General features: G+C 38.0%; 32 protein-coding genes (1 of these 32 running past the window's edge). 25 read left to right on the top strand and 7 right to left on the bottom strand.

Going from position 1 to position 57,671, the window contains the following annotated elements; all coding sequences use genetic code 11:
- Positions 1-1,713, bottom strand: the 5' portion of a protein-coding gene (locus ADICYQ_RS00600) for a tetratricopeptide repeat protein (RefSeq protein ID WP_081652260.1). The gene continues 714 nt to the left of window position 1, outside the view; 1,713 of the gene's 2,427 nt are visible here — the first part of the coding sequence; its start codon is at positions 1,711-1,713; its stop codon lies beyond the left edge, outside the window.
- Positions 1,714-2,263: 550 nt separating this feature from the next.
- On the opposite strand from ADICYQ_RS00600, the gene ADICYQ_RS00595 reads away from it, so the two are divergent.
- The 6 genes from ADICYQ_RS00595 to ADICYQ_RS00565 all read left to right on the top strand — a co-directional run bounded on the left by ADICYQ_RS00595 (position 2,264) and on the right by ADICYQ_RS00565 (position 11,646).
- Positions 2,264-5,386: a SusC/RagA family TonB-linked outer membrane protein gene (locus ADICYQ_RS00595; protein WP_020891219.1), complete on the top strand. Its 3,123-nt coding sequence runs from the start codon at positions 2,264-2,266 to the stop codon at positions 5,384-5,386.
- 44 nt (positions 5,387-5,430) lie between these two features.
- A complete protein-coding gene (locus tag ADICYQ_RS00590; RefSeq protein ID WP_020891218.1) occupies positions 5,431-7,146 on the top strand; it encodes a RagB/SusD family nutrient uptake outer membrane protein in 1,716 nt (571 codons plus the stop codon).
- Positions 7,147-7,327: 181 nt separating this feature from the next.
- A complete protein-coding gene (locus ADICYQ_RS00585; protein WP_235114219.1) occupies positions 7,328-8,764 on the top strand; it encodes a hypothetical protein in 1,437 nt (478 codons plus the stop codon).
- Between the two features lie 575 nt (positions 8,765-9,339).
- Positions 9,340-10,116, top strand: coding sequence for a hypothetical protein (locus tag ADICYQ_RS00575; RefSeq protein WP_020891214.1), 777 nt, complete (start codon positions 9,340-9,342; stop codon positions 10,114-10,116).
- 76 nt (positions 10,117-10,192) lie between these two features.
- Positions 10,193-11,227 (top strand): S41 family peptidase, encoded by a 1,035-nt coding sequence (locus ADICYQ_RS00570; RefSeq protein ID WP_040413708.1) that lies wholly within the window; start codon positions 10,193-10,195, stop codon positions 11,225-11,227.
- 128 nt (positions 11,228-11,355) lie between these two features.
- Entirely contained in the window at positions 11,356-11,646 is a 291-nt protein-coding gene (locus ADICYQ_RS00565) for a DUF6958 family protein (RefSeq protein WP_020891212.1), read from the top strand.
- Between the two features lie 31 nt (positions 11,647-11,677).
- Here the strand turns inward: ADICYQ_RS00565 and ggt are convergent, their stop codons facing one another.
- Positions 11,678-13,375 (bottom strand): gamma-glutamyltransferase, encoded by a 1,698-nt coding sequence (ggt, locus tag ADICYQ_RS00560; RefSeq protein ID WP_020891211.1) that lies wholly within the window; start codon positions 13,373-13,375, stop codon positions 11,678-11,680.
- A gap of 64 nt (positions 13,376-13,439) precedes the next feature.
- Positions 13,440-13,778, bottom strand: coding sequence for a hypothetical protein (locus ADICYQ_RS00555; protein WP_020891210.1), 339 nt, complete (start codon positions 13,776-13,778; stop codon positions 13,440-13,442).
- A 455-nt stretch (positions 13,779-14,233) separates the two neighbouring features.
- On the opposite strand from ADICYQ_RS00555, the gene ADICYQ_RS00550 reads away from it, so the two are divergent.
- Complete coding sequence (locus ADICYQ_RS00550) at positions 14,234-14,878, top strand: DUF7255 family protein (protein ID WP_020891207.1); 645 nt, start codon at positions 14,234-14,236, stop codon at positions 14,876-14,878.
- On the opposite strand, the gene ADICYQ_RS00545 is transcribed toward ADICYQ_RS00550, so the two are convergent.
- Positions 14,875-15,492, bottom strand: coding sequence for a deoxynucleoside kinase (locus ADICYQ_RS00545; RefSeq protein ID WP_020891206.1), 618 nt, complete (start codon positions 15,490-15,492; stop codon positions 14,875-14,877). The genes ADICYQ_RS00550 and ADICYQ_RS00545 overlap by 4 nt on opposite strands.
- A 536-nt stretch (positions 15,493-16,028) precedes the next feature.
- Here ADICYQ_RS00545 and eat point away from each other — a divergent pair.
- The 9 genes from eat to ADICYQ_RS00505 all read left to right on the top strand — a co-directional run bounded on the left by eat (position 16,029) and on the right by ADICYQ_RS00505 (position 30,130).
- Complete coding sequence (gene eat, locus ADICYQ_RS00540) at positions 16,029-17,363, top strand: ethanolamine permease (protein WP_020891204.1); 1,335 nt, start codon at positions 16,029-16,031, stop codon at positions 17,361-17,363.
- Complete coding sequence (locus ADICYQ_RS00535) at positions 17,360-18,724, top strand: glutamine synthetase family protein (protein WP_020891203.1); 1,365 nt, start codon at positions 17,360-17,362, stop codon at positions 18,722-18,724. The genes eat and ADICYQ_RS00535 overlap by 4 nt, the downstream gene beginning before the upstream one ends.
- A gap of 196 nt (positions 18,725-18,920) precedes the next feature.
- Positions 18,921-20,069, top strand: a complete 1,149-nt coding sequence (locus ADICYQ_RS00530; protein ID WP_020891202.1) for an iron-containing alcohol dehydrogenase — start codon at positions 18,921-18,923, stop codon at positions 20,067-20,069.
- 3 nt (positions 20,070-20,072) lie between these two features.
- Positions 20,073-20,816 (top strand): gamma-glutamyl-gamma-aminobutyrate hydrolase family protein, encoded by a 744-nt coding sequence (locus ADICYQ_RS00525; protein WP_040413684.1) that lies wholly within the window; start codon positions 20,073-20,075, stop codon positions 20,814-20,816.
- A gap of 3 nt (positions 20,817-20,819) precedes the next feature.
- Positions 20,820-22,184 carry an aldehyde dehydrogenase family protein gene (locus tag ADICYQ_RS00520; RefSeq protein ID WP_020891200.1) on the top strand — a complete coding sequence of 455 codons (1,365 nt, stop codon included), beginning with the start codon at positions 20,820-20,822 and terminating at the stop codon, positions 22,182-22,184.
- A 333-nt stretch (positions 22,185-22,517) separates the two neighbouring features.
- Positions 22,518-23,327 (top strand): TonB-dependent receptor plug domain-containing protein, encoded by an 810-nt coding sequence (locus ADICYQ_RS27965; RefSeq protein ID WP_020891199.1) that lies wholly within the window; start codon positions 22,518-22,520, stop codon positions 23,325-23,327.
- A 38-nt stretch (positions 23,328-23,365) separates the two neighbouring features.
- Positions 23,366-25,771, top strand: a complete 2,406-nt coding sequence (locus ADICYQ_RS00515; protein WP_020891198.1) for a TonB-dependent receptor domain-containing protein — start codon at positions 23,366-23,368, stop codon at positions 25,769-25,771.
- Positions 25,772-25,791: 20 nt separating this feature from the next.
- On the top strand, positions 25,792-27,345 hold the full coding sequence (locus ADICYQ_RS00510) for a SusD/RagB family nutrient-binding outer membrane lipoprotein (RefSeq protein WP_020891197.1): 1,554 nt from the start codon (positions 25,792-25,794) through the stop codon (positions 27,343-27,345).
- Between the two features lie 226 nt (positions 27,346-27,571).
- Positions 27,572-30,130, top strand: a complete 2,559-nt coding sequence (locus ADICYQ_RS00505; protein WP_020891196.1) for a phosphocholine-specific phospholipase C — start codon at positions 27,572-27,574, stop codon at positions 30,128-30,130.
- Between the two features lie 148 nt (positions 30,131-30,278).
- Here ADICYQ_RS00505 and ADICYQ_RS00500 read toward each other — a convergent pair whose 3' ends face one another.
- From ADICYQ_RS00500 to ADICYQ_RS00490, 3 genes are all read right to left on the bottom strand, one after another.
- Positions 30,279-30,782 (bottom strand): hypothetical protein, encoded by a 504-nt coding sequence (locus ADICYQ_RS00500; protein ID WP_020891195.1) that lies wholly within the window; start codon positions 30,780-30,782, stop codon positions 30,279-30,281.
- A gap of 81 nt (positions 30,783-30,863) precedes the next feature.
- Entirely contained in the window at positions 30,864-32,348 is a 1,485-nt protein-coding gene (locus tag ADICYQ_RS00495) for a RagB/SusD family nutrient uptake outer membrane protein (RefSeq protein WP_040413682.1), read from the bottom strand.
- Positions 32,349-32,361: 13 nt separating this feature from the next.
- Positions 32,362-35,700, bottom strand: a complete 3,339-nt coding sequence (locus ADICYQ_RS00490) for a SusC/RagA family TonB-linked outer membrane protein (RefSeq protein ID WP_081652258.1) — start codon at positions 35,698-35,700, stop codon at positions 32,362-32,364.
- Positions 35,701-36,495: 795 nt separating this feature from the next.
- Here ADICYQ_RS00490 and ADICYQ_RS00485 point away from each other — a divergent pair.
- The 9 genes from ADICYQ_RS00485 (at position 36,496) to ADICYQ_RS00445 (ending at position 57,072) form a co-directional block, all read left to right on the top strand.
- A complete protein-coding gene (locus tag ADICYQ_RS00485; RefSeq protein WP_040413679.1) occupies positions 36,496-37,620 on the top strand; it encodes a DUF748 domain-containing protein in 1,125 nt (374 codons plus the stop codon).
- 302 nt (positions 37,621-37,922) lie between these two features.
- Positions 37,923-38,918 (top strand): 2-dehydro-3-deoxygalactonokinase, encoded by a 996-nt coding sequence (locus tag ADICYQ_RS00480; RefSeq protein WP_040413678.1) that lies wholly within the window; start codon positions 37,923-37,925, stop codon positions 38,916-38,918.
- A complete protein-coding gene (locus ADICYQ_RS00475; protein WP_020891189.1) occupies positions 38,887-39,528 on the top strand; it encodes a bifunctional 4-hydroxy-2-oxoglutarate aldolase/2-dehydro-3-deoxy-phosphogluconate aldolase in 642 nt (213 codons plus the stop codon). Before ADICYQ_RS00480 ends, ADICYQ_RS00475 begins: the two co-directional genes overlap by 32 nt.
- A 71-nt stretch (positions 39,529-39,599) precedes the next feature.
- Complete coding sequence (locus tag ADICYQ_RS00470) at positions 39,600-40,964, top strand: GntT/GntP/DsdX family permease (RefSeq protein ID WP_040413676.1); 1,365 nt, start codon at positions 39,600-39,602, stop codon at positions 40,962-40,964.
- A gap of 84 nt (positions 40,965-41,048) precedes the next feature.
- Positions 41,049-45,521: a T9SS type A sorting domain-containing protein gene (locus ADICYQ_RS25580; RefSeq protein ID WP_051160071.1), complete on the top strand. Its 4,473-nt coding sequence runs from the start codon at positions 41,049-41,051 to the stop codon at positions 45,519-45,521.
- A gap of 364 nt (positions 45,522-45,885) precedes the next feature.
- Entirely contained in the window at positions 45,886-50,340 is a 4,455-nt protein-coding gene (locus tag ADICYQ_RS25575; protein ID WP_081652264.1) for a T9SS type A sorting domain-containing protein, read from the top strand.
- Between the two features lie 272 nt (positions 50,341-50,612).
- The gene (locus tag ADICYQ_RS25570; protein WP_020891185.1) at positions 50,613-52,490 is read left to right on the top strand and encodes an IgGFc-binding protein; all 1,878 of its coding nucleotides are present in this window, start codon (positions 50,613-50,615) and stop codon (positions 52,488-52,490) included.
- Positions 52,477-54,804 (top strand): T9SS type A sorting domain-containing protein, encoded by a 2,328-nt coding sequence (locus ADICYQ_RS00450; protein WP_020891184.1) that lies wholly within the window; start codon positions 52,477-52,479, stop codon positions 54,802-54,804. The genes ADICYQ_RS25570 and ADICYQ_RS00450 overlap by 14 nt, the downstream gene beginning before the upstream one ends.
- Positions 54,805-55,134: 330 nt before the next feature.
- On the top strand, positions 55,135-57,072 hold the full coding sequence (locus ADICYQ_RS00445; protein ID WP_040413674.1) for a T9SS type A sorting domain-containing protein: 1,938 nt from the start codon (positions 55,135-55,137) through the stop codon (positions 57,070-57,072).
- Positions 57,073-57,671: the final 599 nt, after the last annotated feature.

Genomic DNA, 57,671 nt, shown 5'->3' with positions numbered 1-57,671 from the left:
AGCACTTGAATGATCGGTAACCAAACCTAGCTCGTTACCGTTTTGGTGAATCATACCCAGGGAGAGCATGCCTTCCGCACTACCAGATGCTGCAGCATTGTTGAAATATTCCACCGCTTTTTTAATGTCTTTTGCTACTCCTTGTTTTCCAGAAAGGTAAGCATCACCCAAAAACAACATGGAATTTGTGCTCCCTTTCTCTGCCGCTTCTTCTGCATACTTTAGCGCTTCGGTAATATTTGGTGGCAGATTTTTACCATCAGAATAAACAGTTGCCAATACAGACAATGCCGTAGCATTTCCAGTGGCTGCAGCTTTTTTATACCATGTCAATCCTACCTCTGAATCCCGTACTACACCTTTTCCTTCAAGATACATTTTCCCTAGAATCATGGCTGATTTCATGGATCCCATTGCTATGGCTTTTTCTGAGACAAGTTTGGCTACCTCATAATTTTCTTCTTGAAAGGCATTTAAACCAATTTCATACATTGCTGGTAAGAAGCCTGAATAGGCGGAACGATGAAGTAAAATTATTCCGGCTCTACGTTCTGTCAAGGTTAAAGCAGATACTTTTTGAAGGCTGTAAAGTAGGTATTGGGCCTCAGGATTTTTGTTTAATACCTCTGTCTCCAAAAAACGTTTGCATTCGTTTAAAATTCTCTTCCCTTTTGATTTATCAGGAAGGTAATTACCCAATCCATGGTAAGTAAAGTATCCCATCCAAGCCTTGGCCATTGCATCTCCTTCGCTTGCAAATTGTTCCAATTTTTGCTTTCCGTATTCATAATCTTGTTGGTGCATTCCGTATTCAAAGCCTATGGCAGATAAGCGATCATTGTTATTATAAATAGCGGCTTCATCTGCTTGAAAAGAGAAAATGGGGGCCATGGAAATTTCCTGTTCCCCCAGGTAAAGCTCAAAGGCCTCTCCAGATCTGGGTTCTTCAATAGTGAAACGGATTTTAATCTTAGTGCTTAGGGGCTTGGTATAATAGGAAGATTTAGAAATGACCTGGATGGATACATTTGACTCCTCCTTTGGGAGATTTATCAAGCCTGTATTTTTTTCAAGAGTTAAAAAATCATCCAAAGACGATACCTTGAATTTAGGGATTACTAACGATTTGTCAATTCCTTCTCCAACTTTGGCGCCTATTCGAACCAATGACCAGACACCTTGGTATAGGTTTCCTTCCTCATAAAAGGGAGTGGCCACCTTGATGGCTTCTGCTGTTATATGAGCATTTTTTGTTAAAAATGCCTTGTATTTGGATGGTAATATCTCATTTGATTTTTCTAAGCTAAGCAATCCCGTATCGTATTGTAGGGTTTTATTGACTTGATACAGTTGACTCGAATTAAGCATTTCAAGCCCTGTTTTGGAATTAATATCAGATTTCAAAATTGCCGCGACCAAACCACGTTGTGTTATGCCATCAAGGTGTCCTGTTTCAAGAAGTTTATAAATGCCATTTTCCTGATAGGCCATTAAAGCTTTTACTGTTTCTGACTTTTTGCCCAAATTATAAACAATGAGCCCGTAGTATTTACCGTTTGATTCCTTCTCCTGCAAATACACGTGAACTTTTGAGTTCAATGATAGACCACTTACTTTCATCTTACCTTTCCAATGACCTTCCATTGCGAAAGATATTGGGCATAACAAAATAGTAATCAACCAAATGACAAGTAAGAAACGCACTTCTTTCATGGCAATATCATTATAAGGTGAAAATTTACTCTTAATGGAATTTTAGGTGTATACCGGTTTAATACGGAATAGGTAGCTGGTATAGGGAATCATAATAGGTCAAATCTGACTGAGTCAAAACCGCATTGATTAAAAATAATTCCTTTTATCAAGATTCGTGTTTTCAAATTCGTGAAAGGCCTAAAATTGTTCGTGAAGGTGGGAGAATCCAGTGTTAGAATAATTCAAGCTTAAATTAAGCTTGTTTAATATTAGAATTATTTATGCCCTTGATGTTTTTATAGCGATAAAAACCACAAAAAGTATTGGCTTTAAACACTGATTTGCTAAGAGTGTTTAAGATAGTTTTGGCCTTTTATCTTTCACATAGGTTAATATTTCAAAAGGATATTTGTCCAGAACTCTTGCTATTTTACCACTTAAAATATAAATATTATTAATCGCTTGCGATTGAATCAAGTAGTTTATAATTTTCATAGCTTAATGTATTCAAAATAATAAAATGTTATTTAATGTTTAACCTAATTTATGGATTTTAATAACTTAACTAATGAGTAGAAAATTACCTAAAATTTTAAAACTAAAGCATGGATTATTTGTCCTTGCTTTTTCCACCCAATTCTTGACACTGGGATATTCCTGGGGTGCGAACAAGAGGATGGACGACAGAATTGAGCCAGCAATGGACGTTGTAAATAATGAGCAATTAAACAACAAAAATATTGCTGTGGACATCACCGTTACCGGTACCGTAACGGATAGCGATGGGGAAACCATTCCTGGTGTAACTGTATTTGTTCCAGGAACTACCACCGGAACAGCCACCGACCTTATGGGGCAATATTCGATTTCTGTACCAGAGGACGCTACTTTGTCTTTTTCCTATATTGGGTACGTTACCCAAAGCATTGCCGTAGGGAACAGAACGGTATTGGATGTGGTATTAGAAGAGGATGTAACCTCAATGGATGAGGTTCTTGTCATTGGTTACGGTACGGCAAAGAAAAGTGATCTTACTGGCTCTGTAGCAAGAATCTCGATGAAAGACAAGGCAAATCAAGCTAATGTCAACCTTTTTCAAGCCTTGATAGGTGCTTCTGCAGGTGTTAACCTGGAAGGAAGGGGAGGAGCATCTAGTGAGCCTGAACTTTCAATAAGAGGGAAAACTTCTCTTTCTGCTTCTGATGGTCCTTTGATCGTTATGGACGGTGTGATTTACAATGGAAGTATCTCCAACATCAATGTCAATGATGTGGAGACAATTGATATTCTTAAGGATGCCAGTGCTGCCGCTGTGTATGGATCAAGGTCTGCCAACGGTGTCTTGCTGATTACTACCAAAAAAGGTACCTCAGAAAAACCGGTGATTTCATTCGGAATGTATACTGGCTTCCAGGACATGACCAATAACTCGATGAGAGTAATGAATGGGGACGAGTTTGCAAACCGTTTGGTGGACTGGGATCATCAAAGTAAAGTTTATGAATGGTATAAAACCAATCCTACAAGTGCGGAAGGAAGACCACAAAGAGCAGATTTAACCAACAGAGAAACAGTAGGCTCTTATTTGAAGACTTTTGAAGAGCAACAAAATTACCTTGCAGGTAATGAAATCAACTGGGTAGATCAGGTTTTACAAGTTGCTCCAATGCAAAATTACAACTTGAGTCTTCAGGGTATGACTGAGCGATCCACCTATTATGTTTCCGGTTCCTTTACAGATGTTGAAGGAATTCAGAAAAATGATAAGTTCAAACGCTTCACCCTTCGTAGCAATGTTGAAAGTGAGATAACAGATTGGTTAACTTTTGGATTGAATGTTTCTTATAGTTCCAGAGATAATTCAGGAATTCCAACCAGTCTATCAAATGCAAGGGACGCAAGTCCATTGGTCAATAATTATATCGGAGAGCCAAATTACGACATCTACCTGGGAGGAGAATTGTTCCAACCTTATCCTCTTGTATACAAGTATATTGATAATTCTGATATTGATAATGAGCTTTTTGCTGTGGGAAGAATCAAGGTTAAAGTGCCTTGGATTGAAGGATTAAATTATGAGTTCAATTATTCCCAGGTATATGCCAACAGTAATAACAATACCTTTCATTCGAGTTTAACTCCTCAAGGAGTATCAAATAGAGGTTTGGCTATAAAAAACCCTTCTGAATCAACTGATTTTAACATTAACAATATAATTAGTTATTCTAAAGGATTTGGAGACCATCAGATTAATTCTACTTTCCTATTCAGTAGAGAAGGAAGAAGTGGCAATTCTTCTACACTCACAGCTTCAGGTTTTGAAAATGAAATTCTTGGTTATAATAATATTGGTTTGGCTGAGGTCATCACTGGTAGCTCTTCTGCTTATGAAGAAAACAGTCTTGCCTACATGGCTCGTGTAAATTATAGTTTCCAATCCAAGTATATGTTTACTGGGACGGTACGTAGAGATGGATTCTCAGGATTCGGTGCTGGTAATAAATGGGCAACTTTCCCATCTGCTTCCTTGGCTTGGGTAGCTTCTGATGAACCTTTCCTTGAAAATTTGGGAGTCTATTTGAAATTAAGGACCTCTTATGGTAAAAATGGTAACCAAGGGATAGGCAGGTATTCAAGTTTGTCTAGAATGGGAACCAGGTATTATGTCTATGGTCAATCAACGGCTATTGGACTTTACCCAAGTAACCTTGGGAATGAAAACCTGGCATGGGAAACGACCACTTCTTATAACCTAGGCTTGGATTTCGGCTTGTGGCAAAATAGAATTACAGGTTCATTCAATGCCTATACTGCAACTACAACAGATGTGTTGGTCTTGAGACAACTTCCTAGAACTGCAGGGTATGCGAATATCTGGACGAATATAGGTGGTTTAAAGAACAAAGGTGTAGAGTTTGATTTGAGGTCCATCAATATGGATGGACTGTTTAGATGGGAGACCAATTTCACCTTTGCTTTAAACAGGGATGAAATCACAAAATTATATGGTGGCGAGAATGACAATGATATTGGGAATGGCTGGTTTGTGGGCGAATCCCTTAGTGCACTATACGATTATGAAATGGCCGGAGGAGTTTGGACTGAAGAAGAGTTCTTTAGTGGAAATACACTAGATGGATGGTATCCAGGTCAATTCCGTTATGTTGATCAGAATGGTGATGGAGCCATAGATCCTACAAATGATAGAAAGGTGATCGGAAACGAATCTCCAAGTTATCGTTTTAGTATCAACAACTCCTTGACGTATAATAATTTCACTCTTTCAATTTTTGTTAATTCCATTCAAGGAGGTAAAAATTATTATTTAGCGGACAATGCTGCAATTATCAATCCTCTATTCTATTTCCCGGATAGAAGAAATAATTCAGCTGTAAATCAATACTGGACACCAGAAAACCCAACGACGAATACTACAGGTATTTATAACGTGCCTCAACGTCAGAGTGGGGTATATCAAAGCAGAAGTTTTGTAAGGATACAAGACATCTCCCTAGGTTACACTTTCGGACAAAACTTTCTGAATAAATTAAATTTACAGTCCGCTCAGGTTTATATCGCAAGCAAAAACCCTTATGTATGGACAAACTGGCAAGGTTGGGATCCTGAAACGGGTGTGAGTGATACTCCGCTTATGAGAAATTTCATTTTAGGTTTGAATCTTAGCCTATAAGAAATCAGCTTATTAATTAAGTAATACCTGATAAATAAAAAACAATGAACATAAATATAAAAAAACTAGCAATTAAGTCTTTGGTGGTTGCTGCCATTGCGCTGTTTATATTTCCGTCCTGTAGTGAAGATATTCTTGATGAAAAACCCATCGATTTTCTTTCACCAGACAACGCTTATCTAACTGAAGCGGGGGCATTCCAGGGAATTACAGCTATTCACGACCGTGTCCGATCAGCATACTATTCATTTGGTGAATTTGGAGTGATGAATTGGGCCACACATGGGTCTGATCTTGGGTACAATGGTGAAACACCTGGTCCTGGAGGTTCTTATTTAAACTCATACAATGACATGACTCCTGTTTGGAGAAATGTTATCGCTACATGGAATGTAGGGTTTGAAATTATCCAATGGTCAAATGTATTGATTGATAAAGTAGGCATTGCAGATCCTGACGTTTTTGTGGGTGGTGAAGCAGGTAAAAACAAATACATAGCTGAAGCTAGATTCTTTCGGGCCTTTGCTTACAGGTATCTGGTTTCTACTTATGGGGATCTTCCTCTATTGACTGAGCCTATTAATTCGGCCAAGGCGGATTTTGTTAGAAATCCTGTTGCGGATATTCACGACTTGATGGTGGAAGATTTCAAATTTGCGGCAGCTAATTTACCTAAACCAGGAGAAGAAGATGCTCCTGGAAGAATTACCCAAGGACCAGCATGGCATTATCTTGCGGAGACTTATCTCGAACAGGATGAGTTTGAGTTGGCAGCTGAAGCAGCTACAAGTGTGATTGATGGTTATGATTACGATTTGATGACAAGCCGTTTTGGTACAAAACTTGGCAATGATGTTTGGGGCTCGGGAGATGTGTTTTTAGACCTCTTTGGTTTTGGAAATCACAACTTGACTGAGAATAAAGAGTCGATGTGGGCCATTCAAGTTGAGCCTTTCCTTATTGGTGGTGGACAGATAGCGAGTGCGTATATTTTCGGTCCACGTTATTTTGATATTGGACTTACTCCTGATGGTAAAAAAGGTTTTCAAGGTGAAATGTTCAATGGTTTGTATACTGGATATTCCGATTCTTTAGGCCGACCTACTGCAAATGGTAGAGGTACTAGCTTGGTTTATTATGATGTGTGGAAAAACGATTGGGACAATGATATCAGGAATGCTGAGCATAACCTAAAGCGTAATTTTTATTATGACAACCCGGAGTCTGCTTACGACAAGAAAAAGATTGATTTCAGCCTTTACGATCCAGCAAGACCTGATCCTATGGCGGATTCAACGAAAATCATTTTCCCTATCCACATTAAATTTACTGATGCTTTAAATTATTTCTTGCAGCCAAACCGTTCAGGAGGAGGAATTACTCACAAGGATTGGTATGCCTTGCGTTTTGCTGAAACCTTGCTAATAAGGGCAGAAGCTTATTTGGAATTGGGTAATAATAGCCTTGCAGCAGCGGATGTAAATAGGGTGAGAGATCGCTCCAATGCAACTCCTGTTTCTGCATCAGAAATTGATATGGATTTCTTATTGGATGAACGTGTGAGAGAACTGTATGGTGAAGAGTGGAGACTTATTGTTTTGAGGCGTACAGGTATGCTCCTTGAAAGGGTAAGGAAATACAATGATAACCCTCTAGTACCTGGTGCTAATATCGCAGAACATAACTTCAGGTGGCCAATACCACAGGAACAAATCGATTTGAATGTGGATGCTGATTTCCCTCAAAACCCGGGATATTAAGTAGTCATCTTTAAATGATTTGTTAAAATACGAGTCCAAGTTAATTTCAGATTACTCTGAGAATGAATGTGGGCTTTAAATTCAAAGGAGAAACCTCAGGTTTCTCCTTTGTTCATTACAATGGATTCCCTTAAATTGAGGGAGTTTGAAAGAATTGTTTTTTGAAAGTTAAATATTAAGAATGATGAGCGGTTTTAATAAAAGGTTGTCTGCCATACTTTGCTTGTTTTGCCTACTTTTCTTTACCCAACTTCCCATAGCAGAGGGGAGAAGTATCAAGGAAAGCCAGCTATTTCCTCCTCAAAACCATACAGAGGGATTGAGGCTTTCCACTTTTGACATTGATGTTACGCCACCGGTAGGAGACCCGTTGGCTTATGATATTTCTATTAATACTTGGGACTTGGGTTTACGTGCCAAAGGGGTCGTATTGCAAGGAGCAGGATTGCCAATTGTTTTGTGTGCTGTTGATTGGCTTGCTATTGGAAATGAAGGGATGGATGATTTCAAGCGGGCACTTGCCGCTGCTGTAGGATCTATTCCTGAACGCATTGCAGTAAATGCAATCCATCAGCACGATGCACCGAGATTTGATGCGGGAGCTGAACAGATTCTTATCGAAGCGGGACTTGATCCGGCAAAAATTAATCCTACCCAGTTTGATGGGACTTTTGCCCGTGATGCACTTCGTCGATTAACAGTTGCAGTTAAAAGTTCTTTGGGTCATTCCCAGCCTGTCACTCATTTGGGCTTGGGCAAAGCCATTGTAGAAAAAGTGGCATCCAACCGAAACATTTATGGGCCAGATGGGAAAGTTCGTGTAACGCGCATGTCCACTACCAAAGATGCTGAAATTCGTGCCGAACCTGAAGGATTGATTGATCCTGAGTTGTCACTTGTTAGCTTTTGGAATGAAGACAAACCAGTTGCTATTTTTAGTTATTATGCCACGCACCCTCAGAGTTATTACCGTACAGGTATCCCTAATCCGGATTTCGTAGGGGTAGCCAGGTTTTTTCGTCAATTGGCAGTACCAGATGCCTTGCATGTACATTTTAACGGTGCTGGGGGCAATATTGCCGCAGGAAAATACAATGATGGGTCTCACGAAAATCGACTTATTTTTGCAGAACGTTTGGCTGCTGGAATGGAAAAAGCCTGGGAAACAACAAAGCGGGAACCAATATCGGCAGAGAATGTGACTTGGAATGTTTCTTCGGTTGCTTTGCCTCCTGCCAAGTACTTGTACCAAATGCAAGAGGAGCTAAAAACCAGCAATGATTTATTAGTAAAAAGCAGTGGAAACGCGCGTAAAATGGCATGGTTGCGCAGGTCACAGGCTGGAAAAAAATTGGATTTAATGTGTCTAAGCCTGAATGATACCAGACTATTGCACATGCCTGGTGAACTGTTTGTAGAATATCAGCTTGCGGCAAAAGCGGAACGGCCGGACTTATTTGTCGCCATGGCATCTTATGGTGATCTTGGCCCTGGATACATTGGAACTGCTCTGGCCTATGAAAAAGGAGGCTATGAAGTAAGCAATAGGGCATCAAACGTAGCTCCGGAGGTTGAAGGAGTACTGATGAAGGCAATTAAAGATTTACTAAGAAAATAATACCTGTATCCGTAAAGTTATTGGTGCTAAAAACACCAAGTGAAATCACTTCGGGTATAATTTCAGAAAATACTTTTACAAAAGCACACTTAAGTCTTTCCAAATATTTGGTTTAAGGTGCTTAAAAACCATTAGTCACGGGTTTAAATCCGTGGAAATGTGTAATGAAATTCAAGTAAATCTGTCGGTATTGTTGATTTTTTGACAACAATACCGACAAATTACGATTCAACACTTCTCTTTTTGGTTGAAACAGGTAAAGGTCCTCCGATAGGTTGATAAAAACAGCATCAAAATTTTTCATATCAAAACCTTTTTTGATTTTAGAATAACTTAAATCTTGCTGTAATTTACTAATCTTAGTATATTATTATGGTTCTATTCGGAATTCAATAAGCGCTATTGTCTTTGGTAAACCTATTGTTTCACAGGGGTTTAATTACTTTAAGAGGGTAATATTTAAACACTCCTGATCTTTTTTTTAATATTTTCTCTTTAAAGCAAGGGTATAACGCTACTTGGTTGTCATACTTTAACAAACCACAATTAATCTTAAAAAAGCCTTTACTTATAAAATGAAAAAAGCCCTTCTTTATACTTTGTTTTTTATCCTATCAGCCGGATTTTTACAAGCGCAGAATGGAGTTAACCATGCAGTTAAAAGCCTTAAGGTAAGTGCAGGATATCAGAATAATTACCTAAATGACGCTATTTTATCCCCCTTAAATCAACAAGGAAACGGGATGCAGTTTGGCATAACCTATCGGAGAACTGCTAAAAACATTTTAGGCATATCTATAGCCTATGGTGCTGGTGAATTGAATTCCAATGAGACAAATCGGTTTACCAATAGCTATTTAGACATCAATATTGGACTGGAATATTTAGTGAGGATTGCAAACCAAAATGAATCCGTCGATTTCCATGTTGGAGGCGCTTATGAAACCAGGGCTTTTTTCGTCGAGTGGAACGATCTGGATGCATTTAGCTACACTTCTACACAAGGTTTGGCCATTAAGGGTATGTTGACAAAGCGATTGCAACCAAAGCACAGCATTCAAACATCACTCGGAATACCTGTTGCCCAATTTTTGGGTAGACCGCCCTATAATGGCATTGATGAGTTTATAATAGAGAACCAGGATAGTCCGGTTAAAATTATGTTGCAGGGGGAACCTTCCTCCTTTGGTCAATACTTAGGCTTGGATTGGAATGTTACTTACACTTTCCAAATATCACCTCGTTTGGCATGGAACATTGATTATTCTCTATTCCTCCAAAAAGTTAATGGACTCCACCCTTATAAAAGGATGTCCATGACGCCGGCTACTGGTATAACATTTAATCTTTGATCAAATGACTCAATACTTCCACGTTAATATTGAAGAATTTATAAATTCATGGCCTTCCAATTTTAATATTTCCAAGATGAATAAAAATATTTGTTTGATCCTCGTTTCTCTATTCTGGTTTGGTTGTGAAGAAGCTTTTTTAGGTGAGGATGCACCAAACAGCCCGACCAACAATTTCGAAATCTTCTGGAATGATTTTGACCAGCATTACAGCCTATTTGAAGTTAGAGACATAGATTGGGATCAGTTGTACCAAACTTATCGTCCACAAGTGACTGATGAGCTATCTAATGAAGAACTTTGGGAAGTAATGACAACTATGGTAGAACATTTAGATGACAGTCATACGGCCCTATATGATGGAAGCAATCATTATAAATCTGGTTATACGCTTAATGCACAATCTATTGCTGAATTCAGCGCTGAATTATTGCTTTCAAGGTACCTGGAGAATATTAATGAGGTAAAATCAGAAGATGAACTTTGGTATGGAAATGTAAAGAACAAGAATATAGGATACCTATACTTGGGATCAATGGATGGCTATAATCCTTCAGTCATTGATGAGATAATCAGAATATTTGAAAACACCGAGGCCATTGTATTGGACATAAGACAAAATACCGGTGGCGACGACAGGTATTCAGCAAGAATTGCACAGGCATTTTCTGATGGAGAACATGAAATATATAGCGTGCAGACTAGAAATGGTAGGGGTTACAATGATTTTGATGAAAAGAAGATTTATCACACCCAATTTGATAGTAATAATACCTACAACAAGCCGGTAATAGTACTCACAGATAGAAGAACAATTAGTGCTGGTGAAATTTTCTTGTTGCATTTAAAGGCATTTGACCATGTTACCCAAATAGGGGATACCACTGCTGGTGATTTTTCAACCGTAAGTAATATGCGCTTTTTACCAAACGGATGGCGGTATGTGTACTCTATACAGAAGTTCTTATTGCCTAACGGTGCGAGCTTAGATGGAATTGGACATGTTCCAGATGTCTATGTTAAAAATACCGATAGCACTATCGAAAATGGAAAGGATATTGTAATGGAAAAAGCAATGGACTATTTGTACAGTGAATATGGGGTAGAGTGAAAATTCATCAAACGCCTATTAAATGAGAGGCATTATTAGTGGCCTGATCATTAATGATCTATCTAATATTATTTTTTTGTAGTTTGAAGTTTATTCTATGTAGAGATTGAAAAATCAACCGAACCTGTATGAAAAATAGGCTATTGACATTGCACCCGGAAGGCAAGAAAGGGGTGAATATTTTGCTGTCTAAATACACGCTAATTAGAGCCTTTATTCTTAAAACCCTTGAGGAAAGGAACGAGATTTCCTACAAGGAATTGAATGAATTGGCCATAGTTACATTGAAGGATCGTTTCGATGGCTCCATTCCCTGGTACCTTGTATCCGTAAAGTTGGACTTGGAGGCGAGAAAAATAATTGAGCGTATCCCCGGAACCAGTCCCCATTTTTTGAGGATGTGTGAAAACAAGAAATGATTTCACAACTTAACAGGTGAACATTTTTAAGTCAATACCCTGCAGCCGTATCCATGCCTCTGGAATCAGCTCCTGCTTCCAATGTTCCATCTTCTCTTTTCAGGATGGCATCAACTTTTCCAATAGCATTTCTTTCATTGAGCTCATGGCCTTTAGCACCTAGCTCTTTAAGTATTGCTTTGTCAGAATACCCTTTTTCATAGCTTATCCAATCAGGTTTCCATTGGCTATGAAAGCGTTTTTCATTGACTGATTGATGCATGCCCATGTCAAATTCGATAACATTTACGATGACTTGAAAAACTGAGGTAGGTATGGTGGAGCCACCAGGGGTCCCTACTACCATGTATAAACTGCCATTTTTTTCTAAAATGGTTGGGCTCATGGAGCTAAGCATCCTTTTCTTTGGTTCTACCTTGTTGGCCTCTCCACCAAGGACACCGAACATGTTAGGAAAACCAGGCTTAATAGAAAAGTCATCCATCTCATTGTTTAAGATAAATCCTGCGCCGGCTACCAGTACTTTCGATCCCATATTTCCATTTAGCGTAGTGGTGCTGGATACAGCATTTCCTTCCTCATCAACAATAGAAAAATGAGTTGTTTCCTCACTTTCCAGAGGGATATCACCTGCTTTAATTTCATTAGATGGCGTTGCTTTTTCAGGATTGAAATTTTGAAACCTTTCCTTTAAATACTTATCAGCTACCAACTGCTCAACTGGAACTGGATAAAAATCAGCATCGGCCATGTATTCCGCTCGATCTGCATAGATTCTACGTTCCATTTCTGTTTTCAAATGAAGATAATTACTGTACTTGTCCTTAGAAATGGAATGGTTTTCAAGTATGCCTAGCATCTGAAGCAAAATGATGCCACCTCCGCTTGGTGGACCCATAGTAATAACCTTATAATCCTTATAATTTCCAGTTAATGGTTCCCTCCATTTGCTTTCGTAGTTTTCAAGGTCCTCATGATTGATTAATCCACCACCTCGCTTCATTTCTGCAACCAGGTAATCAGCTACTTCACCTGAATAAAAACCCTCTCGACCATTGTCCCTGATCAATTTAAGTGTTTGGGCAAGTTCCTTTTGTACTAAAACATCTCCTTTTTTAAATTCCTTGGCAGTGAAATGAATAGGGTCAATAGAAGAATATTTTTTAAGTTTAATAGAAGTCTCGGAAAGAAAATTTGCTTCTACATTTGTCAATTTATAACCTTCTTCTGCAAGTAATATTGCAGGGTTTATCAATTTGCTCCAAGGAAGAGTGCCAAATTTTTCATGGGCTTTTACCATGCCGTCAACAGATCCCGGAACTCCTGAGGCCAGGTGACCATTTTGACTTATTTCAGGTTGAGGATTACCCTCTTCATCCAGGTACATGTCTCTGCTTGCTCCCAGAGGTGCCTTCTCTCTGTAATCTAGCGAATGTACGGCACCATTTTTTTCTCGGATTACCATGAATCCGCCACCACCTAAATTTCCTGCTTGTGGATATACTACGGCAAGTGCCATGTGGACAGCTATGGCCGCATCTACCGCATTGCCTCCTTGTAGCAATATTTCTTTGCCTACTTCTGAAGCCAAAGGATGCGCACTCACAACCATGGCTTTTTCACCCACTAACCCCGTTTGAGTTTTTTGCGGAGTACAAGAAAAAACCAAGGAAAGCAAAAGTGAAAATCCAAAGAATTGTGTTCGATTATAAAAAGGAAACTTAATCATTAAAAGGATTTATTAGAAGGGATTGAAAAATGAAATAATGAATGCCATCATTGGCACAACCTAACTAATGAGGCGAGCTTTTAAGGAATGAGTGTAAATCCTGTTCAAGTTCATTTAAGGCTTCCAGAAAAGCAGGGTATTTTTCCGAAAATTCAGTATTGATGTTGTTTTCTAAAATGACAATGTTTTTGTTCACATTATTAGCACCTAATAAACTAAAAACGGGCTTAGACTTATGAAACTTCTTCTTTATTTGATTTATTTCTCCATCTTGGTATAGAGGCATTAGATTTTTTAAATCTTGCACATTCAGTTCTAAAACCAATTCTATGATTTCATGGATAAGTTCAATATCCTGATCGAAATAATGATAGATCATATCTGGTTTGATCTGTTTGTACATATAATAGGTCTTATTGAATAGGTTGATTGAAATAGACTAGGTATTGAACAATAGCCATTTTAGTCCAACGCAAAAATAGGGCTGGAAAGCTGTAATTTAGCAAATAATTATTTTTTTTTACATAAATAATGATTTTTGCCAATTAGAGCCAATATTATTCTCTTTTAGTAATTTAGTGATAAACGCTCATAATCCCCTTAAAAGTATAAGATTAAAGGGAACTATTTTTTTGTATACTTGATTAGCTTAAAATATAAATTCGATGAAACAATGAATAGGAACAAGTTGATTTTTCTCATTTTTGGTATTGTGTTTTTAGCGATAATGCTATGGATTGGATATGATATGTCCTCGAAAACTACATTTCCTGGATCCAAGCCCAATTTGAAGGAAAGAATTGAAAATGAATAATTGATTCACCCTCACTTTTTTACACTGTTAATTTATTCGTCTAAATGCACCACCTAAAAACAGATCAATTAATCAAAGCCCTGGAAGAAATTGAAATGGCTTCGGAAGTTGATTTCATCATACCGGTTAAGAGAAGCTTAATAGAAGGTAAGGGAGAAGCCCTGCTTTCTGATGCTTACAGTGAACTGAATGGAAAGGATGAATTCCCGTTTTTAAATCAATTAAAAGTTGATATTAAAATAGACAAGTTTTTGTTCGTTTATGATGACCCCTACCATTTCAATAGGTATAGACTCAAAACATTAAAAGCAGACATTTATTCGACTTTTAGTTTTTCCTGGCATCAAAGCTACCTAAGAATGTGTAGGACTTTTGAAAGGGAATGCTTGGTCTCCGGCTCGCAGGAACGTATTTGGAATGGGCCACCTATTGCTTCCAGGTGCTTTGGACGATCTGAAGAAGCTCCTGATCTCTCAGGAAATGGTTCCTCCGGCTGGAAATTAAATGCCTACAATGATTTGCAATATGATTTGATTAGTAGGCTTCAAGGGTTCAAATTAATAAGGATTCCTGCTTATGAAAACCTTATGATTGGAGGTAAACTTCAGCGAATTGATAAATTGCTATTAAGACCAGATGCCGCTACTTTAAAAGTCATTGGCTCCTGGATGGTGAGAAAAATGGCTTAATTAAACAGTCCAAAAATCTCTCTGTCAATTTTCCCTACAATTGTTGAGAAATCTTCTGCATTGTTAACGAAATTCATGTTGTTAACATCTATTATTAAAAGCTTTCCCAAATTGTATTCAGCAATCCATTTTTCGTAAAGGTTGTTTAGATTTTTTAGGTAAGCTATTTGAATGTTCCTTTCATAAATCCGCCCTCTTTTCTCAATTTGGTCCACTAATTTGGGAATGTCTGCTTTTAAAAAAATCAATAAGTCAGGAGCTTTAATATAATTCACCATCGAATGGTAAAGTCCATTGTAATTTTCATAATCTCTCTTAGAAATTAAGCCAGATTCAAAAAGATTGGCTGCAAAAATGTGTGCATCTTCATAAATTGTCCTGTCCTGGATAGTGGAAATGGCATTTCCCTGGATTCTTTTTAGTTGGTTGAAACGACTGTGTAGGAAAAATACCTGTAAATGGAATGCCCATTTGGGCATGTCAGTATAAAAATCCGCTAAGTAGGGATTTTCCTCAACTGATTCAAATTCTATTTGCCAACCATAATGCGCTGATAGCTTTGATGCAAGTGAGGTTTTTCCGCTTCCAATATTCCCAGAAATTGCAATATGCATACGTTTTTCCTTAATTTTTTCTGTGCCAAATCCGAAACAAGCTATAATTGTTTGATTACGGTAAGAATGCTATTAAACTTCACCTTTATGTGATTATTGTCCGAATTAGATTTGGTCTGTACATTAACCATCTCTATATTGTTACTTGAAAGACAAAATACACAATTTTAAAGTTCGAAATTATCTTCAGTTTTTCTTCCGCTTTATTGGAATAAAAATATAAAAAGTTAATTAACAATGGTTTGTGATTATAATGGTTGTAAAGTACTGGACTTTATATTTTTGCTTCTTCGTTTTGAATGCCCATTTTTAAAGCGTTATTTTTTCGATTTATGGTTTAGAATTGAAAAGGATGTTCATTTTTAAACGACCATTTTATTTAAATAATTTTACGTGTTTACGCTAAATTTCAAAATTATTTTTAATTTTAAGGAGGATTTATTGAAAAATTTGTAATTATGATCCGATAATGTGCATTTTTGACATTTTATTATATTTTATATAGTCCTTTTTCATTTCCAAAAAGTAAAGTTTATATGAATCAAATAACAAACGAAAAAGAGCAGCAGTTAAAAAAGACCTTAGGGCCGTTTATGTTGTGGGGTTTGGGAGTGGGGTATGTAATTTCCGGTAATTATTTTGGATGGAATTTAGGGCTTGCTGAAGGAGGTACCCTTGGTGCCGCCATCGCCATATTTTTTATTATTATAATGTATGTGACGTTTACTTTCAGTTACACAGAAATGGCTTGTGCCATACCTAAAGCTGGAGGTGCTTTTTCTTATGCTGAACGTGCTTTGGGCAAGCACCTTGGCTTCCTGGCTGGAATGTCTCAAAACATTGAATTTATTTTTGCACCACCTGCTATTGCCTCAGCTATTGGTGCCTATTTTGGCATTTTCTTTCCTGAGCTGGATCCCCTGCTGATAGGTATTGTGGCCTATCTCATTTTCACTGCGCTTAATGTTGTAGGCCTTCAGGTAGCAGCCACTTTCGAATTGTTCATTACCATTATCGCTGTTTTAGGTCTGTTGTTTTTTGCAGGGGTTACCTTGCCGGAATTTAAAGTCGAAAACTTACAGATCAATGCTCTTCCCAATGGATATATGGGGATAGTAGCAGCAATACCATTTGCCATTTGGTTCTTTTTAGCGATTGAAGGGGTAGCAAATGTGGCTGAAGAAACTATAAATCCTCAGAAGAATATTTTAAAAGGATTTGGTTTTGCCTTGCTTACACTGGTTATTTTATGTGTGCTTACCTTTTTGGCTGCTGTAGGTGTTGGTGGTTGGGAAGCGATTGTTTATCCTGATGGATCAGGAGTTGCCTCTGATTCCCCATTGCCTTTAGCAATGGGTTTGGTTAAAGGGGACAATCCTTTTTATTACCATTTATTGGTATTTATAGCTTTATTTGGACTAGTAGCCTCCTTTAATGGGATTATTTTAGCAGCTGGGCGTACTACCTTTGAATTTGGTCGTGTAGGTTATGCACCCAAGGCAATAGGTAAAGTGAGTAAAAGGTTTAAAACGCCTGTTAATGCTTTGATATTTAATATGGGCATAGGGATTATAGCTCTTTTCACGGGTAAAACCGGAGAGATCATTACCATCGCTGTATTTGGTGCATTATGTCTTTACATCTTATCAATGCTCGCTTTTCTTAAACTAAGAAAAAATGAACCTGATTTAGAAAGACCTTTTAAAGTGCCTTACTATCCATTGTTTCCGATAGTTGCGCTAGTGATTGCAAGTTTGTCTTTAATTGCCATGACCATTTATAATTTCAATCTGGCACTATTGTTTTTCGCCATGCTTTTAGGCGCATACCTTTTCTTTGTATTATTCCTTAACAAGACAAAAACTTCATGAAATTAAGTAAAGAAGAAGTAAAATCAAGTTTAAAGAACAGTTCTTTTAATAAGGTCAAATTGGCCATTGTTGACATTGATGGGGTATTGCGGGGTAAGGTAGTTTCGCTAGAAAAGTTCTTTTCTATTTTGGATGGTGGAATGGGCTTTTGTGCAGTGGTTTTTGGCTGGGATGTGGAAGATAAATCCTACGACAATGTTTCTGTCACAGGTTGGCATACGGGCTATCCCGATTTTCATGCAGAAATTGACCCAGCTACTTTTCGCAAAATACCATGGGAAAATGACCTTCCATTTTTTCTAGCTGATTTTAGCAAAGACAAGGAAAATGGAGCACTTGTATGCCCTAGAACATTATTGAAGAACATTAAACAGCAAGCCTTAGATTTAGGTTTTACCCCTCAGTTCTCTCAAGAATTTGAGTGGTTTAACTTTGAAAGTACTCCAGATGGTTTTGGTGGGGAAAATTGTTCCAATACCAAACCATTGACACCGGGAATGTTTGGCTATTCCATTTTGAGGTCATCGCTGAAGAGTGCCTTTTTCAATGACCTTTTTGATTTATGTCATCAGTTTGACATCCCATTAGAGGGATTGCATACAGAAACAGGCCCAGGAGTGTATGAAGCAGCCATTCAATACAGCGATATTTTATTGGCAGCAGACAGGGCTGCTTTGTTCAAAACAAGTGTAAAAGAAATTGCTTACCAACATGGTATAATGGCCACATTTATGGCCAAATGGACGGAAGACCTTCCCGGAAATGGGGGACATGTGCATCAAAGTATTTGGGACAAGGACGTTAAAAATAACCTGTTTTATGATCCTAAAGGGGAATTTAGCATGAGCCCTTTGATGCGTCATTACATAGCCGGTCAGTTGAAATGTTTGCCTCATATTTTACCAATGTTTGCCCCTACTATTAACAGTTACAAAAGGCTGGTAGAAGGTGCCTGGGCACCGACAACATTGACCTGGGCACAAGACAATAGAACAACCGCCTTAAGGATCCTTTCAGGAGGGGCAAAATCAACCCGACTTGAAACCCGGGTGATAGGTTCGGATGTAAATCCCTACCTGGCCATGTCGGCATGCCTTGCCTCCGGTTTGTATGGAATTCAGCACAAATTAGAATTGGATAAACCCGCCACAGTTGGCAATGGATATGAAGATTATTCTAATGGATCTATCCCAACATCACTCAAAGAAGCAACCGAGGCAATGAAAAATTCGGCCATAGCAAAATCTTTGTTTGGGGAAGTTTTTGTGGATCATTTCTGTAAAACCAGAGAATGGGAATGTAGAGAGTTTGCTTCTAAAGTTACCGATTGGGAAAGGAAACGTTATTTTGAAATTATTTAACCACCCTATCCAATAGCAATCAAAATTAGTGTGCAACCGCAAGAGAAAAAATGTTTGTTCACTTAAGGAGTAGTTCTACTGTAGGTTATACAGTAAACCAACTGTTGTCTGATCTTTGTTCGATTTTAGCTCAAAAAGGATTTCGAGTTTAATCGTAATTTCTTAAGTTTTATCACTAAAGTTTTCATTTATAAAAATGGATATTCTTCAAAAATTTAATTTCAGTTTTCCTACTGCCATACGTTTTGGAGTAGGCGTTATCAGTGAATTGTCTGATTATCTCAAACAAAACCAATTAAAAAGACCACTATTGGTTACTGATCCTATAGTTAGAGAGCTTGGGTTTTTTAAAAAGATAGTAAGCGAACTAAGCCAATCTGGTTTGTCTGTTGAAGTTTTTTCAGATGTACATAAAAATCCAGTCAAGTCGGATGTGCTTAAAGGGAAAGCTTTGTACCAATCTACCGATAGGGATGCCATTATTGGAATAGGAGGAGGAGTGGCTTTAGATGTAGCAAGAGCCGTTGCGCTTAGCATTAATCACCACAGAGATTTAATGGATTACGATGACTTGATAGGAGGAGACAAATACGTAACCGAACCTATACCGCATTTTATCACCGTTCCTACTACCTCTGGAACAGGAAGTGAAGTAGGAAGAAGTGCCATCATTTCTGAAGATGAAAGCAAGAAGAAGCGCATCCTGTTTGCGCCAACCCTAATGGCCAAAATAGTATTTGCAGACCCTGAGCTTACCATGGATTTGCCTTCATTTGTCACTGCAGCGACAGGAATGGATGCCCTTACCCATAATATTGAAGCGTATCTTTCTAAAAACTGGAATCCAATGTGTAGTGGCATTGCGCTGGAGGGAATTAAATTAATAGGTGAATCCATAGAAACAGCTACACTGAAACCTGATTTGGTTTCCAGAAGCAAGATGTTAATGGCATCTATGATGGGTGCGATAGCCTTTCAGAAAGGATTGGGAATTGTACACAGTTTGGCGCACCCATTGTCCAGCTTATTGGATACCCACCATGGGTTGGCAAATGCCATTAATCTACCCCATGGTTTGACCTTTAACTATGAGGGATTTGAGGACAGGTACGAACAAATGGGCCTAATGATAGGGCTAAAACAAGGCGAAGGCAAAAACTTTATAACTTATATCAATGATTTGAATGAAAAATTAGGATTGCCTTCCAAACTATCAGAAATAGGGGTGAAGGAAGAGCATATCGATACCCTGGCTTCATTAGCAATTGCAGATTTTTGTCATCCAAACAATCCTAAACGGGTAACTGAAGCAGACTTTAAATCCATTTATAAGTTTGCCCTATAGATTATGCTAAAGATTGGAATAAGTGCATGTTTCATGTATAAAGAGCCATCTAGGATCGTATTTGGACCTAAAAATCTGGCTTATGTAGAATGCGACATGTTTAATTATGTGTCTCAGAAAGGGATTCTTCCTGTATTATTGCCAGATCTACCAATGAATCAGTTAAAACCGATTTTGGAGGAACTTGATGGTTTTGTCTTTCAAGGAGGCTCCGATTTGGCTCCTGAAACTTATAACGAGAAGCCAATAGTTGAGGGGAAATGGTTGGGAGATGCTTACCGGGATGCCTATGAACTTAGAATAATGGATTACGCAGTGAAACAGGGGAAACCAGTTCTTGCAATTTGTAGGGGCTTTCAGCTAATGAATGTTTATTTCGGTGGAAGTTTGTACCAGGATATCGCTACCCAAATGCCAGCAGCCATACAGCACAGAGATGCTGAAAAATACGATGGGTTAATTCATGAAATAGTTTTTGAAAAAGGCAAAACCCTGGATTCAATATACACTGGTGTTGGTAAAGCAGTGGTGAATTCTGTACATCATCAAGGGATAAAAAATATAGGCGAAGGGTTGGAAATCTTGGCAATGAGTAAGGAAGATGGCATTATAGAAGCCTTGCAAAACAAGGAGGGTAATGTACTTGGAGTGCAATGGCACCCAGAGTTTTCGGTAGGTAAAGGAGCACCGCTTTTGGATCCACTAAAACTGTATGAATATTTTATAGACAAAGTAAAAAGACAATAAAAAATGGATATCATAAACCCTGCTACAGGTAGCACAATTGAAAAGCTTACAGAAGATACAGCTGTTGAGGTAAGTAATAAAATAGCCGCTTTAAAAGAAGGACAGAAAAAGTGGGTGGCTGTACCCTTGGAAGAAAGAATAGCCATTGTCAAAAAGTATGGTGACTTGGTAATGGCGAATTTAGACGAGCTGGCGAAGATTTTGACTTCGGAGACGGGTAAACCTATTCAACAAGCCAAAAATGAGATCAAAGGGGCACAAAATAGAATTGACCACATTCAAAAGGATGCGCTCAAATGGTTACAAAAAGAAATCATAACGGAAGAAGGTGGAACAAGAGAGGAGATAGTTTTCGAACCATTAGGTGTTATTGCCAATATTTCTGCTTGGAATTTTCCGTACAATGTAGGGTACAATGTGTTCTTATATGCGCTATTGGCAGGCAATGCTGTAGCCTATAAACCTTCAGAGTTTGCCTCGCTTACAGGGCTAAAATTTCGTGAATTACTTTTAGAGGCAGGGATTCCAAAAGATGCATTTGAATGCTTTATTGGTGGAGCTGAAGTGGGAGAGTTGTTGTTGGAAGCAGATCTGGATGGCTATTTCTTCACTGGGTCTTATAAAACAGGCAAATACATTGCGCAAAAAGTAGCTTCCAAATTGGTGCCCGTGCAGTTGGAATTGGGAGGTAAAGATCCTTTGTATGTGATGGAGGATGTGGCAGATGTTAAACAAGCAGCAATCAATGCTGCTGAGGGAGCATTTTACAACAATGGCCAAAGCTGTTGTGCCGTTGAAAGGGTATATGTCCACGAAAAAATTTACGATGAATTTGTAGCTGCCTTTGTGGATGAAGTATCTACCTATAAAATTGGTGATCCTAATGAGGAGGGAACGTTTATAGGGCCACTCACCAGAGCTGATCAAATGAATGTCATTCTTTCACAGATTACTGATGCTAAGAATAAAGGAGCTGAAGTGCTTTATGGAGGAGAAAAATGGGGAGATAAAGGGTATTATTTGATCCCTGCTGTTTTAACAAATGTGGACCATAGCATGGACCTTATGATGGAAGAATCATTTGGACCTATCATAGGGATTCAAAAGGTGAAAAATGATGAGGAAGCCTTTGAATTGATGAATGACACTTCTTATGGGCTGACTGCTGCAGTGTTCTCAGGTGACGAATTAAGAGCGAAGCAACTGGTAGAAAAATTACCTACTGGAACCGTTTATGTCAACTGTTGTGACCGGGTAAGTCCAAACCTACCTTGGACAGGAAGGAAAAATTCAGGGATGGGAGTGACCTTGTCTTACATGGGTATCCGTGCTTTTACCCAACCAAAAGCTTATCATATTAGAGGATAGTCGCTGATCCTTAATTAGATAGGTTTTTGTTTTATTTTACTATTAATTTTCAGGCAATAATGTTCATGGTTTATTAAACGGTGGTTTAATTAGTGGATGGTTTAATTGATCATTTTTGCAACGTATTATCATTTGAAGTATAATTATTAATTATATTTAGTGTGTAACCTATTGTCAATGAGGTTTTTGCTGCTCTGCAGACGATCACCTTTTCGGCAAGAATTATAGCTGCGATCAAAAACCAACGATTATTTAATCTTCTTTAATTTTAATTAAGGACCCTCCAAAAGGTCCTTGGGTATTCCTTGTTTTAATACTTAAACCTTGTTAATTATGAAGAAATTATTACTCAGTATTAGGGATTCGATTCCTACAGTTTTCAAAGGGCTGTTTTTGACAGTGCTAATTTGTGGGGTCTCCTGCCAATTGGCATCTGCCCAATCCCGAACAATTAAAGGAGCAGTAACTGAAAGTGGTGATTCAGAACCAGTTTTAGGCGCTTCTATCCTTATTAAAGGAACTGCAACAGGAACAGTCACTGACCTGAATGGGCAGTTTGAATTGGTCGTTCCTTCAAATGAATCTATATTGGTGGTTTCCTTTATAGGTTTCCAATCACAGGAAATTGTGGTTGGAAATAGAACTACTGTCAATGTGATTTTAGACTATTCATCCGAAGAACTGAGCGAGGTAGTCGTTACAGCATTAGGGGTGGAAAGAGAAACCAAAGCACTAGGTTATTCAGTGCAAGCAGTAAGTGGAGATAAGTTTACAGAAGCACGAGAAACGAATGTGATGAACTCATTGAGTGGCCGTGTGGCTGGTGTTCAGATTACCAATTCTTCAAGTGGGGTAGGTGGATCCACGAGGGTAACCATAAGGGGAGAATCTTCTCTGAATATTAATAACAACCAACCGCTATTCATCGTGGATGGAGTACCTATAAGTAACAATATTGTGGGGTCTTCAGGTTCAGGAAATCAACCAGTTGATTATGGTAACCCAGCCGGAGAAATTAATCCGGATGACATAGAGTCGATGAGTATTTTGAAAGGACCCGCGGCGGCAGCCTTATATGGTTCTAGGGCAGCAAATGGGGCAATCTTAATCACCACTAAGTCTGGTAAGAATAAAAAGGTTTAGGAGTTTCAATAAATTCCAATGTAACCTTTGACAATCCATTGAAATTGCCAGATTGGCAAAACAAGTATGGGCAAGGAAACAATGGGCAATTTGCCTTTGTAGATGGTGCGGGTTCAGGAAACGCCGATGGTGTGGATGAAAGTTGGGGGCCTGCATTGGATGTGGGATCCATGATTCCTCAATTCGATTCACCTAGGGATGTAGCTGGTTTTAGAGGTGGAGATCTTAATGCTCCTGCCGGAAGCACTATTACCCCAACGCCATGGATATCAAACCCTAATAATATTAGCGATTTTTTTGAGACCGGAGTTACACTTTCCAATAATGTGGCCATTTCCTCAGGAAATGAAAAATCTAATTTCAGATTTTCATGGACCAATCTTGATCAAAAAGGAACAGTGCCAAATACTGACCTGAAACGTAATACTCTTGCTTTTAGTGGAACAAGTATGATTACAGATAGGCTAACGATTAATACCAACATAAACTATCAAAAATCCACAAGTGATAACAGACCAAGTATTAGTTATGGAACAGAAAGTTTGATGTATTTGTGGATTTGGTATGGAAGGCAAATTAATACCAATAGTTTAAAGAATTATTGGATGCCTGGAATGGAAGGTAGACAACAATTTAATTACAATTACAATTACCATGACAATCCATATTTTAATGTTTATGAAAATACGAACGGTCAAACCAAAGACCGTGTGTATGGTAATGTAATGGCCAACTACAAGTTTACAGATAAATTGAATTTGATGGTTAGGACTGGACTTGATCTGTACAACGACTTAAGAGATAGAAAGAGGGCCTTTAGTACGCAGCGGTTCCCCTTGGGTAGTTACAGAGAAGATGCGGTTTATTTCAGTGAGCGGAACAGTGATTTCTTGTTAACCTATTCGGATACTGAGAAAGCCAAGTGGTCCTATACTTTTTCTGTTGGAGGTAATCAAATGGTTCAGGAGAATAGGTTTCAAAGCACTATGGCCCCACAATTATTGATACCAGAAATTTATAATTTCACCAATACTGCTGTAAATCTTCAGATAGAACATGCAGTCTCTGAAAAGCGAATCAATTCTTTGTATGGCTTTGGACAAATTGGTTATAACAATATTTTATTTCTTGATGTAACTGGAAGAAATGATTGGTCAAGTACCCTTCCAGTGAATAACAATAGCTATTTCTATCCATCTTTTACGATGAGTGGAATTATATCAGATATGGTTATTTTACCAGATGCAGTATCTTTTTTCAAAGTCAGAGCTGCCTATGCTGAGGTGGGGAATGATACAGATCCATACAGTTTAACAAATGTATATAACCCGGCTACTGCCTGGGGATCTATTCAAAGTAAAACAGAATCCAATCGATTGGCCAATGCTTACCTTAAACCAGAAAGAACCAGTTCTGTTGAGTTTGGTATGGACATGCGGTTTTTGAAAGGACGATTGGGATTGGATTTCACCTATTATGACAATAGAACTAAAAATCAGATTATTCCTATTGAACTTGATATTTCTACAGGATATGCTTCTAGAATAATTAATGCTGGAGAAATCCAAAACAATGGGATTGAATTGGTTCTTTCAGGATCACCTGTTAAAAACATCAATGGATTGAATTGGAATGTAATGGCCAATTTTACCAGAAGTAGAAGTAAAGTTTTAGAATTAACAGACGATCTGACTACTTATAGTATGGTAGGAGCCAATGGGGCCACTATACAGGCCAGAATTGGAGAAAGAATGGGGAACATATATGGGAATGGCTTTAGTAGGGTAGAAGATGAGAGCAGCCCATTCTTCGGTCAAATTATCCACAATACATCTGGAACTCCATTGACTGGTTCTGAATTGGTTTATCAGGGTAATTATAACCCAGATTGGATGCTGGGCATTCAAAATAGTTTCAATTACAAAAGATTTTCATTTGGGTTTCTATTTGATATCCGATATGGAGGGATAGTTGTTTCCAGAACCAAAACCATTGGTAGCACTTCAGGCCAATTGGCGGAAACACTCTATGGGCGTGAAAATGGTTATGATTTGTCCTTAGAAGGCAACGGCATTGTTAGCCCAGGTGTAATCCAAAATGAAGATGGCTCATTTGTCGAAAACACGATTAAGATTAGTTCAAGAGATTGGCACAATCGATATTATGAAAGAAGTAATGTTGAAGCCGCTAAGTATGATGCTTCATTTATTAAATTAAGAGAAGTGACATTTGGTTATTCCATTCCAACATCTGCTATGGGTAAACTGCCTTTTCATGAGGCCAAGCTTTCCTTGGTAGCCAGAAATCTAGCATTATGGACAGAAAACCCTCATTTTGATCCTGAGACAATGGCAATGAGCGGTGGAACACTTATTCCTGGAGTTGAAGACATGTCTTTGCCTTCCTCCAGAAGTATAGGTTTTAACCTTAATCTTAAGTTTTAATTGATTAAATCTAAAGAAAAATGAAAGCGATATACAATAAATTAATACACGGATTGTCCTTCTGTCTGTTACTGGCAATGGTAAGTTGTGACAAGGATTTTGAAGAAGTAAACAAAAATCCAAATAGCCCTGAACAAGTTCCGTCCTCTTTATTATTGCCTAATATTATAAGAAATGCGGCAAGCGAGTCGGCAGGTCAGGCATGGGGAATTGGTAATGTAGTCATGCAATACACTGCGAAGATTCAGTTTACCAATGAGGACCGTTACAATTGGGGCCCTGAGGGAGACCCTTACAATATTTATTACAACTCACTTAGGGATGTTAATAATGTAATTGAAATTTCTGGTGAATTGGGTGAAAACAATTATGTAGGCGTAGCCCTTGTAGTGAAATCCCTCATGTATGCCTTCATGACAGATGCTTATGGAAATCTTCCCTATACAGAGGCAACAAGTGCTAAAGAAGAAATCAATTATCCCAAATTTGATAGTCAGGAAGTTATATATGAAGGTATTATTCAGGATTTGGAATTGGCCAATGAAATTTTGGGAACTTCTACCGAAAGTGTAGATGGAGATATTTTATTTCAAGGCGATCTAATGAAGTGGAAAAAATTCGCTAATTCCCTTCGTTTAAGAGCTTTACTTAGAATTTCTGATAAAAAAGATCCTACGGCAGGCATGCAGGAAATCGTTTCTAATCCTACTCAATTCCCCATTTTTGAAGGGAATGAGGACAATGCGGCCTTACAGCATTTACAGGATGTACCTAACCAACATGCGCTTTACACTACCAGATCAGGCTCATTTGATGAGTATCGATTAAGCACCACTGTCGAGTCCTACCTTAAGGGTATGAAAGACAATCGCTTGTACGCTTATTTTCAGCCTACCAATAACAGTGGTGCGGGTTTAATAGGTGAAGAAGAGGATTATGCTGGAGTTCCAAACGGATTGGCCGATGAAGATGCTGTGGGTTATTCGCCTACAGGTGATCCTGAATTAGGAGGCTCCAATCACATATCCAGGGTAGGGGTTTTCTTTTCCTGTCTGGCTTGTTCAGACGATGCTTCCCCTATAGGTTATCAATCTCTTTTTATGACCTATTCTGAAGTCCAATTTATTTTGGCAGAAGCCAAAGAGAAAGGATACATCGAAACAGGAGATGCGGCTACCTATTATGAAAATGGCATTCGTAGTTCATTCGATTATTACGAATCTAGACTTAGAGTAGCCAATTTAGGTGAAATTGCAGATGTCTTACAGCCAGAAGAAAGCTACTTTACGCAAAACAGTGTCGAATATTCCGGTTCTTCAGAAGAAAAGCTCGAAAAAATTGGCACTCAAAAATGGCTAAGTTTATTTTTCAATGGCTTGGAAGGTTGGTTTGATTGGAGAAGAACAGGAATTCCTGAAATTAATCCTGGGCCAGCGGCGTATATCTCTACCGTTCCTGTGAGGTTTATGTACCCGACTGGTGTTCAAGCGCTTAATAAGCAGAATTACCTTGATGCTGTTGCGGCTCAAGGTGAGGATAGAATTACCACTCGTGTTTGGTGGGATGTTGAATAGTATGATCGTCAATTAATATAGTATAAAGGGGGAGTATTTTCCCCCTTTTTGTTTACTTAAAAATATCTATTGTTAACTTAAGGTATTGAAGATCCTTAACATCAATTATTTAAGGCCGGGAAATGCAATAGGCATATGTAATCAAAGATTTCATCACGAAATACTCGCCTATTCCATATTTCTGTCTTATTAATAAATAAGTTTGTTTTTATTTAGCGTTTAAATTATGAATGAAAATAGAAGAGATTTTCTAAAGAAAGCGGCACTTTTTTCTGGAGGAATGGGCCTATGGGGCGTATTGCCTGCATCCATTGAAAAAGCAATGGCAATTAACCCAGACCCAGGGACCACTTTTGAAGATGCGGAACATGTGGTCTTATTGATGCAAGAAAACAGGTCGTTTGACCATTGTTTTGGGAAATTAAAAGGTGTTCGGGGTTACAATGACCCAAGAACTATTTCATTGCCTAACAAAGACAAAGTTTGGTTACAACGAGACAATAAAGGAAATGCTTTTACGCCTTTTAGGTTTAATATAAATGAGACCAAAGCGACCTGGATGAGTGATATTCCTCACTCTTGGGAGAATCAAGTGGATGCGCGGAACAATGGTAAATATGATGGCTGGATAGAAGCCAAAAGACCAGGTAGAAAGGAATACCAACATGTTCCCATGACGATGGGGTTTTATGAACGTCAGGATATTCCGTTTTACTATGCCTTTGCTGATGCCTTTACTGTTTGTGACCAGCATTTTTGTGGAGCACTAACTGGTACCACCACCAACCGAAATTTTCACTGGGCAGGTAAAACGGTCGGTAAAGTAGGAGAAAAACCCTTGGTAAGAAATGGGGAACATACCTATGGAAAAGAAGTAGATTGGAAAACTTTTCCTGATCGCTTACAAGACAATGGTATTCCATGGAAAGTATACCAAAATGAAGTGAGTTTAACAACCATGCTTGACAGAGATGACAGTTCTTGGTTGTCCAATTTTACTGACAATAACCTGGAATGGTTCAAGCAATTTGAGGTGAGGTATACGCCAGGCCATTATGCGTTTTTGAAGCATAAAAAACAGACACTTCCTGCGGAAATTTCTAAATTGGAAGCTTCACTTGCCACGGCAGTTGAAACAGATAAAGCCGATATAAAAAAAGAAATTGCCTCTAAAAAAGAGGCAATAGCATTTGTTAACAACTCCATCGATAAATTCGGTCCGGAAGCTTTTGAAAAGTTATCTGCTAAGGACAAGGAAATGCATCAGCGAGCTTTCACTACAAATATTGCAGATCCGGATTACCATAAAACGGAGGTGCTGGAGTATGAGGAAGATGGCGAAAAAAGGTCAACAAAGATTCCTAAGGGAGATATATTTCACGAATTTAGGAAAGATGTTGATTCTGGAAATCTTCCAACAGTTTCCTATTTAGTAGCCCCAAAGAATTTCTCTGATCACCCTTCTGCTCCATGGTATGGTGCCTGGTATGTATCAGAAGCACTGGAAATTCTTACCAAAAATCCCGAGGTTTGGAAAAAGACGATATTTATACTGAATTACGATGAGAATGACGGTTACTTTGATCATGTTCCACCATTTGTTCCACCAAAACCGAATGATCCAAGTGCAGGAAAAGTATCCAAAGGCATAGATGCCAGGACTGAATTTGTCTTTAAAGAGCAGGAAGAAAATTACCCAGGAATGGATGCTGAAGATGTTCGTGAAAGTCCAGTAGGTTTGGGATATAGAGTGCCTCTAATTGTTGCCTCACCTTGGAGTAGAGGAGGCTGGGTTAATTCTGAAGTTTGCGATGTATCTTCTACTATTATGTTTATGGAAAAGTTTTTGTCCCATAAAACAGGTAAAAAAATCAAGGAAGACAATATTAGCTCATGGCGTAGGACGGTAAGTGGAGACCTTACCTCAGTTTTCAGGCCTTTTAATGGGGAGAAGATTGATTTACCCAATTTCTTGACCATGGAAGGACATGTCAAGAAAATTCTCAACGCCAGTTATAAAGACATTCCAGACAACTTTAAAGTTTTGACAGACAATGAAGTGAGCCTGATTAATAACAGTCATTTGCAGTCACCTTTGATGCCAAAACAAGAGCCGGGAACCAAACCGTCCAATGCACTTGCTTATGAACTGTATGTAGATGGTGAATTTAAGCATTCCAGTAAATCCATAGTCCTTGATTTAGCCGCATCCAATAAGAAGTTTGGTAAGAAAGCCCTGGGTGCTCCCTTTACAGTATACGCACCTGGTGCTTATAAAAATCCAAAAACGAATACTTTTGAAAATGCTCTAAACTGGTCCTTTGCAGTAAAAGCAGGAGATAGTTTGAATTATGAATGGCCATTAGACTCTTTTGAAGGGGAGGCTTATCATTTGCAGGTTTATGGACCAAACGGTTTCTTCAGGGAGTTTAAAGGGGATAAAAAGGACCCTAAATTGACTTTGGTTTCCACCTATACTGCTGAAGCTGGTAAAGACAAGACAGGCGTGTATAGCATTGGTATGGAAAACACTTCTCAGGAGAAGGTAACGGTTGAGGTGAAAGACAATGCCTATAATCATGGTAAAAAATCTATAACGCTGACTGCCGGAGAGAGTAAGCCGATTCGGGTACCTACTGTAAAAAGCAATGGTTGGTATGATTTTACCTTAAAGACCAGCGGGAATAATTCCTTTAGTAGAAGGTATTGTGGTCGGTTGGAATTTGGCAAGGACAGTATATCTGATCCTTTGATGGGTGGTGAAATGTCATTTACTTTAAGCTAAAAACCCAAGCTTATTGTATATGGTATTAATTAAGTATCAATTATTAGATTGCTTTAAAATTTTGCTCTAAAAGTAAAAATTATAAAAAAAGCCCTTCTCCATTTAATGGAAAAGGGCTTTTTAATTCAATAGTATTCTTTACAAAAGCTTACTCAGGTAGAACAGTTACTGTTCCGGCTTCATGCACGACCTGTTTGTAATCAGCACTGCTGTAACCATGATTGGTTACTACCACATTTACGTTAAACTCACCACTTTCTTTGTAAGTGTAAGAAGTATACCAGCCGGTTTCACCCAATGCGGTTTTATAACCTCTTGCTTTCACCAAACCATAATCCATATAGTAATCACTTACGATAAGGACAGGATGACCGAACATATCCAATGAATCTGTTTCCGTATTCACTTTCTTGACAATACGACGTTCACCTCCTGGCCAAACTGTAGCAATGTCTGCATCAGTATCTACCACAAAGCGGAAAGTTTTATTGACTGTAGGTTGAGATATCAGGGAATCATTTCCTTCAATATCTGTCATGTACAATTGAATGCCTTGGACAGTAGGCACGGGTACGATGTCCTCCTGCAGACAGGAGAAGAAAATAAATGGAGCCAGTACCCCCACTATTATTAAATTTTTTATCTTTTTCATTTTCTTAAATTTAAATTGGTGGCAACTTAATTTCCAAACCCCAACGTGTCCATTGGTTTTAGTAAATCGTTGCTGAGATTATTAATAACCTAGGTTTTGATTAAGGGAAGCATCTTTTTGAATTTCCCCAACAGGAATAGGCAGTAAGAGCTGATATTCTTCAATAGGCTCTATGGTGAATATTCTTGCATCAAATCCCACTATGGTCATTAAGGCATAGGAGATTTTTTCAATTGCTTTATCTGTCCTTACCAAATCAAAGAACCGATGACCTTCAAATGTCAATTCTACTCTTCTCTCGTGAAGAATTTGCTCAATATCCAATTGGTCAACAGTAAGTCCATTAAGTCCTGACCTTTCTCTAACCATGTTAAAATACGGCAATGCTTCACTTGCTTTGTTATTTCCAACCAAAGCTTCTCCATACATTAATAATGCATCTGCATACCTGGTCACCATGTAATTGTAGTCAGTTCCCGTAACATTGTATTGTTCAAGCGTACTTGTTTCTGGGGTGAACTTTTTAGGCCAAGGTTGTAATTCTGGGCTACCGCCTTCCAATTTACCTGAATCAAGCGTTGCATTGTATCTTGTCCAGTCTGGTTGGTCTATCCAATCATTGTCCTCAACAAATTCTTGCATCAAGTTAAACATCACAATTGGTCCACCTCCGGAAGCAATTCCAAAACGGTAGCCATTCTCATTGGTCATCCATTTAAACAAGAAGTTAGGTTGTCCCAAAGAAGCATTGTAATTGATTTCGAAAATGGACTCGTCGTTAAACTTGTTTTCCATCTTATGGATTTGAGTGAAATCACTTAAAAGAGAATAATTTCCAGCTTCTTTGTCTACGATCAACCTTTTCAAAACCTCTTCCGCTTTAGCATGGTTTTTCAACGTTAGATAAACCTTACCAAGAATGGTCATGGCAGCTCCTTTAGTCGCTCTAGCTTCTTCTCCTGTAAGTTCTGAATCTCCTTTTTTAAGACAATCGGCAATTGCACCTTCCAAATCAGGAATGATAACAGAGTTGTAGATTTCATTCAAAGAAGTCCTGCCAATACCAATGGCTACATTAGGATCATCTAGTCTTTCCACCACTTTAGGAACATCTCCATACAAGCGTACAAGGTTGAAATAAGCCAATCCCCTAAGGAATCTTGCTTCGCCTTTGTAGGCTTTTATTTCATTTGCTTCAGCAGTATTTAAAGGAGTGTAATTGTCAATGATGTCAATAATATTATTAGAGTTTACAATGACCTTATAATGATCTCTCCAAAAGTTTGGTCTGGAGTTTCCAGAGTTTTTCTTGAACAAATAATCATTGCTTTGCCATAAAACATCCTTTCCATCATCTGAGGAGATCTCTAAATATTGAGGCATCTCATATCGGGAATAAATATTCTGATAGGGAGCATAGCAGGCCATTAAGCCCGCTTTTATTTCTGCGGGGTTGTTGTAAAACGCACCGGTCGAAAGCGTGTCTTCAGGTTGTCTGTCAAGGAATTCTTCCGAGCAAGAAACGAGGAGTACAGCTATTATAAGTATGTTAATTATTTTTTTCATGATTGAGAGCTGTTTACAATGCTAAATTAAGTCCTAAAGAGATGGTTCTGGCCAAAGGATAAGCTCCCCTGTCTATCCCTTGAGACAAGGCTGAATTTCCTTGATAGTTTACCTCAGGATTGTAACCTGGATATTGTGTTAAGAAGAAAGCATTTTGGACACTCATGTATACACGTAAATTACTAATATTGGCTCTGTTGGCAATTTCCCTAGGTAAAGTATAACCTAAGACTACATTCTGAATGTTTACATAAGAACCTTTGTATAAAAGGCTTCCAGATACACTGGATCCATCAGCACTTTTTCTTGTAGGGGATGCATAAGCTGCATTGGTTCTATCTGGCGTCCAGTAATTGTTGAAGTATTCTGTAGTCATACTTCTTCGTCCTCCGCCTCTTCCAAGCATACTTTCAAATTCAACCATAGAAAGGTCTCCACCTTCTACGCCATTGATATGAACAGAAAAATCAAAATCCTTGTAAGCAAAGTTATTGGTCATACCCCAAACAAAAGTAGGGTTGTTTTGTCCAATTACTGTCTGGTCATTTGAATCCAGGATACCATCTCCATTCACATCAGCAGCCTTTGGTGTTCCAGGTGCAGAACGCTTGCTCCATAAAGCTTGGTGAGGATTAAATATAGGAGAGGTTTTTACATCTTCCCAGTCATCAAATGCACCTAAGTTTGAATAGCCCCAAATGCCTGCCAATGGTCTGTCTTCAGCAGTATAGCCATTGTTGTTGATTATTGGTCGCTTGTCTTTACCTATATCAAGTACCCTGTTTCTGTAGTAAGATAAGTTGGCAGAAGTACTCCAAGTGAATACACCATCAATGTTTCTTGTAGAAATAGCATATTCATAACCTCGGTTTCTCATGGAACCGGCATTGGCCATAAATGAACTAAATCCTGTAACTACTGGCAATGGCAAGTTAAACAACATGTTTTCGGTAAGTCTGTGGAAATAATCCACGCTAAGCATTACCCTGCTGTTGAAGAGTTCTACATCTGTACCCAAACTGAAATCTGTTGTTTCTTCCCATCCTAGTGATGAGTTGGCAACTTTACCATCTACATAAGAAGGAGCTACAGTTGATCCTGCTCCTAAAACATAAGCTCCGGAATTAAGTGTGCTAAGTGCCAGGTAATTACTAATTCCAGCATTACCAATTACACCCCATCCACCTCGGACTTTAAGGTCACTGATGACACTTCTCAAAGGCTCAAAGAAGTTTTCATCAGAGGCACGCCATGCTACGGACATGGAAGGGAAAATACCCCATCTGTTGTCTTTACCGAATTTAGATGATCCATCTCTACGGATACTACCTGTGAAATAATACTTGCTGTCATAGTTGTATATAACCCTAGCAAAACTACCAATCATGGATTCACTTGAACGATTGGTACGTGCATCATTTTGTGCATTAACGATCGTTACACCCTGATTCAATGTTGGGATTAAATCTGTAGGATAATCGTATTTGTTGATATAAGTACTTCTGTAACTGGCTTCATCCACTGAATAACCAACCATGGTGTTTAATGAATGTGCATTAAACTTCTTGGTATAAGTCAGGAAATTTTGAGAATTCCAGTTGAAACTTGAAGTAACTTGATTGATTCCTCTAGACCTGGAAAAAGGTTGCGCTGCTGTAGGCATTGCATTTGGAAGGAAATAACTTCTTTCCCAAAACCTGAACTGAGTATGAAATTCCGACCTGAAAGTCAGTCCTTCCATCAGTTGAATTTCTCCATAAAGTGTCGCTAAGTTTTTAACCGTTCTTCTTTCGTCTTCAATTTGAAAAGAGGACAATGGGTTAACTGCAAAATCCAGGTTCCAAAACCATGGATTCTCGTAGGTGGCTTCTGTTCCATAATAATGTGGAACGCCATTTTCGTCTGTTGGAGCCCAGATAGGAGGCAAGCCCAAGGCATTATAAAATGGGTTACTTGTACCGCCACCTTCTATATTGGACAATACTTTGGTGTTTTCCAAAGAAGGAGCCAACATCAAACCTAGTTTTAGGTAACTGTTTACCTTCATGTCTATATTCGCTCTAAAAGAAAAACGATCATAGCCTGAAGATTTAATGATACCTTCCTGATTGAAATAACCTCCTGAAATTCTGTAAGTGATGTCATCTGTTCCACCAGAAGCAGAAAGCTGAATATCGTTTGTTTTACCCATTTGGCTTATTACATCCTGCCAATCGGTATTGTGTGGGCTGTTTTTTGTAGTATCAGTAACTGTAATCCATCTGTAAAACATTTGGTAAGGATCTTGCATCCCTGCAGAATACTGAGAATAGTTGGTCCAGTTACTGACTCTTGTTTCATCAGAATCGGTCCATTGCCATAATGGGGCTTCAGGATCATTGGTGCCAAAATTTGGATCTTCAATAACATAAGCAGCTGCCCTGGATTCATCCATCATCTGAAGGAATTGATCTCTGTTTAAGACTTCCACTTTATTTAGCATTGATTGAACACCTGTAGTGGCATTCACTGAAATGCTTGGTTTGCCTGATTTACCCTTTTTGGTAGTAACCAAGATTACACCATTTGCAGCCTGAGTACCATAGATAGCACTTGAGGATGCATCCTTCAATACTTCAATTGACTCAATGTCAGCTGGGTTGATGGAGTTTAATGGGTTTTCAGATTTGTTGTAACCATCTTTGATAGGGAAACCATCAATTACAATCAAAGGGCTGTTGCTCGCATTAATCGAACTTACACCCCTTATTACAATATTGGATCCACCACCTGGTGCAGAGTTGTTGTTTGAAATTCTGACACCTGGCATTTTACCCTGTAAAGATTGAGCAAAGTTGGATGATGGTCTGTCTTTAAGGTCTTCCGCAGAGGCTGAGGATATGGCTGTAGAAATGTCTTTTCTTTCCTGGGTACCATACCCAATAACGACTACTTCTTCAAGCGCAGAAACATTTTCACTCAATGTCACATTTATAATGCTTCTTCCGCCAATGGCAACATTTTGCTTTTCGAATCCAATAAAGGAAAAGACCAAGGTGGCATTTTCTGGTACTGACATGGAATAACTTCCGTCGATGTCGGTAACTGTTCCAATAGAGGTTCCAGGAATCGAAATGGTGACACCAGGAAGCGGTTCGCCAGAGGAGTCAGTGACAATACCCTTAATAGGTACATCCACTATAAGGGATTTGGTGACCTTCAAAAGATCACTTGTTGCTGTAATACCGGAAGTAAAGACGGTATTTGCGACTACTGGGTTAACCATGAATTGACTCGTTGTCAAAGAGGCCAGTAGCATGCCGGTGAATAATTTTTTACATCCTATCCACCGGAGAGGTATACTTTTTTTCATAACATTTGGGTTTATAATTAATATTTGCACAATTACTTTTTATAATAATTCTTCCGAATCTTTATAAAATTTTACTTAGTGAAGGATATCTAATTTCCTTCGCTATCTCTCTATTCTTTTTTAAAATATTTATATAAGGTGTTTGATTATGGGTATTTTATGAGGTAACGTACACGAATTTAGCCTGTTACAATGCTATTTGATATTTTGTTTTATGCATTTGATGTGTGAGTAAAATGGAAAAATACTAAGAAATCTAGTGCCAATGATATAAATTTAATTTAACATTAAAAAGATATAATCTAAAATTGGGATTCGAATAGGGGAATATTAAAGTTATATTAGATTATATCAATTATCATTTTTTCAATAGATTACTTGTATTGATTGTGAATATTTGAGTGTATTCTTCATATTTGTTAATTATCGTTAAAATAACTGAGTTGTTTTAATGATAATTAAATTCGCAAAAGTTACTATTGACGTTTTATTTTTTTGCAGATTTTTATGTTGATGGGTATGGATTTAGCCAATGTCAGGAGGGGGTACTTTCGGCATAGAATTTGGTTGCAATAAAACAAGGATTATTTATAGAAATATTGTTTCTATTCCTTATGCTTTTTACTTTTTCACCCAAAGTTCTATTGGATGACTTGGTTAAAAGTGAGAAGATTTAAAATTTATGAACGGATTTGTAAATGAATATTTAAAATATTTTACTGATTTAAAGCTCTTTTGTTCGCCAATTAGTTAAGTGCATAAAGGTTATTAAACGATTCACATAGGACCATCAAAATGCGTAAAAAAACTTCTATTATACTGGGGATTATTATAGTACTATTAATTGTATTTAGGCTTTTTTTGCCTGATATCGTACTCCATTTTGTCAACAAGCAACTGTCAGAAATGGAAGAGTATACTGGCAATGTTGAGGACATTGATATAGCCTTGATCAGGGGAGCCTATGTGATTGATGGAATTGAAATTTTAAAAAGGGATACAGAAGATAGGGAAAGTGCTGATAGCATTCCATTTTTTACCAGTCCTCATGTAGATCTTTCCATCCATTGGAATGCGCTTTTTAAAGGAAAGATTGTGGGTGAACTTGTAGTGGATCAGCCTAAATTAAACTTTGTCAATACTGAAAAAAATGACCCTGAAGTCAAACAGGATACGGCTGATTTCAGAGGATTAATAAGGGATTTGATGCCTTTAGATATAAACCGTTTTGAAATCAATCAGGGTGAAATTCATTATATAGACAATATGGCTTCACCAAAAGTAGATGTGTTTATCAAGGAGCTTGATATTTTGGCGGAAAACCTGACAAACGAACCAATTAATAGTGATTCTTTACCTTCTTCAATCAATGCAAGTGGGTTAGCATATGGAGGAACCTTTAATTTAGATGTAAAATTAAACGCCTTGGCAGATCAACCCACTTTTGATATGAATGCCGAAATTGAAAAGGTAGATTTGGTGGGCTTGAATGATTTTTTGCGTGCCTATGGTAATTTTGATGTGAAAAAAGGGGAGTTTAATGTTTTTACAGAATTTGCAGCTAAGGGTGGGAAATTCAAAGGATACGTTAAACCGCTTATTAAGGAGCTAGATATTGTGCAATGGAACAAAGAAGAGGGCAATGTCTTGCAAATTCTTTGGGAAACAATTGTCGCTGGTGCCGCAGAGCTTTTTGAAAATCAAAGAGAAGACCAAATTGGCTCTAAACTTTTAATTGAGAATACTTTTGAAAATCCGGATATCCATACAGGCCAAGCCATCTTATTGATTTTGAGAAACGCTTTTGTTCAGGCCTTGAGACCATCTATAGAGCAATCAATCAATTTCTCCAATGTGGAAAAAGAGGAAAGTGAAAAAGGCTTTTTTAAAGGGTTATTTGGAGGCGATAAAAAAGATTAGAACCCTTTAAAGGGTCTTTCTATCCTCTCCAATCTGTGGGGAATGAATAGGTATATCTGTTATCGTTTTCAGTAAATAACTTCTAATTCTAGTCCTGAGAGTTGTTCTAAGAACTTGTTTTTGGAACCATCTCGTACTTTTTTAAACCTTCAGTCATTTAGTTGGTGTTTTTTTTAGGCACTGTTTCCAAAATTCAGTTTGAATTCCCTAATTTCAATTAATTATTGAGTGGTTAATGTTTGACCAGAAGGATTGCGTGAATTTTATGCCCTCCTTGAACTCGCTTCAATGTTACGAAATATATGATGAGATTTTTGAGCTGTGATTGGGGTACGAGCTCCTTCAGGCTAAGGCTTGTAAATTTAGAAGATGCTACTATCAATGGTGAATATGTTAATGAAATTGGAATTCAGACTACTTATCAATCCTTTATAGAAAATGGAAATGGCATAAGCAGAGAAAGTTTTTATTTTGGCATACTTAGAGATGAAATTAAAAGTATGGGGGATTCCCTCAATGTCAACCTGGATGGCATGTTGGTTGTTTGCTCAGGAATGGCCTCATCCAGTATAGGTATAAAGGAATTGCCTTATGCCAACCTACCTTTGGATACTTTGGGCACTTCTATGAATTTAGAATATTTTCCTTCATCAGAAGGATTTAACCATCCCTTGCTTTTATTATCAGGTGTCAAAAGTGCTGACAATGTTATGAGAGGGGAAGAAACCCAGTTGATAGGGGTTGTCCGCCAACTAGAGGATTTCGATGGAAATGGTGTTTTTATTTTACCCGGTACGCATTCCAAACACATTTGGGTAAATAACAATCAAATGACTGGCTTTAAGACTTATATGACAGGAGAGGTCTTTCACCTTATGGCAAACAAGAGCATCTTGTCTAAAAGCGTAACGTTCAACTCCTCCGAGAATGAAAAATTCAAAGCTGTTTTCACTGAAGGGATAAAGGTTGGTGCAGAAAATGCTTTGTTATCGGTACTTTTTAATACCAGAACGAATGAATTGTTTGGGCGATATTCCAAAGAGGAAAACTTTCATTATTTAAGCGGTTTGCTGATTGGGAATGAACTCACTAATTTGGTGCAGGAAAAAGAGGCAAACATTTACCTTTGCTCGGAAGGTAAACTTCATCCCAATTATGTAATGGGAATGGAAACCTTAGGACTTAAAGCCAAAGTATTGCCCAATCAATGGGTAAGCCAGTCCGTAATTCATGGTCAAATTCAAGTTTTGAATCAAAATATAAACAATGAAAAAAACATTTTCCTGGGAAGCTTTTAATAAAGCACCCATCGTCGCCATTTTTAGAAATTTAGACAGTAATGATCTGTTACAAGTAGCCCAATGTTTTAAAGTTGCAGGACTGTCCACTATGGAGATAACCCTAAACTCAAAGAATGCTACCAAAGATATTGAACGATTGGTGAGTGAATTTGGTGCTGATCTTAATATTGGGGCAGGGACCGTGTGTGACATAAATGACCTGCATGCAGCACTCGATGCTGGTGCACAATTTATTGTTACACCTGTTTTGGACAAAGAAGTCATTCAATTTTGTGTAACTAACAATGTCCCTGTGTTTCCTGGCGCTTTCACGCCTACTGAAATATATACCGCTTGGAAGCTAGGAGCCAATATGGTGAAGGTTTTTCCTTCTGGTGCATTAGGTCCGGGTTATATCAAGGATTTGTTAGGTCCTCTGGACAGCATTAAATTATTGCCTACAGGAGGAGTTAGTATAGATAACCTTTCAGAATATTTTAAAGCTGGAGCAAGTGGAGTAGGGGTAGGAAGCGCAGTTGTTCCAAAGGCTTACCTTCAAAACAAAGACTGGAAAGGACTTACAAAGCACCTGGAGCTATTTATGAAAACATATCAGGACGCTGTATAAAAGCAATATTATAAACCTTAAGGTTTCTCCTTCAATTTTTATTATACCACCATTAGTTACCTAATAAACCCATGGATCAAACGCTATATCTTTTTATAATTACCTCTTTGTCTATATTACTATTGCTGGTTCTGGTAATGAAGTTAAAGGTGCATGCCTTTATTTCTTTACTACTTGCCAGTTGTTTTGTAGGCTTGGCATCGGGAATGCCATTTATGGAACTTATAGGTAGCCTTCAAAAAGGTATGGGTGATATATTGGGCTTTATTACGATTGTGGTAGGGCTTGGAGCGATTTTAGGAAAACTGCTGGAGGTCTCTGGTGGTGCCCAAACAATGGCGCATTTTCTAATCAAGGGTTTTGGTGAGAAAAGAACTTCCTGGGCATTGATGCTTACAGGTTTTATTGTATCTATCCCAGTGTTTTTAGATGTAGGCTTTATTATCTTAATTCCTTTGGTTTATGCTTTGGCGAATAAATCAGGCTTGTCCCTGTTGCATTATGCAGTACCTCTATTGGCAGGGATGGCAGTAACACATGCCTTTATACCCCCAACTCCCGGGCCTGTAGCTGTTGCAGAGATTTTGAATGCTCCCTTGGGTTGGATGATAATTTTCGGTGCGGTTGTAGGATTGCCTTGTGCTATATTAGCTGGACCAATATTTGGTGGATATATCTCTAAGAAAATATTTGTCCCTGTTCCAGAATACATTGAATTTAAAGAAGAAAGCAATACCAATCCTTCCAAGCAAGATTTTTATTTAATAGCCTTTATAATTATTCTTCCTTTACTATTGATTTTGATTGCTACTACTTCTGATCTTTTGGTAGATACAGGATACTTAAATGGAGACAATTACCTGCTTGAATTGGCTCAGTTTTTAGGTCATCCTTTTATAGCACTAACAATAGCGACATTGGTGGCCTTGTATTTCTTAGGCTATAGAAAAGGATACAAGGCCAAACAATTGCTTGAATTTTCCGACAAGGCCTTGGCACCTGCAGGATTGATTATTGTGATTACCGGCGCTGGAGGGATGTTTAAAGAGATTTTGGTTCAAAGTGGAGCTGGGGAAGCACTGGCAGAAGTTTTCATTGCCTATAACGTAGCGCCTATCGTCATGGCATACCTAATTGCAGTAATTATTCGTATTATTCAGGGCTCTGCAACCGTAGCGATGGTAACCGCTGCAGGCATGATTTCTCCAATAATTATAGACATGAATATGTCTGACCCGCACAAAGCTTTAATAGGCATTGCCATTGCCGCGGGTGCCTGTATACTCTCTCATGTGAATGATAGTGGGTTTTGGTTGGTCAAGAAATATTTAAATATAAGTGAGAAAGAAACGTTACAAACCTGGACTACTTTAGAAACAATAATTTCTGTTACAGGCTTTATTATTGTATTGCTTATTTCCTTAATTTTTATATAATACTCTTAAAACAAGCGGGTTGTATTTGTTATACTGTTTATAACTTATATATTTAGGTATATATAAACCATAAATATGTATGTTATGAGACAAACCTACAGTGTTTTTAGCTTGATTTTTCTGCTGTTTGTGTTGCCAATGAGCCTGGTAAATGCGCAGAATGGAGTTCCTGATAATAAAGGAAAGGAATTTTGGTTAATGTTTAACCGGAATTTAGATAATAGAGGTATAAACCCCGATTTATTCATCACAGGTGATATAGCAACTACAGGACGGGTGAATTTACCGAATGATGTTCAAATTGATTTCTCAGTTGTTCCTGGAGAAATTACTAAAATAGACCTACCTATATCAATATTAGCAATCGAAGAAGAGGAAATATCACAAAAAGGTATTCATATAATTGCTGAAAATGAAGTCACTGTATATGGGCTTAGCCAAAGGACAAATTCAACAGATGCATTTTTAGGGCTTCCTCTTGATGTTTTAGGGAACGAATATGTAGTAATGTCGAATGGTACATTGATTATTAATAGGACAGTCTCCTATTCATTATTAGGTATAGTTGCTCCTTGGGACAATACAGAAGTTACTATAATTCCTTCCAGCGATACTAGAAATAGACAAAAAGGAGTTCCATTCAAAATAAATCTACAAAAAGGAGAGATTTATCAATTGTCCGCTGCAGTTTCAAATGGGGATCTTACAGGAACTATTATAACCTCAAATAATTCTATAGCTGTTTTCAGTGGACATACCTGTTCATATGTGGGGTCTGGGGCTCGTACCTGTGACTTTATTATTGAGCAAATTCCTCCCGTGCTTTCCTTGGGTCAGCGTTTTGTAACGGTTCCTTTAGCCACCAGAAAAGCAGGAGATATTTTTAGAATGGTTGCTACTAAGGATGGGACGAATATTTCTATTGTTGGAACCAATGATTTTAAAGAAAGTATTTCACTGAATCGGGGAGAATTTAGGGAGATTAGTATACCAAGTGGTGTTTTTTCCAATATCATATCCAATCAAGCTGTTTTAGTCGCACAGTTTTCCAAAAGTCAAGATGTTGATAATGTAACCTCAGATCCATTTATGGTACTTATCCCACCTTTTGAGCAGTTTCAAAACCAATATACGGTAAGTACACCTTCTTCAGGCTTTAGTAAACATTTTATCAATCTTTCAGTTCCTATTTCTCAGAAGGATAAAATAAAATTAAATGAAAGTTTTTTAGACTCATCCCTTTTTACTGATATTCCTGGGTCTGCCTTTGCAGGTGCTCAGGTGGAAGTAAGTGCAGGTACAAATAATATTTCAGGAAATCTGGCTTTTGGTGCTTTCATTTATGGATTTGGTAGTAATGATTCTTATGGTTATCCAGCTGGGCAAGCACTTTCCAGTGTAGAGCAAGTGGAAAGTATTAGCCTTGACCTGGAACAAGAAATTGAGCAAGGGTCCACTTATTGTTTCAATTCTACAGTTACAGACGATGAAGGAGTACCCATATTTGGCGTTAGAGTAGATTTTGAGATTGAAGGACCCAATGAAAAAATAGGTTTTGCTGTGACTGATGAACAAGGAATTGCAAATTTCTGCTATGATGCAGTTAGCGAAGGAACAGATAAAATTATAGCTACAGTAGGAAGTACAACTACAGAAGGGACAGTCATTACCTCAATCCCAAGACCGGTAAGTGTGCTTTTGACTTCTATGCCAGACGTTGTGAACATGGGAGAGGAAATATGTCTCAGCAGTCAGGTATTGGATCAGTTCGGCAATCCTATAGAAGGCGAAGAATTGTTCATTGAATACATAGGTAATGTATTGTACAGTGGTGATTCTGATGAGAATGGAAAAGTTGACTATTGTTTCACTCCAGAAGAAGGAGGAGACCTGCAATTCAGTAGTTATTTTGATAGTATAAATAAAACTGAATTAATGGTTGAGGTTTCTATTCCAGCAGCTGTACCAAGTACCATTACCGTTGTTTCAGAAGGCAATGAGATAAATTTAGGACAGCAGATTTGTGTTACAGCCACTGTTCTTGATCAGTTTGGTGAAATAATGGAAGGAGTGGAAGTGCAACTCGAAATAAATGGAAAACATGCAGGATCCGAAATAACAGATGAAAACGGGGTGGCAGAATTTTGCAAAACCGCAGCATTGGAAGATGGAGAGCTCCTTATATTTATTGTTAATTATATTGGTGGTGGAACACCTGCTTCTACCAGTATAAAAGTCCTCAATTCAGGAGGTGGAAATGGTGGCGGAAATGGCGGAGGGGGAGACCTTGTTGCCAGTTCAATTTCAATTTCTGGTTTGCCTGTTGAAGTTCAATTGGGAGAAGAAGCCTGCTTTCAGTCAATTGTATTGGATCAAAATGGTGATCCATTGCCAAATACTGAGGTAGATATTGTGGTTAATGGTGATTTAATAGCAACGTTGATTACCAATGAAGAAGGAATAGTAGCATACTGTCTGGCCAGTGAGACATTGGGTGATCTTGGATTCTCCGTTAGTTATTCTGGAGGAGTTCCTGTAAATGGATCCGTTAAAGTGATTCAGGTAGAAATAATTGCAACGACCATTTCGGTAAATCCATCGGAGGATGAAGTATCCCTTGGTGAGGAGACTTGTTTGGAAGTTGGGGTATTGGATCAGTTCGATAACCCAGTTGGTGACATTGAAGTGTTTATTACCAAAAATGGTGACTCTGTAGGGTCTATGATGACCGCTGAGGATGGCATGATGAATTACTGTTTCACTCCTGATATGGAAGGAGAATTTGAATACAGCTTCCATTATACCTCCGAGAATGAGAATAGAATAAACTCAATAATAACTGTCAAAGACAATACACCGATCCCTACGATCATCACCTTTGTAGACAACGAAGTTGAAGTGGTTGTAGGTGAGGAAATTTGTTTGGCAGCCACTATATTGGATCAATTTGGAATTCCGCTGGTTGGTGTTGAAGTTTCTTTTGATGTCAATGGTGTATTCTATGGCAAAGGCATCACCGATGAAAATGGTAGGGTAGAATTCTGTGAGATACCAGACGAGATGGGAGATTTGATTGTTACGGCTACTTATGAAGGAGGAGCGCCAGCAGAAGCAACCATTAAAGTAATAACAGAAACGGATGTCCTGGAGATTGAAAGCTTTTGGTTGGTAGATGCAAATGATTTTTCCTTAATCAGGGAATTAATGGATGGAGAAAAAATCCCGTATTCCACTTTAAAAGGCAATAGATACAATATAGCGGCGATTACCAATGAAGAAAAGGTAGGAAGTGTTCGATTTACTTATGAATACCTATTTCATTGCTCCACTTGTTCCCCACATCGTGGTGGTAGAACAGAGAATTTTGTTCCCTATACTGCATTACATGAAGGTATTGGGCCGCTTGCAGGCAAAGCATTGTATCCAGGGTTTTATCAATTTAGTGCCACTCCTTATGGGAAGAATTCCGGCAAAGGAAACAAAGGATTGGAGTCAACTTTAAAGTTTGAAGTTTATTTTGAAAACATCATTGAAGGCTTCACTTTGGTCAATGCTACCGATGATGCTGATATTATAGCTATCAAGGATGGTGATATCGTTGATTTATCAGCGTTTAAAGGCAAGAAGTTTAATATAAGAGCAAATACGCCGGTAAATCAAGTACAAGGTGGAGTGGGTATGGAAATTAGTGGAACAATTAACCTGTCCAAGTTCGAAAAATTTAAACCTTATGCGCTGTTTATGGATACCAATGGCGATTATGCAGGTGTAGATCTCCCCGAAGGAAACTATACCTTGTCCGCAACCGCATTTCCATTCAATTCAAGCACCACTAGAGGAGTCGGTGGAGTAACTGAAACAATCAATTTTGAAGTGATTCACAACAGTAAGGTGGATAAATTTACTTTGGTAAATGCGGATACTGACAGGGACATTATGACCATTATAGAAGGTGCTTATATAGACCTGAATCAGTACAAGGATGTCAAGTTGAATATCAGGGCCGATGGTAAAGGTGGGCATTTAGCAGCTATGTCTTTCCAGCTTTCAGGCGCTAAAAATTACAATTGGACAGAAAGAAAAGCCCCCTATGCGATTTTCGGAGATTTGCCTGCTAATGATTATGTTGGCAAGTACTTTAAGGAGGGCAATTATAAATTGATGGTCACTCCCTACAATGTTGACAACACTATGGGCGAAAGCCTGACCATTAACTTTAGTGCTGGCTTTGATAAAGGAGACAATTTAAGGATCAATGGTGCTTCTATGAATCAACTTGAGGCCAATACGACTGAAGTAGGTGAAAATGAGGGTAGACAGCAAGAAAGCCTAACCGTTTATCCACAACCAGCTCAGAACTTTGTAAACTTCAATTACCCCTCCTCTCTGAGGGAAGATGCTACAGTGATGATTTATAAAGGGAACGGGCAATTGATTCACGGCGCACAAATGGGCAATACCCCTGACTTTAATTTTGGAAGGTATGGTTCAGGATTGTACCTGATTCATGTTACAGATATAGATAAGGTTATTACCAAGAAAATATTTATCTATTAAAAGACTAACCTATAAAACAGTATTTAAAAGCTTCGGACGGTTGTTCGGAGCTTTTTTATTGTTCTAGTTTGAAAATTAAACTAAAGAGTGTTAATAGGTCTGAAATCAGTGTTGAAAGCAACTTGTTGTTTTCCTGATTTTAATGAATAAGGACAATTAATGGAATAGATTTTTTTTGATATAGATGAAATAGAAAATTAATAAATAGGGATCGAGACAAAACAACATTTTCCGTTAATATTTTTCTTATTTTTCTGCGTATTCTAAAATTTTCCTGTAATTATTTAAAAACTAGTGAGTTAAATTTGTTATTTTAATTTTAACATATATATTTATGTATATATAACCCATAAATATGTATTTTATGAAACAAACCTACAGTATTTTAAGCTTTATTTTTCTTCTGTTAATACTACCAATGGGCTTGGCGTATTCGCAGAATGGCATTCCCGATAATAAGGGAAAGGAATTTTGGTTAATGTTTAACCGAAATAATACAAATATCTCTGTAAATCTGGACTTATTTATATCTGGAGACATGGCTACTAGTGGTAAGGTTATTTTACCAGATGCAACTGTTATAGATTTTGATGTGGCCCCAGGAACAATTACTACAGTTGATATACCCAGTAATTTTATTGCTGGGCAGGCAGATGGTATTGAAAATATGGGACTTCATGTATTAAGTGATGATGAAATAACAGTCTATGGTTTAAACCAAAAGCTAAATACCACAGACGCCTTTTTAGGTTTGCCTTTAGATATATTAGGTAACGAATACGTTGTCATGTCCTATACATCATTGCGGGCCGATGCCACGTTAGCTTCAGAATTTGGAATTGTTGCGACTATGGATAATACAGAATTAACTATTATTCCTTCTAGTAATACTACCAACAGGCAAGCGGGTAATCCCTTTAACATAACTTTGCAACAAGGGGAAACTTTTCAGCTAATAGCAGCAGTAAATAATGGAGACCTAACAGGAAGTATAATTACTTCAAATAATCGCATAGCTGTATTCAGTGGAAATACTTGTGCAAACGTACCTCAAAATACTACTGCATGTGACCACATGATTGAGCAGATTCCACCGATAACGTCGTTGGGGAAAAGTTTTGTAACAGTACCCTTGGCCTCAAGAAGAGCAGGAGACGTTTTTCGAGTAGTTGCCACCCAAGATGGTACCAATGTAACTGTAAGTGGAACCAACGGATTCACTCAGGATTTTTCTTTAAATAGAGGGGATTTCCAGGAATTGAGTATTCCAAGCAATGTATACTCCAAAATTGTTTCTAACCAAGCTATTTTAGTAGCACAATATTCTAAGGGGCAATCTTCGGATGGAGTAATTTCTGATCCTTTTATGATGCTCATTCCCCCATTTGAACAGTTTCAAAATAAATATACGGTTAGCACTCCGGCTTCCGGATTTAACAAACATTTTATCAATCTCGCTGTTCCAATATCCCAAAAGGATAAAATTGAATTGGATGGTGTTTTTTTAGATCCTTCCCTTTTCACAGATATACCTAATTCCACTTTTGCAGGTACTCAGGTGGAAGTGGATGAGGGAACCCATAATATGTCAGGAAACCTGGCTTTTGGTGCTTTTATGTATGGATTTGGTAGTTATGACTCCTATGGGTACCCTGGTGGGCAGGCATTAGCCAGCGTAGAGCAAGTCCGTAATATCAACCTGGATCTGGAACAGGAAATACAACAAGGAACCACTTACTGTTTCAATTCTACAGTTACAGACGATGAAGGAGTACCCATTTTTGGCGTTAGGGTAGATTTTGAAATTGAAGGGCCCAATGAAAAAATTGGTTTTGCTGTGACGGATGAGCAGGGCATCGCCAATTTCTGCTTTGATGCGGTGAATGAAGGCACAGATAGAATAGTGGCCTCAGTGGGAAGTACCACTGCAGAAGCTACTGTAGTTACCACTATTCCTAGGCCTGAAAGTGTTCTACTTTCTTCATTACCTGAAGAAGTCATGTTAGGAGAAGAAATTTGTCTTACCAGTCAGGTCATGGACCAGTTTGGCAATCCTTTAGAAGGTGAAGAATTGTTCATTGAATACATGGATAATGTGTTGTACAGTGGCTCGTCTGATGAAAACGGGAATGTCGAATATTGTTTCACTCCAGAAGAGGGTGGAGACCTTAAATTCAGCAGTTATTTTGAAGGCAGTGACAAAACAGACTTAATAGTAGTCGTTTCTATTCCTGCTTCTGTACCAAGTACCATTAGCATTGCATCAGCAGCCAATGAGATCAATTTAGGACAGCAGATTTGCGTTACAGCCACTGTACTTGACCAGTTTGGTGAAGTAATGGAAGGAGTGGAAGTGCAACTGGAAATCAATGGAGAAGCTGCAGGTTCTGAGATGACGGATGAAAATGGTGTTGCTGAGTTCTGCAAAACTGCCGAAGTGGAAGATGGTGAAGAGCTAATTTTTGTTGTTAACTATGTGGGTGGCGGTACACCGGCTTCTACCACTATTAATGTCCTTAATTCCGGAGATGGCGGAAATGGTGGCGGAGGTGGAGACCTTATAGCCAGTGCTATTTCTATTTCTGGATTACCAGTAGAAGTTCAACTGGGAGAGGAAGCTTGTTTTGAGTCACTTGTTTTGGATCAAAATGGTGACCCGTTGCCAAATACTGAAGTGGAAATCGAAGTAGATGGTGATGTTATAGCAACCCTAACTACCAACGCGGATGGAGTAATAGCATACTGTTTGTCCACTGAATCTTTGGGTGATCTTAAATTCTCTGTTAGTTATTCAGGCGGGGATCCAGTAAACGGCACTGTTAAAGTTGTACAGGTAGAAATAATTGCAACGACCATTTCAGTAAGCCCATCTGAGGATGAAGTATCCCTTGGTGAGGAGACTTGTTTAGAAGTTGGGGTCTTGGATCAGTTCGATAACCCAGTTGGTGCCATTGAAGTATTTATTACCAAAGATGGTGACTCTGTAGGTTCTATGATGACCAATGAGGAGGGCATGTTGAATTACTGTTTCACTCCAGACATGGAAGGAGAATTTGAGTATGGCTTCTTCTATACTGCTGAAAATACAGTAATGTCGACCATCACCGTATCAGACAATACACCAGTTCCTACCATTATTTCTTTTGTAGACAATGAAGTAGAAGTTGTTGTAGGTGAGCAAATTTGTTTGGCAGCCACTATTTTAGATCAATTTGGAATGCCATTGGTCGGTGTAGAAGTTTCTTTTGATGTCAATGGCGTATTCTATGGCAATGCCATCACTGATGAAAATGGCAGGGTAGAATTCTGTCAGACACCAGATGAAATGGGAGATTTGATGGTGACCGCTACTTATGAAGGAGGAGTGCCAGCAGAAGCGACAATTATGGTAGTTACCGAAAATGATGACTTGGAAGTTGAAAGCTTCTGGTTGGTAGATGCTGGGACGAACACAATGATTGCTGAAATCATGGATGGTGATAAAATTCCATATTCTACTGTCAAAGATAAAATGGTCAACATGATGGTTATCACTGATCCTGCAAAAGTGGGTAGTGTGAAATTGGAATTGGAAGCATTGACTTTATGTCCGACCTGTGCTCCGGATATGCGTAGTACTACAGAGAATGTGGTTCCTTATGCTTTGTATGGAGACATTAATGGTGACTATACAGGCAAAGAAATAGTGCCAGGAGCTTATATGTTCAGCGCTACACCATATGAGATGAAGAATCTTGCAGGAAATCAGGGAATGAAATCCATGGTTAACTTCGAAATAGTATTCGAAGGAACTATTGATAGCTTTACTTTGGTCAATGCTACAGATGACACTGATATTCGTGAAATCATGGATGGAGATGTTGTTGACCTTTCTAAACTCCAAGGTGTTAAATTCAACATTAGAGCCAATGTACCTAATGGTCAGCAAGGTGCTGTGGAAATGATGATTGATGGTCCTGTTATTTTCTCAATGTTTGAGAAGGGGATGCCATATGCCTTGTTTGGAGACAATAGTGGTGACTATATTGGTAGAGACCTACCCGAAGGAAGCTATGCACTGTCTGCAACTGCGTTCCCAAATAAATCAGGTGTCAATAGAGGCATTGGTGGGGCTACAGTCATGGTTAATTTTGAAGTGATTCACAACAGTAGAGTAGATAAATTCACTTTGGTAAATGCGGATACTGACGAGGATATCATGGAACTTATGGAAGGAAGCTACATCGACCTGAATATGTACGAAGATGTCAAGTTGAATATCAGGGCTGATGGTAAAGGCGATGACATGGCCGCCATGACTTTCCAACTTTCAGGTGCGAAGAATTACAACTGGACCGAAAGAAGTGCGCCATATGCAATCTTTGGAGACCTACCATTGGGTGATTATGTTGGCAAGTACCTCAATGAAGGCAAATATAAATTGATGGTTACACCATACAATAGCGACAACATGATGGGTGAATCGCTTACGGTTAACTTTATTGCCGGTTATGATGGTGGTGGCAATTTAAGGATTAGCAACGAGTTCCTTGATCAGCTTGAGGCCAATACCGATGAAGGTGGTACCAAGGAAGGTAGACAGGAAGAAGACCTCATTGTCTATCCACAACCTTCCCAGAACCTAGTCAACATCCGCTACCCATCTTCTCTTAGTGAGGATGCGATGGTGATGATTTATAAAGGTAACGGTCAATTGATCCACGGTGGTCAGATGGCCAATACCTCAGACTTTAATTTTGGAAGTTATGGTTCTGGATTGTATCTGATACATGTAACCAATGGAAATAAGGTTATATCTAAAAAGGTGTTTATTTATTAAGATAATAAATCAAGTAGTATTTTTAAAAGCTCCGGACAATTGTTCGGAGCTTTTTTTATGTCCGAGTGTAGGGTCATTTTAGTTCCTTATTCCTAAAAGTGCAAGTAGAATTTTTTAATATTTAAGATAAAAAGGTTAAGTCAACTTGGAAGTGCCAAAACATGTATAGTTCTTTTTCTTGATTTGGGATATAAAACTAATAGGTTAATTCATTGCTAGCTTTAGCTTTAATAGGTAAGTTTGTGTGTTAAATAGTTAATAAAATGTTTTTTATGAAAAAAATCTACTGCATTTTAAGTGTTATTTCTCTATTGATTTTACTGCCTATAGGGCTTGTATATTCTCAGGGAGAGTTACCAGACAATAAGGGAAAGGAATTTTGGTTAATGTTTAACCGGAATTTAAATGATGGTAATTTAAATCTAGGTCTTAATATTTCAGGAGATGTACCAACTGCTGGTAAAGTAGTACTGCCCAATTCTGAAAAAATAGATTTTTTTGTTACACCAGGAACAATTACTACTGTTGAAATTCCCAGCGAATTCGTTGCAACTATTGCAGATAGTGTAGAGAGGAAAGGTATTCAAGTAATAGCTGAGAATGAAATTGCAGTTTTTGGATACAATCAGAAAGCTTATTCGAATGATGCCTTTTTGGGACTTCCTGTAGATGTTTTGGGTAATGAATATTTGATAATGTCATACAGATCCAATTATTTAAGTCGTACTAGAAATTTTTCTGTTATTGGAATTGTAGCGGTTGAAGATAACACTTCTATCACTATAGTGCCATCTATTACTACGCTAGAGATACAAAAAGGAGTTCCTTTTCAAATAACGCTACAAAAAGGTGAGACTTACCAGATGGCGGTAGCCTATTATGACCTTACAGGTAGTACTGTTACCTCCGACAAACCCATAGCTGTATTCAGTGGATATAATTGCGGAAAATTACCACAGAATGTCACTAATTGTGAACATGTGATTGAACAGCTTCCTCCAGTAAGTACTTTGGGACAAAATTTTTTCACAGTACCATTATTGTCCTCAAATAGGAAAATAGATGTTTTTAGAATTGCAGCTATAAAAGATGGTACTAAAGTTAATATAAATGGAAATAGAGGATATTCAGAAGCTTTTTCACTCAATAAAGGTCAATTTAAGGAAATAAGTATTCCTTATAATGTTTATTCAAAAATTGAATCTAACCAGCCTATTTTAGTCGCCCAGTATTCTAAAGAGTATGGATATTTCAATGATAATTTTCCTGAACTTTTTATGATGCTAATTGAACCCTTCGAGCAGTTTCAAAATAAATATACGTTTAGCACAGGCACAGGCCGATATAGACATTATATCAATTTGGTAGTACCAATTTCACAAAAAGACAAAATAGAATTGGATGGAAATATTTTAGAACTTTCATTATTCAATGATATTCCTGGGACTACTTTTGCTGTGGCCCAATTAAGTGTGACTGAAGGTGTCCATCATTTATCTGGAAACCTGCCCTTTGGGGTTTCTGTGTATGGTCGTGGAAGAAGTGCCGCAACTGGTTCTTATGGGTACCCTGGAGGCCAGTCATTAGCTAAAGTGCAAGAAGTGAGTGATTTAGTTCTTGATCAAGAAACACAACAAGGAAACACTTATTGTTTCAATTCTATTGTAACGGATAAAGATGGCCTACCTGTATTTGGTGTAAGGGTAGACTTTGAAGTACAGGGGTTAAATGAAGAAATGAGCTTTGCAGTAACCAATGAGCAAGGTATTGCAAATTTCTGCTTCGATGCTTTAAGCGAAGGAAAGGATACAATAATTGCTTCCATCGGAAGTAAAATAGTTCAAGCATTTGTAGATACAACGCCCTCCATGCCAGATAGTGTTCTATTTTCTACCTTGCAGGGTACAGTCTCATTGGGAGAGGAAATATGTCTAACTAGCCAAGTATTGGATCAGTATGGAGCTGTAATGGAAGGTGTGGAAATTCAATTGGCGATCGAAGGTAAACCTGTTGAATCAATAGTTACAAATGAAAATGGGATCGTTGAATTCTGCAAAACAGCTGAAGAGGATGACGGTGAGGCTATAATTTTCACCGTTAATTTTGAGGGTAGCGAAACGCCTTTTTTTTACCAGTGTGAAAATACTTAATCCTGGAGATGGAGGCAGCGGTGGTGATGAGCCAATTTCAAGCTCTATTTCTTTAGCTAATTTGCCTGGGGAAGTTCAAATTGGAGAGGAAGTTTGTCTTCAGTCCCTTGTTTTGGATCAAAATAGTGATCCATTTTCCAATGCCGAAGTTTCCATAGTCATTAATGGAAAGGTTGTCGCATCGATACTAAGCGATGATGAAGGAATCGTAGATTATTGCTTGACCACCGAAACTTTGGGTGACCTTGAGATATCAGCATACTATAATGGTGGTGATCCTGTCAGTGCAACTATTAAAATTATTCCTGAAATCATAGTTTATGTTCCAACGACCATTTCTATTGTTCCAAACGTGCCTGGTGAATTTGGTGAAGAGACTTGTATTAAATTGAAAGTGCTGGATCAATTTGGTAGTCCGATGAGTGATGCCGAAGTCTTTATTTCAAAAAATGAGGTGGTTGTAGATTCTCTTACAACCAATGAAGAAGGAATGATTGTCTATTGTATAGATACAAGTGTAAATGGATATTTCAGGTATAGCTTCTCCTTTATAGAGACTGTCCAAAATGGTACAATATATGCAATCTCTATAGATTCGAATGATGAGAATGATGATGCATTAACCTCTTTCACTTTATTAGAAAACGAATTTGATTTGAGGGTAGGAGAGGAAGTTTGTCTGGAGGGGATAGTTTTTGATAAAGATGGTATTCCTTCAGAAAATAGAAAGGTAAGCTTTGTTAGGGGATATACTTCAAGTGTTTTGTCAGATGCAAATGGTAAGGCGAAGTTTTGTTGGACTCCTGTTGAAGAAGGTGATTTTGTGGTCCCAGTATACATTGGTGGTGAAAAGAAAGCGGAAGCTCATATTAAGGTGGAGTTTAATAAGGAAGATTTAAAAGTTGAAAGTTTCTGGTTTGTAGATACCGACACTAATGTACCAATAAGGGAAATTAAGGATGGGGATAAAATTCCCTACAGTTTAGTGAAAGATAAACTGATTGCCTTGACGGCAATTACTAACCCGGGTAAAGTAGGTAAAGTTAAATTGGAAATGGAAGAATTGACCCAATGTCCAACATGCCCTGTCAAAATCACTGAAGAAATCGAAAAAGTGCCCCCCTACACATTGTTTAGGGATGACAATGGAAAATTTAATGGTCATGCATTTATCCCAGGATATTATAAATTAAGTGCTATTCCTTATGCTCTTGGTTTATATCATTTTAATTTTGAAGGCATTGAGTCCAAGGTAAATTTTGAAATCATCTATGATGGAAACGTGGATTCTTTCACTTTGGTCAATGCGACTCATGATACAGATATTCAGGTAATAAGGGATGGAGATGTTATTGATTTATCTTCGTTCAGGAATGAGAAATTCAATTTCAGAGCCAATGTACCGCTAAATCAGACACAAGGTGGAGTGGGTATGGAGCTTAGTGGACCTGTCAATTTCTCGCAGTTTGAAAAAGTGGAACCTTTAGCACTCTTTACGGATGTTAATGGCGATTATACTGGTAAAGACCTACCTGATGGGAAGTATACTTTATCTGCAACAGCGTACCCTTTCAAATCAAGCATGACTAGTGGAATAGGTGGTGAACCGCTTACGATAAGTTTTGAAGTGTTTTCTTCAGGTAGTAAAGTAGATAAGCTTATTTTGGTAAATGCGGATACCGACAAGGATATCATGGTGCTTATGGATGGTAGCTACATCGACCTGAATCAATACCAAGATGTCAAATTGAATATTAGGGCCGAAGGCAAAGGAGAACAATTGGCAGCTATGGTTTTCCAACTGTCTGGTGCGAAGAATTACAACTGGACGGAAAGAAAAGCCCCATATGCCATTTTTGGGGATTCGCCCGGTTTGGATTATAATGGTAAATACCTCAATGAAGGCAACTATAAATTGATGGTGAGGCCATACAATAATGACAACTCAATAGGAGAAAGTTTGACTGTTAATTTTACAGCTGGATTCAATTCTGAAGACAATTTAAGGATCAATGGGGAGTCTATGAAGCAGCTTGAGGTCAGTTCCTCAGAAGGAGAAGCCAATAATGTTGACTTAGTGGAAGCGCTAATAGTTTACCCACAACCTTCCAAGAACTTTGTAAATATCCTTTACCCCTCTTTCCTAAAGGAAGATGCTATGGTATTGATCTATAAAAGTAACGGTCAATTGCTACATGGTGGGCAAATAGGCAATACGTCTGGCTTTGAATTCAAAAAGAACGGCGCAGGATTGTACTTGATACTTGTTAATGATGGGAATAGGGTAATTTCTAAGAAGGTAATTATCAATTAAAAGAATAAATCAAATAGAATTTTAAAAGCTCTGGACAATTGTTCGGAGCTTTTTTTATGGCCATTTATCGAATATAAGCAATCCTAAAACCCAGATTATTGGTAAGGGTTGGTAGCGATTTTATTTTTAATTGATGCTAATGGAATTTATAAGTTTTGTCGATTTCAGATGGTAATGCCAAGAAAATGAATAGACCTAGAATAATAGTAGGTTTTTTTTAAGGATTGTGGTTTTTTTCTAAAGAATAATTGAAGCTTACAGGCTAATTTATTGCGTTATTTAATTTATACATGTTAATTTGTGTGTTAAAAATTCATTAAAATGTGTTTTATGAAACAATCCTACTTAATTTTAAGCTTTATTTTTTTGCTAATAATACTTCCTAACTGCCTGATATACGCTCATAATGAGGTGCCAGACAATAAGGGAAAAGAATTTTGGTCAATGTTTAACCGAAACAATGACAATCAAGATATAAAACTAGACCTGCATTTCACTGCAGATGTAGCCACCACTACTCAGGGAATGTTTCAAAATGCTAGTAATCTAGCTTTTAGTGTAACAACTGCCGCAGTGCCAGGCACCATCACCTTTTTAGCCTATGTAATTGATGGGATTGTTGGTGAAGAAACTTGTTTGACTGCCACACTTAAGGATGAGGATGGAGTACCAATGAGTAATGAAGAGGTGTCTTTCGATGTTAATGGTGTTTTTTATGACACCTATATAACAGATGAAAATGGAAAGATTGTGTTTTGCCAAACGCCAGATGTCTTGGGTGATTTGATAGTGACTGCTTACGTGGGTGGTGTATCTACCGAGGCTACTATTATCGCAGGTGAGGTGTCGGAGGATTTGAAAATAGAAAACTTCTGGTTGGTGGATGCCAGTACCAACACCGTAATAAATGAAATTAAAGATGGAGACAAGATTTCTTATTCTTCTATCAAAGACAAAACACTCACTATAGTAGTAAGCTCTGACCCTGAAATAGTAGGTAGCGTGAAGATGGAAATGGAATACTTGACCAGTTGCCCAACCTGTCCTGTTAAGAAGCATACCATAACCGAAAATGTTGTCCCTTACGCTTTATATGGTGATGTAAAAGGGCAATATGTTGGTTATGCATTTTCACCAGGCTCTTATTCACTAACAGCCACTCCCTATGAAACTAGATTCCATACCGGGAATCAAGGACTGGAGTCCATTATTAATTTTGAAGTAGTGTTTGAAGGTGTCATCGAAACCTTCACTTTGGTCAATGCAACAGACGATACAGATATTCGTGAAATAATGGATGGAGATATCATAGATCTCTCGTCCTTTATGGGCAATAAATTTAATGTCAGAGCAAATGTACCGCTAAATCAACAACAAGGAGGAGTAAGTATGGAGATCAGTGGTCCTGTGAATCTTTCTCAGTTCGAAAAAGTGAAACCATTGGCACTTTTCATGGATACTAATGGAGACTATGCGGGAAAAGAACTTCCAGAAGGAAATTATACTTTGACAGCTTCTGCTTTCCCGTTTAACTCAAGTGTCCACAGTGGTATTGGTGGAGAAGCCTTAACAGTGAGTTTTGAAGTGGTCCACAACAGTAAAGTTGATCAGCTAGTACTTGTGAATGCGGATACGGACCAAGACATCATGACCATTCTGGATGGGGCTTATATTGACCTTAATCAATACAAAGATGTTAAGCTTAATATTAGAGCTGATGGCAAAGGTCAACATTTAGGAGCGATGGCTTTTCAGCTTTCGGGTGCGAAAAATTACAACTGGACAGAAAGAAAAGCGCCCTATGCGATCTACGGGGATTTGCCAGGAGATGACTATAATGGAAAATACTTCAGTGAAGGCAACTACAAATTAACGGTTACTCCTTATAATAGCAATAACGTTATAGGCGAGCGATTGACGGTTAATTTTGTTGCTGGTTTTGATATCGGAAACAATTTAAGGATTAATGGTGAGGCTTTGAATCAGACTGAGAGCATGTCTTCAGAAATAGAGGCAAATGCCGAAAGCCTGGAAGAGGACCTTAAAGTCTATCCACAGCCTTCCCAAAACTTTGTAAACATCGTTTACCCATCCTTTCTTCGTGAAGATGACACGGTGATGATTTACAAAGGTAATGGTCTATTGATCCACGGTGCCCAATTGGGCAATACAGCAAGCTTTAATTTTGAAAGTTTTGGCACTGGTCTATATGTTATTCAGGTTACCAATAGTGAAAAGGTGATTTCCAAGAAGGTGTTCATCTATTGATAGCATAAAGCGATTGCGCGCATTTTTTTCAAGCTCCGGACCATTGTTCGGAGCTTTTTTTGAATCTGTCATCACAGAACTTCTCCTATAAGGCTTTCAAGCAAAAGTGACATTCAGCATTCTCTTTCATTAATAGTTAGAATTACTTCCTGGTAAGAATGCCATGAATGGGTGGGATTGTGCTACCGGTCATGGTTAGGAGGGATGTCTTGGGCCCATTGAAGAGAAAATCCTATCATGCATTCAGGCCTGAACTGCATGAGTGTAATGTTTGAAATTAAGCCTAAATATACTGTTGTACCTTCCTGTTTTTTATTTAATGCATTATTTAAGCTATGTAATGCATCCTTTAATAGCTTTTATAGATTTCAATTGGTTTATACATACCCAAAAAAGTGGTTGAAATAATTTTACTATAAATTGATACTATATAAGTTATATAGGTCTTATTTATTTCTATAAATATTCATTCCCTTATTTTATTTGTTTTAATTTTTTAAGATTAATAAACCATTTATAAATGGTTGTTAACTTTTTTTAAATAAATAAAAATAATTTAATTTTTTTTAAGTACCCATTTTTTCAATCACCAACAAAAT

The sequence above is a fragment of the Cyclobacterium qasimii M12-11B genome (assembly GCF_000427295.1).
Classification (GTDB): Bacteria; Bacteroidota; Bacteroidia; order Cytophagales; family Cyclobacteriaceae; genus Cyclobacterium; species Cyclobacterium qasimii.
This window is presented reverse-complemented; position numbering and strand designations above follow the sequence as displayed.

Excerpts from the sequence above, each read along its gene's own strand:
- ADICYQ_RS00475 (WP_020891189.1), top strand. The coding sequence starts at position 38,887 with ATGAAAAAAACATTTTCCTGGGAAGCTTTTAATAAAGCACCCATCGTC.
- ADICYQ_RS00550 (WP_020891207.1), top strand. The coding sequence starts at position 14,234 with ATGCACCACCTAAAAACAGATCAATTAATCAAAGCCCTGGAAGAAATT.
- ADICYQ_RS00535 (WP_020891203.1), top strand. The coding sequence starts at position 17,360 with ATGAAATTAAGTAAAGAAGAAGTAAAATCAAGTTTAAAGAACAGTTCT.
- ADICYQ_RS00565 (WP_020891212.1), top strand. The coding sequence starts at position 11,356 with ATGAAAAATAGGCTATTGACATTGCACCCGGAAGGCAAGAAAGGGGTG.
- ADICYQ_RS25570 (WP_020891185.1), top strand. The coding sequence starts at position 50,613 with ATGAAAAAAATCTACTGCATTTTAAGTGTTATTTCTCTATTGATTTTA.
- ADICYQ_RS00500 (WP_020891195.1), bottom strand. The coding sequence starts at position 30,782 with ATGAAAAAGATAAAAAATTTAATAATAGTGGGGGTACTGGCTCCATTT.
- ADICYQ_RS25580 (WP_051160071.1), top strand. The coding sequence starts at position 41,049 with ATGAGACAAACCTACAGTGTTTTTAGCTTGATTTTTCTGCTGTTTGTG.
- ADICYQ_RS27965 (WP_020891199.1), top strand. The coding sequence starts at position 22,518 with ATGAAGAAATTATTACTCAGTATTAGGGATTCGATTCCTACAGTTTTC.
- eat (WP_020891204.1), top strand. The coding sequence starts at position 16,029 with ATGAATCAAATAACAAACGAAAAAGAGCAGCAGTTAAAAAAGACCTTA.
- ADICYQ_RS00495 (WP_040413682.1), bottom strand. The coding sequence starts at position 32,348 with ATGAAAAAAATAATTAACATACTTATAATAGCTGTACTCCTCGTTTCT.
- ADICYQ_RS00530 (WP_020891202.1), top strand. The coding sequence starts at position 18,921 with ATGGATATTCTTCAAAAATTTAATTTCAGTTTTCCTACTGCCATACGT.
- ggt (WP_020891211.1), bottom strand. The coding sequence starts at position 13,375 with ATGATTAAGTTTCCTTTTTATAATCGAACACAATTCTTTGGATTTTCA.
- ADICYQ_RS00590 (WP_020891218.1), top strand. The coding sequence starts at position 5,431 with ATGAACATAAATATAAAAAAACTAGCAATTAAGTCTTTGGTGGTTGCT.
- ADICYQ_RS00585 (WP_235114219.1), top strand. The coding sequence starts at position 7,328 with ATGATGAGCGGTTTTAATAAAAGGTTGTCTGCCATACTTTGCTTGTTT.
- ADICYQ_RS00545 (WP_020891206.1), bottom strand. The coding sequence starts at position 15,492 with ATGCATATTGCAATTTCTGGGAATATTGGAAGCGGAAAAACCTCACTT.
- ADICYQ_RS00485 (WP_040413679.1), top strand. The coding sequence starts at position 36,496 with ATGCGTAAAAAAACTTCTATTATACTGGGGATTATTATAGTACTATTA.
- ADICYQ_RS00520 (WP_020891200.1), top strand. The coding sequence starts at position 20,820 with ATGGATATCATAAACCCTGCTACAGGTAGCACAATTGAAAAGCTTACA.
- ADICYQ_RS00555 (WP_020891210.1), bottom strand. The coding sequence starts at position 13,778 with ATGTACAAACAGATCAAACCAGATATGATCTATCATTATTTCGATCAG.
- ADICYQ_RS25575 (WP_081652264.1), top strand. The coding sequence starts at position 45,886 with ATGAAACAAACCTACAGTATTTTAAGCTTTATTTTTCTTCTGTTAATA.
- ADICYQ_RS00445 (WP_040413674.1), top strand. The coding sequence starts at position 55,135 with ATGAAACAATCCTACTTAATTTTAAGCTTTATTTTTTTGCTAATAATA.
- ADICYQ_RS00510 (WP_020891197.1), top strand. The coding sequence starts at position 25,792 with ATGAAAGCGATATACAATAAATTAATACACGGATTGTCCTTCTGTCTG.
- ADICYQ_RS00575 (WP_020891214.1), top strand. The coding sequence starts at position 9,340 with ATGAAAAAAGCCCTTCTTTATACTTTGTTTTTTATCCTATCAGCCGGA.
- ADICYQ_RS00570 (WP_040413708.1), top strand. The coding sequence starts at position 10,193 with ATGAATAAAAATATTTGTTTGATCCTCGTTTCTCTATTCTGGTTTGGT.
- ADICYQ_RS00525 (WP_040413684.1), top strand. The coding sequence starts at position 20,073 with ATGCTAAAGATTGGAATAAGTGCATGTTTCATGTATAAAGAGCCATCT.
- ADICYQ_RS00505 (WP_020891196.1), top strand. The coding sequence starts at position 27,572 with ATGAATGAAAATAGAAGAGATTTTCTAAAGAAAGCGGCACTTTTTTCT.
- ADICYQ_RS00470 (WP_040413676.1), top strand. The coding sequence starts at position 39,600 with ATGGATCAAACGCTATATCTTTTTATAATTACCTCTTTGTCTATATTA.
- ADICYQ_RS00595 (WP_020891219.1), top strand. The coding sequence starts at position 2,264 with ATGAGTAGAAAATTACCTAAAATTTTAAAACTAAAGCATGGATTATTT.
- ADICYQ_RS00490 (WP_081652258.1), bottom strand. The coding sequence starts at position 35,700 with ATGAAAAAAAGTATACCTCTCCGGTGGATAGGATGTAAAAAATTATTC.
- ADICYQ_RS00480 (WP_040413678.1), top strand. The coding sequence starts at position 37,923 with ATGATGAGATTTTTGAGCTGTGATTGGGGTACGAGCTCCTTCAGGCTA.